Source organism: Wenzhouxiangella sp. XN201 (assembly GCF_011008905.1).
GTDB lineage: Bacteria > Pseudomonadota > Gammaproteobacteria > Xanthomonadales > Wenzhouxiangellaceae > Wenzhouxiangella.
The window spans coordinates 1,683,450-1,741,120 of the sequence record NZ_JAAIVI010000017.1 but is presented as its reverse complement, the minus strand read 5'-3'; the positions used below and the strand labels follow the sequence as shown (position 1 = coordinate 1,741,120).

Here is a 57,671-nt window from a genome sequence, read left to right as displayed (position 1 = left end):
GCTGCCGCGGCAGATGAGCGAACAACCCGAGGTCAGATGGCGAATCTCCTCTTCGTAATTGGCCAGTGCCTGGTCGGCCACCAGCTGCAGATTACCCTGGGTCGAACCGTCGTTGAGGTGGATGAAGGAAAACCCGGCCTTGGAGTCGCGGCGGGTGCGAACCCAACCCTGGACGGTCACTTCCGAGCCGACGGCGATTTCGCCGCCGAGCACCTTCTTGATGCTGGCAGTCTGCATGATTTTGAGAATCCTTTTCATTGAATCGCGACGAGCGAGCCGCAATAATACCCAACATGGCAACGGCAACCCAAGAAAACGCGAGCAAAACCGGCATTCTTCTCACCGAATCGGCAGTCGAGCGTGTGCGTGAATTCCTGACCCGGGATGGCGGCATCGGCCTGCGCGTCGATATCCGCCGCACCGGCTGTTCGGGCTACGCCTACGATGTCGGCCTGGCGCACGAGGTCGACGAGTCCGATCACGTCTTCGAGCAGGAAGGCCTGAAGGTCCTCGTCTCCGACAAGGCCATGCCCATGGTCGCCGGCACCACGGTGGATTTCGTCAACGAGGGGCTGGTGCGCGAGTTCCGCTTCCGCAATCCCAATGTGACCGGGGAATGTGGCTGTGGAGAGAGTTTCACCGTCGGCAAGTAGCAACATCTCCCGCCTTGAATGCGGAACCACGGAAAGCACGGAAAGCACGGAATTTTGGAAATTTCGGGTATCGAGGTGCTGTCGCATCGCGCTGTTAGGTTCGTAAATTCCAGAACTTCCGTGATTTCCGTGTCTTCCGTGGTTTCAGAAAGGTTTGGTGCAACCGAGCGCACGGTGTAAAATGGTGGGATTTACCCGCCGGAGCCCGCCAACATGCGTTTGATCGAAGAAGCCCTGACTTTTGACGACGTTTCATTGGTTCCGGACTACTCGGAGCTCCTGCCCAAGGACGTCGACCTGTCCACCCGCATCACGCGCGATCTCAAGCTCAATATTCCCCTGGCTTCGGCGGCCATGGACTCCGTCACCGAGGCGCGGCTGGCCATCGCCATGGCCCAGGCCGGCGGCGTGGGCATCATCCACAAGAACATGAATATCGAGCGCCAGGCCGAGCAGGTGCGCATCGTCAAGAAATACGAGGCCGGCGTGATCAAGGACCCGTTCACGGTCGATCCGCAGACCACCATTCGCGAGGTCATCGAGCTGACCCGCCGGCACAACATCTCGGGCGTGCCGGTGGTCGACGGCAACGAGTTGGTCGGCATCGTCACCAGCCGCGACATGCGCTTCGAGAAGAAGCTCGACGATCCGGTGCGCAACATCATGACGCGCAAGGACAAGCTGGTCACCGTGCAGGAAGGTGCCAGCCAGGACGAAGTGCTCGAGTTGCTGCACAAGCACCGGATCGAGAAGGTGCTGGTGGTCAACGCTAATTTCGAGCTCAAGGGCCTGATCACCGTTAAGGACATCCAGAAGTCGCGCGACTTCCCCAATGCCGCCAAGGATTCAGCCGAGCAACTGCTGGTCGGGGCGGCTGTCGGTACCGGCGGCGATACCGAGGACCGGATTCAGGCGCTGGTCGCGGCCGGCATCGACATCGTGGTGGTCGACACGGCCCATGGCCACTCCAAAGGGGTACTCGAGCGCATCAAGTGGGTCAAGAAGACCTATCCCGACGTGCAGGTGATCGGCGGCAACGTATCGACCTCCGACGGCGCCCGTGCGCTGGCCGATGCCGGCGCCGACGGCGTCAAGATCGGGCAGGGTCCCGGATCGATCTGCACCACCCGGGTCGTCGCCGGCATCGGCGTGCCGCAGGTCAGCGCCGTGGCGGCCGCTTCCGAAGCGCTGCTCAAGCACGATGTGCCGGTAATCGCCGATGGCGGTATCCGCTTCTCCGGCGACGTGGCCAAGGCACTGGCGGCCGGCGCCTCGAGCGTGATGATCGGCGGACTGCTGGCCGGTACCGAGGAAGCCCCGGGCGAAGTCGAGCTTTACCAGGGTCGTTCCTACAAGAGCTATCGCGGCATGGGTTCACTCGGCGCGATGGAGAAAGGCTCCAAGGACCGCTACTTCCAGGCCGAGGCCGATGCTGACAAGCTGGTGCCCGAAGGCATCGAGGGCCGCGTGCCCTACAAGGGCCCGATCAGCGGGGTGGTGCACCAGCTCATGGGCGGCCTGCGCGCGGCCATGGGTTACGTCGGTTGCGCCAGCATCGAGGAAATGCGCACCCGCCCGCGCTTCGTGAGAATTTCGGCCAATGGCGTCCGCGAGTCGCACGCGCATGATGTTTCAATCACCAAGGAAGCACCGAATTACAAGCTGGGCTAATCCCCTGTCGTCCCGGAAACCGCGAACGCGGTTATCCGGGACCTCGCACGATTCGAGCGGCACTGAGCCGGGCCGACTAAGAAGAATTCTATGAGCAACTGATATGAGCCGAGTCCCGAGTCCCGAGTCCCGAGCCCCGAGTCCCGATATTCATCGCCACCGCATCCTGATCCTCGACTTCGGATCCCAGTACACCCAGCTCATCGCCCGCCGGGTGCGCGAGATCGGGGTCTATTCCGAGATCATGCCCTTTGACGTGGGAGATGAAGCCATTCGTGACTTCGGCGCCAGCGGCGTGATTCTCTCCGGCGGGCCGGAGTCGGTGGCTTTCGACGACAGCCCGCGTATCCCGCCGCTGGTGTTCGATCTGGGCGTGCCGGTACTCGGTATCTGCTACGGCATGCAGGCCATGGCCGCACACTTCGGCGGGGCGGTCAGCCCTTCTGACGAAAAGGAATTCGGCTACGCCGAAGTCGCGCTGAGCGAGCCCGGGCGATTGTTCGCCGGCATCGAGGACCGCGTCGCCGACGGCCAGGGCCTGCTCGAGGTCTGGATGAGCCACGGCGACAAGGTCAGCGGCCTGCCGGATGGTTTCGTGACCACCTGTACGACCCCGTCGGCACCGATTGCCGGCATGGCCAACGAGGACCAACGGCTCTACGGTCTGCAGTTCCACCCGGAAGTGACCCACACCAGCCAGGGCCGGCGCATTCTCGAGCGTTTCGTGCACGATATCTGTGGTTGCGAGGCCACCTGGACCACGGAAGCGATCATCGACGACCAGATCGAGCGGGTGCGCGAACAGGTCGGCAAGGACTCTGTGCTGCTGGGCCTGTCCGGTGGGGTCGATTCATCGGTGGTCGCCGCACTCCTGCACGAGGCGATCGGCGATCAACTGCTGTGCATTTTCGTCGACACCGGCCTGTTGCGTTTTCAGGAAGGCGACGAAGTCATGGCGATCTTTGCCGAGCACCTGGGTGTGCGGGTCGAGCGCGTCGATGCGCGCGATCAATTCATGAACGCACTGGCCGGCGTGGCCGACCCGGAAGAAAAGCGCAAGATCATCGGCCGCGAGTTCATCAAGGTCTTCGACGCCGCCGCCAGAAGTCACCAGGAAGCCGGCTGGCTGGCGCAGGGGACGATCTATCCCGACGTAATCGAATCGGCCGGGGCCAAGACCGGCAAGGCCAAGGTCATCAAGTCGCACCACAACGTCGGCGGATTGCCCGAGGACATGAACCTCAAGCTGGTCGAGCCGCTCCGGGAGCTTTTCAAGGACGAAGTGCGCAAGATCGGCGTCGAACTGGGCCTGCCCAAGTCGCTGGTCATGCGCCATCCCTTCCCGGGACCGGGCCTGGGCGTGCGCATCCTCGGCGAGGTCAAACCCGAATACGTCGAACCGCTACAGAAGGCCGACCATATCTTCATTTCCGAACTCAGGAAGGCAGGCCTCTACGACCAGGTCAGCCAGGCTTTCGCCGTGTTCCTGCCGGTCAAGTCCGTCGGCGTGGTCGGTGATGCGCGTCGCTACGAATACGTCATCGCATTGCGGGCAGTCGAAACCATCGACTTCATGACCGCCCGCTGGGCCTACCTCGACCACGACTTTCTCGACCATGTCTCGCGCCGCATCATCAACGAATGCGACGGCGTCTCGCGCGTGGTCTATGACATCTCGGGCAAACCGCCGGCGACGATCGAGTGGGAGTGATCAGGCGAGCCCTGCCGACCCTACTTGATTCTCATATCGTTCTTGACGGATTCCACACCCTTGATGTTGCGGGCAATGCGCACGGCTTCATCCATAGCCGCTTGAGATGAGACGAATCCGCTGAGTTGCACGATACCCTTGAAGGTCTCGACGTTGACTTCGCGGGACTTGACGATGTCACTCTTGACCAGCTCGGTTTTCACCTTGGTCGTAATCCAGGTGTCGTCGATATATTCGCCGGTGCTTTCTTGAGTTTCACTTCCTGCGCAGCCGACGATCGTTAGTAGCAGTATCGCGAGCAGCGATACGGAAAACTTATTGATGCGATTCATGGCGTTTGTTCTCCAGTTGCCGTTATGGCTGGAATCGATTGTGAGGCCGTCGCGAAGCGTGATCTGTGCGCCGGCGTACACAACGGCAATGGAATGAAACGGGTGGTTGGACGTGCCTTGGAGCGGCAGATAGCCGCTCCAACGGTTAATTACGGCCGCGCCGAGTCGCGAACCTCATCGTATTTGCCAGCGGCCCTGGGCTTTGCGGTGGAAGCCTTTGAATGACCCTCGGCTACTGGATATAGCCCAGGGATTTCAGCGTTTCGATTTCGTGGTCGGTCAACTCGACTTCGGTGGGTTTGATCTCGCCGGCCAGGAACTCGCCTCGCAGCGAATCGAGATAGGCCAGAAAGGCTTCATTGACCTCGGGTGAGTCCAGGCGCCGTTCGGCGGAGGGGCGAACGCGCGGGTCGAACACCGTGGTCTCGCCATCCCGGGTCTTGAACTTGAGTCCGTCGGCGTAGATCGCCGTCGATTTCACGTCATACCAGTCCGGCACCTCATCCATGTCGTGCCAGAGCCGGATCTCCGCAAATATTTCGCGCTCCGGGTCTTCACCGGACTGGCTGGAGAGATAGGTCATCAGCGACCGGCCCTGTACCCCCGGCAGATCGATTTCGAGCGCGGCCCTGGCAATGGTCGGCGCCAGATCGATCATGCTCACGGTATCGTCTACTCGGCGCCCGCCCTGGTCAGAGCGAAAATCGCGGATGATCAGCGGCACGTGGAGCACGTCTTCGCGCAGCGTCGGGCCGTGGCCCATGTTGCCGTGCTCGCCCAGGCCCTGGCCATGATCCGAGGTCACGATCACGATGCTGTTTTTCAGTTTCCCGTCGGCTTCGAGCCGATCCAGAACGCGGCCGATCAGTTCGTCGGCAAGCTTGATCTCGCCGTCGTAGAGGGCGTTCATCGCCGCCACGTGTTCGGGTGAGGCAACGATCTCGTCGCTGCGGCCACGCAGTTCCTCGCCGCTCGCCCCGTCGGCCAGGAAGCCGTCGTAGCCGGTTTCTTCCATCCACTCGCGCGAGTACTCGGTCAGGTCGTACGGGCTGTGGGGCTCGAACAGGTGCAGCCACAGGAAGGCCGGATCGGATGAGCCGGACTGATCGCCGATCCAGTCCAGGGCCATCGCCGTGGTTTCCTGCCCTTCACGGATCGGTTCCCGCTCGTCGCCCTTGACGAATTCGCGATCGCTGACGACCTCGAAGCCGCGGTCGAGTCGGCCGCGGAAGTGCATGCCCTTGTAGCTGACAAAAGACGCCGTCGAATAGCCGGACTTCGACAGCAGCTCGGTGACCACCGGAATTTCCTCATCGAGTTCGAGCCCGTTACGCCGCAGCCCGTGGTAGCGGGGGTACAGTCCGGTCAGCATTGACGCGTGGGCCGGCCAGGTGGTGCCCACCGGCGTGACCGCGCGCTCGAACACCACACCGCTTTCGGCCAGGCGGTCGAGATTGGGGGTCAGGTTCTTGTCGTAGCCATAGGCGCCCAGACGGTCGGCGCGCAGGGTATCGATCGTGATCAGGACGATATTGGGCGAGCCTGCATCATCCTCGCTGCAAGCGGCCAGGAACACTGTGATGAATGCGATGCCCAGAAGCAGGCCTGGTCTGAATCTGCCATTCGTTTTCATGGTTGCTAACTGCCTTCTCGGTGTTTTCAATCCGCAACTGCGATCTTGCTCTCAAGGGCCAGGAACATGCGCTCGTCATGCTCGTCCGAACTGGGGTCCGATTGTTTCGTGTCACCGGCACGATAACTTGCCCGCACAGTCCAGCCACTGCGTTCGGCCAGCCTGATCAGGCCCGGCGCGGAAAATATCCAGAAATTGGTCGGGTCATTGTTGCATTCTTCGGGATCAAGCAGATAGGCCAGCGGGGCATTCTCCAGCTCCAGCTGACCGTCGACCGTCTGCCGCGCGATGCGAGTACTCAGGAAGCAGAAGCGGCTGTGCCTTGCCAGCGTCTCCAGGATGTAGAAGGGGTTCTTGAGGTGGTAGAGGATGCCCAGGAAGAACACCACATCGTAGCGTTCGGACGGTAGCTGGAACTGAGCGTCGAGATCCACTTCGTGAATGGCAACGTTGTTCGAGCCCAGGCGCTCTCCGAGTGTTCGGGCGCCTTGCAGGCCGTTCCAGTTGGTCGTTGGCCAGTCGATCAGGTCGACGGTCAGGCCCAGCTGCTCCAGAAAGTAAGCGAGATCGCCGTCGGCGCCGCCGATATCCGCCGCATGTCCCGATCGGAACAGGTCGAGGGCGCTTTCGGGGAGCTGCCCCTTCAGGTGATCGATATGCCACAGATTGGACAGGATGTCGTAGGCATACCAGGTTTGATCCGGCGCGGGAGGCTCCGCCTTGGCGGCTTCGAGTTTGCGCTTCCATTGGCCCGCCTGGTCGAGCAGGTCCTGGTAGCTGGACCAGTTGGCGTCGATGTGGTCGCTTGGTTCTGACATCAGGTATTCCTGTGGAAAAGCATCATGCAACATAACCCAGCCGGCTCGCGACGGGCCTGGTGATCGTGTACAGCTGCTCGAGTTCTTCGTCGGAAAAATCGGGTTCGTAGTAGTCCGGCGCCGTGATCCGACTGACATAGTCCGAGATCAGCGGCTCGGCCCGGGGGATATCGAGTTGCAGGTGGTCGAGCAGTTGCCGGATTGTCGCTTCGGGATCCCGACAGAGGTCTTCGTATCGCAGCAACAGGACCGCTGACTCAAGATCTCGGTCATGCTCGAGCGCATCGAGCACGTGATTGTAGATCGAGTTCCAGTAGAGCGCCCATCCTGCGACCGATCGGCCCGCCTGCCAGTGCTCATGAATCGTCCGAGCGTTTTCGCCATCGCCGATACGGACTGCGCACCGTCCGGGACCGAATTCGAAATGCCCTGACATTCTCAATTGCCGGTCCACGCGCGGATCTTCCATGTTGGCCTGCTCGAACAGGCGATCCTGCTTGACCAGGGAGGCGACCTGGTTGATCGGGTTTCGAACCGGCACGACCAGGCGTGCATCCGGAAAGACCTTCCGGATGTAGCCAAGCCGCGTGGCGTTGTAGTTTCCCTTGGCCAGGTAGCGGCTTCGCTTGCGCACGAGCAAGAGCTTGCGGATGTGGTCGCGGTAGAAGCGCTCGAACGCCGGATTGTCGGTGTCTCTCGTGAGGGACTGATCAAGCGCGGGGTCATGCAGGTGATCGAAAAAATGCATCCAGATCACTTCCTCGACCGCCTCCGGGCTTTCGTTGCTGATCATGATGCGATCGCGGTGGGCCCGCTCGACAGCTTTAGCCGGCTTTCGCTGGCTGCGCTGGGCCAGCCAGTTGCGCCAGTAGGGCGTGTAGACGTTGGGAAAGTCGCTGTAGCGATGACTGGTGACGTCCGGATGGCGCGACAGCATCTCGGTGACGATCGTGCTACCTGCCCGCGGCACGCCGGCAATGTAGATCGGCTTCTCGATCGCCACCTGCTCGATGTCGTCACGCAGCACTGAGGATTCGATACTGGCCAGACGCCGCCAGGCCGGTGCGGTTCGCGCGAAAAAGCGAGCCCGCCAGTGAAGCATCGTCGGCACGTGTTGGCGCTTGTCTGCGGAAGCTTGAGTCATGGTCTGCGAAGGCGATCTGGATCGGAAGGCGCTGTGGGCGCGCTTGCAAATGACGCTAGAATGATTCCTTTCCCAGAGTCATGCCGGAACCCAGCGTAATGTATCAACTCTCCGTCCGCCTGCTTGGTGTTTTTTCGCTTTTTGCCCTGGCCGCTTGTTCGGACGGATCGCGTACCGAACCGGCTTCCAACGATGCGGATCCCGACAGCCCGCCCGAAGTCGTGTTGATTGGTGTCGACGGTGCCGAGTGGCAGGTGATCGAGGATATGGTGGAACGCGGTGAGTTGCCGGGTTTTGCGCGGCTGATGGACGAAGGGGCGTTCGGCCATCTGATCAACCCCGGCCCGCAAGTCTCGCCCGTGGTCTGGACGACTTTCGCGACCGGACACTTCGGCACGGAGCACGGCATTCTGGATTTCGTCTATCCCTTCAGCAAGGGCTCGGGCAAGCAGCCGGTGGATGTGTCCCTGCGGCGCCAGCCCGCGCTGTGGAACGTGCTCGACGCCCACGACATGCAGTCGACCGTAATCGGCTATTTCGTCTCCTGGCCGGCCGAGGCGATCGATGGGCGCATCGTGTCCGACCGCGCCTTCCAGAACCTGGATCACGCCGTCTGGCCGGAGACGCTCGAACCCGTATCCCAGGAAGTTCGTCGCTCGGTCTTCAGGGAAGAATCGAGCCTCTACGAGCGATTCTTTCCCTGGCCGTATGAAGCGGCCCAGGCCGAGGACGAATCCAGCCCCTATCACTTCGCTGCGAAGATGGTCGAGGGGCGCGTGGACAGCCGTATCCGTTCCGATGAGTACCTGCGCCGCATGACCGATCACTTGTTCGACGAACCCGCCGATCTGCTGGTCAGCTATTTGCGCATCGTCGATATCGTCAGCCATTCGTTGTGGAAGTACTACGATGCCAGCGATTGGGAGGAAAAACCGGCTTCCGAAAAGGTCGAACTGCTTGGGGGCGTACTCGAGGAGTCCTATCGCTATGCCGACGAGCTAATCCAGCAGGCATTGGAGACTTATGGCGGCCGCTCGAATATTTTCGTGATCTCCGACCATGGTTTCGGTTCGGGTACGGGGCGGTACCAGCCCAGGGCCAGCGACTTGCTGACCGGCAACCACCGACCCAACGGCATATTCCTGGCGCATGGCCCGGCCATCGAACCGGGCCGCGCCGAACCGATCACCATCATGGAAATCTATCCGACGCTGGCGTACCTGCTCGACGTGCCGATCTCCGACGAGATTCCGGGCTCCGTGGCCTATGCGCTCATTGCCGAGGCCTTCTCGGAAGAGCGTTCGCCGCATTTCGTTGAGCGCTACGACTTCAACTGGAATGCGCCGGGCGCGCAGGAGGTCGATGCCGACGCCCAGGCCGAGGAGATGGAGTCCTTGCGTGGGCTGGGCTACATCGGGGAGGGCGTGACGCTCGCCGACGCTTCGTCCGCGGGTGAATTCGACTTCTGGGGTGCGGAGACCCGACTGCTGGTGGGCAATCTCCACGGCAATGTCGTCTACTACCTGATTCAGGAAAACCGCGCCGCAGCCGATGCCGCCACCAATGCGCTCAAGCGCAACGCCCCCCATTTGCTGCCGCAGCTGCTTGCCCGGGTACGGGCCAAGGTGCATTCCCTGCGCCGCGAACTGCCCGATGGGGATGGACTGGCGCCGGGCATGGAAGACTTCATCGAGGCCCACCAGGGCACGGCTTCGGGCGAGCCGACCGAAGCGGAATGATCCGCAAGGATCAGAGCACCCGGAACACGCCGATCTCGAGCGTCTCGCCCGACGCTGGATCGTGCAGCGTTAGCCGGTGATCGCCTCGCTCGAGCTCGGCGTAGTGCGGCACCCGGGCGGTGACCAGGCCGGTGCCGACCGTCGTCGGAAGCGGCTCTCCGTCCAACCGTAGCCGGGTACCCTCGGGCGCGCAGCCGATGCGCACCCAGAAGGCCGCGCCGCCGTCGGGCTGTTCGTTGAAGGCCTGGCCCTGGTTGGCGTGATCCGGGCCCCAGCGCTCGATCTGGCAGAACACCTCTGATTCGCTGCCGTCGGCCAGCGTTGCGGCCGGCGGCCTGGGGCGGACGGTCAGGTAGCCGATCTTCTGGGCGACGTTGCGAGCGGTATCGACCATCAACAGCGGATACATACCCGGCTTGCCGATGATCTCGTCCATGTAGTCGGGTTCCAGGCTGGCTGTGACCACGCCGGATTCGAAGTGCGTGGCCAGCAGTTCGCCGTCGAGCATCAGGCGGGTGGAGCCGGGCACAGGTTCGGCGATGCGCACCCAGAAGCCGCCGCGGCCGTTGCCGATGGGATTGAAAATCTCGCCCTCGATCGTCTCGTCCGGCCCCCAGCGCTCGATTTCGGCGAATGGTTCGAAAGCCAGATCACCCTGTTCGGTTCGCTTCGGCTCGCTCAGGCCTTGCTCGGTTGCCGCGGCGGCCAGCAGCAGGCACTCGCTTCGGGCGAGCTGCCAGCCACCGATGTCGATCCGTTCACCCGCGGCGAAATCGCTTTCGATCAGGGTTAAAAGCGCCGCCTCGAGTGTCGTTGCCGAGGTCGACTGCAGCTGTTCCAGCAGCGTGGCCAGCGGCCTCGGGTCGGCAACCTCGGTGGCACAGACCGGTCCGACGAATTCGATGCCCTCCAGTCGCCCGGCCAGTTGCCGAAGGGCTGCGTGCGCGCCCTCGTCGGACGGGGCGGTGGCCAGCGCCGGATCGGGGTCGCGGCCGCAACCGCCGAGCAACCCGAGCTGGAGCCCGATAAAGCTCATTCCGGCAGCCTGCACGAAGGTTCTGCGCCGCATCGCTCAGCCCTCCAGGTTCCGGTGGAGGTGGTCGGCCATGCGTGCGGCCAGCGCGACGATGGTCAGGGTCGGGTTCGAGAACCCGGCACTCGGATAGACCGAGCTGCCGGCGAGGTAGAGATTGTCACGATTCCACACGCGGCCGTCGGGATCGACCACACCGAAATCCGGGCTCGCCGACATGCGGGTCGTGCCCATATGGTGAAAGCCCACACCCACGAAATCGTCGTCGCTCGGCGGGTCGCGGCGATCCCATTTCACGCGCGCCTGCTGCCTGCCGCTGATCGCCTCCATCCAGCGCTCGAACAGGCCGATGACAGGCTTGAAGTCGTCGACCGGGAGATGCCAGTGCAGGTGGGGCCGGCGCAGGCCCAGCGCGTCGCGTTCGGCGGTGAGCGTGATGCGGCTCTCCGGATGCGGCGTGGGTGCGTTGATCATGCTCAGCGCATACTGGCCGCCGGGGCGATCACCGGTGACCGGATTGGTCCAATAGGCCGGGGGGAGCATGTCATCGGGCGCCGTGGCCGAAACCAGCAGGCATGAATTGGGCCCCGCCGTGCCCGGTTCGGGGGCGATGACGGTCATCAGATCATCGTCCGGAAGTTGCCCGCGCTCGTATTGCAGACCTTCGGCGGCGAGCATCGCGCCGGGCGTAAAGCCGAAATGATCCATGAAGCAGCGGCCAACCAGGTCGGACTGGTTGCCCGGCACCGGGTCCTGGTTGAGCAGGAAACGGGCATTCTCGACCCCGCCCATGGCGATCACGAACTGCTTCGCCCGGACCGTGCAGGTGTTTCCGTCGAGCGTGACCGCGCGTGCGCTTCGAACGCGACTGTCGGACTGTTCCAGGGACACGAGATTCAGGTTGACCCGGCAGTCGAGATTTTCAGCAGTGGCCAGCGCCTCCTCGTAACGGGTGCCGAAGCGCGTCGGTGGGCTGAAACGGAAGACCCGGTGACGGAAACCCGTACCGTCGAGCTCCAACAACCTGGCCCGCTGCTCAAGTTCGATCCTGGCCGGTTCATACTCGGCGCTGCCCACTTCGCACCATTCGGCTGCTGTGTGGTAGCCGTCGGCCAGTTCGTCGGTGCCGATCGGCCAGCCGGGCAGTTCACCGGCCGGTTGGTCGCTGAAGTCGCGCTCGTCGAAGGGGCGTACCCAGCCGCCCCAGTGGTTGGTCGTGCCGCCCAGCCAGCGAAGTCGTGACCCGGTCAAGGGATAGGAGCGGCCGCTGGTGGTGTTGTCGTAAACCGACGCCCCGTCTCCGGGCGACTGCCGGCCGCCGCCCTCGATCAGCAAGACCTTCCGTCCCTTTTCGGCCAGCGTCAGCGCCAGCACGATTCCGGCCGGACCGCCGCCGGCGATCGCGATATCGGCTTCCAGAACCGGCGGCAGGTCTTCTCGGGCGTCAGTGATCACGAAGTGCGACAGGCCAGCTACAACAGCGAGGCAGTATAACCAAGCGCCGGGCCGATGTCGGCCGGGTAGGGTGCCGGTTTCAAAGGGTCTATAATCGCGCACTCGCTGAATAAAACCGGAGTGTTTCCATGCGGATGAAGTTCGTCCTCGGCCTGATCGTCCTGCTGCAGACCGCGCCAGTCCTGGCCTACATCGGCCCCGGCTCGGGCATCAGCCTGCTGGGCGGCCTGTGGGGCGTGCTGGTGGCGATCGTGCTGGCCGTCGGCGCGGTGCTGATCTGGCCGGTCCGCTACATGTTCCGGCGCCTGCGGCGCAAGCGACGCGACGCGCAGGGTACGGATCCCGCCGAGCCGGCCGACCCGGTCGAGACCGAACAGTCTTCCAGCCGGTCCGAGTGACCCATGGCGTTCACCCATGAATTGCGGTGCCACCCGGCGCTGATCGGAGCCTTGCTGGGCACTTTGGTGCTGGTCGGATGCGGCGGCGATCCCGAACCGGTCGATTCGCGCGTCGTGGTGCTCGGTTTCGACGGCATGGACCCGGTGCTCGCGCAGCGGTGGATGGAAGCGGGCAAGCTGCCCAATTTCAGCCGCCTGGCCGCCGACGGGCATTTCCAGGAACTGGGGACCAGCAACCCGCCGCAGTCGCCGGTGGCCTGGTCGAGTTTCGCCACCGGCCAGGGGCCGGGCGAGCACGGGATCTACGACTTTCTGCGGCGCAATCCCGAGACCTATACGCCCGACTTCTCGATTTCGGAAAACATCCCGCCGGATCGTTTCATCAAGCTGTTCGGACTGCAGGTGCCGCTGGGCAGCGGCGAGGTGATCAATCGCCGCAAGGGCGAACCGTTCTGGCTCAAGGCCGAGCGCGATGAAGGGGCCCGCGCTTCGGTGCTGCGCATCCCGGTGACCTATCCGCCCGACGACATCCACCGCATGCTCTCGGGCATGGGTGTGCCCGACCTGCTCGGCACCCAGGGCACCTACACTTTCTACACCACCACGCGCCTGGGCGATGCCGGTTCGAGTACGCGTACCGTGCGCGTCCGCCCGGACCGGCAAGGCCGCATCGAGTCGGATTTCGAAGGGCCACCCGACCCATTGCTCGAGTCGGCTGAGCCGATGACCGTGCCGCTGGTGATGACGCCTGGTGAAGAAGGGGCGCGGGTGCGGCTGGGTGACGACGAAGTGACGCTGGCCGAGGGTGAATGGTCCGACTGGATCCGCGTCGAGTTCCACGTGACCGGCCCGGTCAGCGTGAGCGGCACCGTGCGTCTGCTATTGGTGCAGGGCTATCCCCAACCACGCCTGTATGTTTCGCCGATCCAGATCGATCCCGAGAATCCGGCCGTCGAAATCGCCTCGCCGTCGGGCTACGCGGCCGATCTGGTCGAGGACATTGGACTGTTCCACACCATCGGCATGCCCGAGGAGACCTGGTCGCTTAACGAGGAACATATCTCGGATGCCGCCTGGCTGGAGATGGAAAAAACCATCCTGGCCGAGCGCGAGGCCATGTGGTACGAGACCCTGGACAAGCATGACAGCGACCTGGTGGTCGGCGCCTTCGTGCAGACCGATCGGGTCACGCACATGTTCTACCGCGGGCTCGACGAGCAGCATCCGCGCCACACCGACACCGATCCGGCGCACCGCGACGCGGTCGAGTGGATCTATCGCGAGGCCGACCGCATTCTGGGCGAGACCCTCGATCGGCTAGGGCCCGACGATCGCCTGATCGTGATCAGCGACCACGGATTCGCGCCCTTCCGCAAGGCCGTGCATCTCAATCGCTGGCTGGTCGACAACGGCTACCTGGTGCTCGAGGATGGCGCGAGCGAGTCCGACGTGATCTTCTCCAGCGTCGACTGGAGCCAATCGCGCGCCTATGCGCTGGGTCTCAACGGCCTGTTCCTGAACCGCGCGGGTCGCGAAGGGCAGGGCATCGTCACCGACGACGATACCGACGACCTCCTGGTCGAGATCGCGGCAGGGCTGCAAGACTGGTCCGATCCCGATACCGGTGAGGGTGTCGTGCGGCGTGTGTTCGATGGCGCGGAGGTCTATCCCGGCGGCGAGCGGGATGATGCACCCGACCTGGTGGTCGGCTACGAGCGCGGCTATCGCGCGTCCTGGCAGACCACCCTGGGCGCGATTCCGAAGCCGCTGATGGAGCCCAATCGCCAGAAGTGGAGCGGCGACCACTGCATCGATCCGGCGCTGGTGCCGGGGGTGCTGTTCGCCAACTTCCGTCCCGAGGTGGAAGTCGGCTCGATCCAGGGCGTGTGGCAGCTCACGCGGCGCCAGATCCGGGAGGATGAGGGATGAGCAATCTCGGCATTCTCGACTGGCCGGGCATCGTGTTCGGGTTCGTCAACGATCTGCTGCTTTTCGTCCTGCCGCTGCCGCTGACCCTGGTGTTCTGGGCCTTCGTGTCGGGCTGGGCGACGATGTGGGTCTACCGCGCCGTTTCCAACCAGGACAAACTGGCCGCCCTCAAGCCGCAGGTCAAGGCCGTTCAGGACAAGCTCAAGCGCTATGACGGCGAGTTTTCCGGCCTGATTCCCCTGATCCGGGAAAACTTTCGGCTGTCCGGCCACCATATCGGCCTGGCCATCGGCCCGGCCATTGTTGCGGGCATTCCGGTGCTGTTCGTGCTGGTGTGGGGTTCGAACGAGTTCGGCGTGCATTTTCCCGAGCCGGGTGAACGGGTGAATGTGGCCGTATCCAGCGAGGCGGTCGAGCGGGATGCGGGCAACTGGCGCTGGGTCGACACCGAAGCCCGGCACCTGCCTTCGGCCGTCGACGAACCGCTGCGCTGGCGGCTGAGCTGGCCTGAAGAGACCGCGCGGCTGGAGACAGGCGGTGGCGAAGCGGCGCTGGAGTTGCCGCTGGAGACCGCGGCGCCGATCATCCACAAGCGCCAGTGGTGGAACCTGCTGATCGGTAATCCAGCCGGTTACCTCGCACCCGATAATCCGGCCGATTCGATCCGCATGGACCTGCCCGCCCACGAGATCCTGCCGCTCGGTCCGGACTGGATGCGCGGCTGGCTGTTCAGCTACTTCGTGTTGCTGATCGCCGTCTCGCTGGGTTTCAAGTTCTATTGGAAAGTCCACTAGGCCCGGCTCGCGATGACCCATGATGCCGACATCACCTGGATGCGACTTGCCCTGGCCCTGGCCGGGGAGGCCGAAGCCATGGGTGAGGTGCCGATTGGCGCGGTGCTGGTCGATGCCGACGGACAGATTCTGGGAGAAGGCTGGAACCGGGTGATCGCCGATTCCGATCCGTCCGCACACGCCGAAATCGTCGCCCTGCGCGAAGCGGCCGGCAAGCGCGAAAACTACCGCCTGCCCGAGACCACCCTCTATGTCACCCTCGAACCCTGCAGCATGTGTGCCGGAGCCCTGATCAACGCTCGCGTCAAGCGCGTCGTCTACGCAGCCGACGACCCGCGCGCCGGCGCCCACCATTCCGTCTTCGAAGTCCTCACCAGCCCCAGGCTCAACCACCGCTGCGAAGTCACCGGCGGCGTGCTGGCCGAGGAGTCCGCCAAAATGTTGCGGCGCTTCTTCCGAAGCCGGCGCTAGCCCCTAGTCGTCCCGGCCCCCGAGCCGGGACCTCCCACACATCATTACGGCACGGCCCGGCTCACGACCATCTCCACCGTGCGAGATCCCGGCTCAGGGGCCGGGATGACACGCCAATATGTCGTCCCGGCCCCCGAGCCGGGACCTCCCACATATCGTTGCGGCACGGGCCAACTCACTGTTCGCCGATCCGTGCGAGACCCCGGATAATCGCTGACGCGATTTCCGGGGCGACAAGGTACCAACCAGCCGACCAGCCAACCAGCCAACCAGCCAACCAGCCAACCAACCCCGGCGGGCATCGCCAAGGCAATCAGTGCTACCATTTCGAGTTCTGTTCAACTCAAGTACGAGGAAATTCGTGAACAAGTCCCTGAATCTCTTGACGCTGGCGGTTGCCGCCAGTCTGCTGATGGCCTGCTCGGATCAGTCACCGCCCCCTCCCGACGCGCCCGAGGCGCCTGAAACGGCCGAGGCTGAAGCGCCGGAAGGCACTGAAACCGAAGCTTCTTCCGAATCGGAAGGCTCGGCTGAAAATCCCCTCCTGACCGAAAACGATCTGCCCTACGGCATGCCGCCGTTCGACCGGATCGAGTCCGAGCATTTCATTCCGGCCTTCGAGGCGGCGATGGAAGAGCATATGGCCGAAATCGAGGCCATTGCCGGCAACGACGAGGAGCCGACCTTCGAGAACACCATCCTCGCCCTGGAGCGCTCCGGCCAGACGCTGCAGTACATCGGCCGCACATTTTCCAACCTGACCAGCACCGTGACCAACGACACGCTGCAGGAAACCCAGCGCAAGATGGCGCCCAAGTTCTCGGCCCACAGCGATGCGATCAATCTCAACGCCGACCTGTTCGCCCGGGTCGAGGCGATCCATGAGCAGCGGGCCGAGCTGGATCTCAGCCCCGAGGGCCTGCGCCTGGTCGAGGAGTACCACAAGGACTTCGTCCGCGCCGGCGCGCAGCTGAGCGAAGAAGACAAAGAAACGCTCAGGAAGATGAATTCCGAGCTCGCCGAGCTGACCACGCAGTTCAGCCAGAACGTGCTCAAGGAAGTCAACGACTCGGCCGTGGTCTTCGACAGCCGCGAGGCATTGGCGGGTCTGAGCGAGGCGCGCATCGAAGCAGCCGCTGCCGAAGCGGCCGAACGTGAGCTGGGAGAGGGCAAGTACGTCATCACCCTGGTCAACACCTCGATCCAGCCGCCGATCGCCAACATGGAAAATCGCGATTCGCGCGAGAAGGTCAAGAAGGCCTCCCTGGCACGCGGCACCCGCGGCAACGAATTCGACAACACCGGCGTGGTCGCCGATATCGTCAAGCTGCGTGCCGAACGGGCCCGGCTGCTGGGTTACGACACCCACGCCGACTACGTGCTCGAAGACCGCACCGCCCAGACCGTCGAGGCGGTCAACGGCATGCTCGGCGAGCTGGCCCCGATTGCCGTGGCCAATGCCCGCCTGGAAGGCCAGGACATCCAGGAGATGATCAACGAAACCGAGGAAGAGCCGTTCGAGCTCCGCTCCTGGGACTGGTTCCGCTACGCCGAGATGGTCCGCCAGGACCGCTACGCGTTCGACGAGGACCAGATCAAGCCCTACTTCGAGATGAACACCGTGCTCGAAGACGGCGTGTTCTATTCGGCCGAAAAGCTGTTCGGCATCACCTTCGAAAAGCGCCCGGACCTGCCGACACAACATGAAGACGCCACCGCCTGGGAAGCCTTCGAGGCCGACGGCACGCCACTGGGCATCGTCATCATGGACTTCTACGCCCGCGGCACCAAGCGGGGCGGGGCCTGGATGAACTCCTATCGACTCAATTCCGAGTTGCTGGGCGGCAACCCGGTGCTCGGTATGCACCTGAACGTGCCCAAGCCGCCGGAAGGCGAGCCGACCCTGCTGACCTGGGACGAGACCACCACCATGTTCCACGAGTTCGGACACGTCGTGCACGGCCTGTTCTCGGACGTCGAATACCCGAGCTTCGCCGGCACCAGCGTGCCGCGCGACTTCGTCGAGTATCCCTCGCAGGTCTATGAGATCTGGGCGGCCTGGCCGGAAGTGCTGGCCAACTACGCCAAGCACCACGAGACCGGTGAACAGATCCCGCAGGAACTGCTCGACAAGGTGATCGAGGCGCAGAAGTTCAACGAAGGCTTCGCCACCACCGAGTACCTGGCCGCGGCCATCATCGACCAGGCCCTGCACCAGCTCGCGCCAGAAGACACCCCGGCGGCCGATGAAGTGATGGACTTCGAGGCCAAGGTTCTGGCCGACAACGGCCTGGACTACGAGCCGGTCCCACCGCGCTACCGCACGCCGTACTTCTCGCATTCCATGGGTGGCTACGACGCCGGCTACTACTCCTACATCTGGAGTGAAGTGCTGGATGCCGACAGCGCCCTGTGGATCAAGGAAAACGGCGGCCTCGACCGCGAAACCGGCCAGCACTACCGCGACACCATCCTGTCGAAGGGCGGCAGCAAGGCGGCGATGGACCTGTACCTGGACTTCGCCGGCCGCGAACCCTCGATCGAGCCGCTACTGGAACGCCGCGGCCTGATCATCGACGGCGAGGAGTAATTTAGGAACGGCTTCCAAGCCGCGACCGATCTCCCAAAACCCCGGCCACTGCGCCGGGGTTTTTTGTTTGCGTCGTCCCGGCCCCCGAGCCGGGACCTTGCACTCGCCTAAAACTGTCGTCCCGGCCCCCGAGCCGGGACCTCGCACACATCATCCGGCACGGCCCAACTGACCGCCCGCCAACCCGTTACAATACCCGCCCATGCCGAGGTGGCGGAATTGGTAGACGCGCCAGGTTTAGGTCCTGGTGGGGAGACCCGTGGAGGTTCGAGTCCTCTCCTCGGCACCAGAGTCAGTATCCGGGGCAATCAAGCAGGGCGAGCAAGATGACTGAACAAGATACACACGGCCACGCTGCCGAGTACTACGAGGATGAAATCAGCCTCGTCGACCTGGCTATCGGATTGTGGGAACAGAAGTGGGTCGTAATCGGCGTGGCTGTGCTGTGCACCTTGCTAGGCGTTGCTTACGCTGTGGTTCGCCCGCTGGTCTACGAGTACGCCACCACCATTGAAATCGGCACCCGCCTGGAAGGCTCTGAAACACAACCGGTCGAGCCACCGGGCAACGTTGTTGCCAAGCTCGAGCGGAACTACATTCCCGAAGCCATTCGCACCTTCGAAGAAGAACTGCAGGAAGCGAACGGCGGATCTGTGAATCTCCGTGTAAGCGCCAGTTCGCCGCGTGACACCAACCTGGTGGTTCTGACAAGTGAGGGGGCTGATGATCTGGGGGACTATTACATCCGTCTGCACGAACGCGTGGTAGGTCGCCTGGCCAGCGATCACGAGCGTGACACCAAGTTGGAACAGGTGCGGATGAGAAACCAGCTTGAAGAGGCACAACTCAGGCTGGAAGAGCTGACCGACGAGCGCGTGCTCAAAGTCGAACGTCAGGAGTTGCAGAACCGCATTATTGCTGAACAGAATAAGCTGGAAAACCTGGCTGGCCAGCAGGAGTTGCTGGAGGCCGAACTGGAGAATCTCGACGTTCAGGAGGAGCTGGTTCAAAACCGTCTCGAAGAACTGTCGGAGTTTATCGCCGGTGCCCGTGAGCGCCGTGCGCAGACTCAAACCGAGGTCCGGGGTGGCGCCGAGGGCATGGCGTTGATGCTGATCGACAACGAACTGCAGCGCGATATCGACCGTCAGACAGAACTCGAAGAAAGGCTGCTGGTCGAGATTCCCGAATCCCGAGCCAGCCTGCGCAGCCAACTCGCAGACAACCAGCGCGAGCAGTCATTGCAGCGTGAGACGATCGATGCCCTGGAAGCCAAGTACGAAAAATTGTTGCTTGATCAGGAACATCGCCTACCGCAAGCGCGAGCGAAAGTCGAGGAACTGGAAACGCGTCTTGCCAACCTGCGTGAAACCCGCGCCGTGCTGCCGCCTCGACAGTCATTAAACCCGGTAGGATCGGGGCGTAGCATGATTGTCGTGCTCTCAGTTGTTCTGGGGCTGGTGCTCGGTGTTTTTGCGGCCTTAATGGTTGGTTTTGTCGGGTCGGTTCGCAAGCGATTGAGTTCGGAGTCCTGATCCGGAAAATTGAAGGTGCCGCTCTACCTCGATAAAGTTTTGGCCCAGCTTGTCTATCCCCTCGGATTATCAGTCGCCCTAATTTTCCTGGGGCTAGGCCTATTGGTGTTGGGCAAGAGGCGGGTAGGTGCCAGCCTTATCGGTGTGGGCGTCTTTTGGGTCACGCTTTGGTCACTTCCGGTGGTCTCCGATCGGATTCGGGCCTCACTGGAACAGCGCTATGACAACTTGCCAGCCGAGCTCGCACCCGAAGTGGACGCCATTGTTCTGCTCGGCGGTGGCGAACGCGGCAGACCGAAAGACTGGCCATATCCGGATCTTGATCGCGCCGCCGACCGTATCTGGCATACGGCGCGCCTGTTCCACGCCGGCAAGGCCGAGAAGATCATCGTCTCCGGGGGCAGTATGGACTGGAAGGGTGCAAAACAAACCAGCGCCGAGGCCATGCGCGCGTTGCTCACTGACTTGGGCGTACCCGAGTCAGCCATTCTGATGGAAGCTGAAAGCCGCAATACCCGCGAAAACGCCGTCAATTCTGCCGCTATTGCGAACCACAACGATATCGAACTGGTGCTGCTCGTAACCTCGGCCCTTCACATGCGCCGTAGCGTGGCTACATTTCGGGCGGCAGGGCTCGAAACTGTGCCGGTCGCAGCCGACTTCGAGGTCATGCCAGAACCGGGACATGCCCTTCGTTGGCTGCCGGATGCCGAGGCGCTGCACAACAGCACTCGGGCTCTCAAGGAATACCTGGGCTACTGGGTCTATCGATGGCGCGGCTGGGCGGAGTAGGGCGAATTGCCACAAAGCTGTTGATTACTGCGGCAGTGAGAGCTAGACTGCTGCGTTCAAATTTGAACAATACGTCACAATTCATTATAGAGAGAGGCCTTTGGGACTGACACCCAAGGGCGGTAGCGTGCCAGAATCCCCCCTAGATCTCGACACTCGCTTTAGGCTCCTGAGGGCGCTGGAAGAAGACCCCAACGTTTCCCAACGCGACCTCTCGAAGGAGTTGGGTTTGAGCCTGGGCAAGATTAACTATTGCCTCCGTGCGCTTGTGGACAAGGGATGGGTCAAGGCCGGCAACTTCCGGCGCAGTGAAAGAAAGCACCGCTACCTCTACCAACTAACCCCCGCCGGCCTCAGCGAAAAAGCCCGCATAACCAACCGATTCCTTAAACGCAAGATCAAAGAACACCAGGCGCTTGCCGAGGAGATTGAACGCCTGCGAAATGAACTCTCGGGGACTGGAGACGAAAATACACGGACCGCCACAACGGCGAATTCCACAGCAAACCTTGGATTTGTAGACAAGAAATGATTCGAGTCACGATTTTCGGAACCGGATACGTGGGCTTGGTTTCAGGGGCTTGCCTGGCCGAAGTCGGTCACCACGTCACCTGTGTGGACATTAATCAGGAAAAGATCGACGCCCTCAATGGGGGAAAGATCCCGATCTACGAGCCGGGTCTCGAGACCATGGTTATAGAAAATTGCCAGGGCGGCCGTCTACACTTCACTACCGATCCGGTGAAGGCCGTTGCTGAGGCTGAGATCATCTTCATAGCTGTTGGCACGCCACCCGATGAAGACGGCAGCGCCGATCTGAAATACGTCCTGCAGGTGGCGACCACTATTGGCGATCATCTTCTGGGGCCGGCAATCATTGCCAACAAGTCCACGGTACCAGTCGGAACTGCCGACCGGGTCAGGGAGACGATACAGTCCCGGCTGGGTGAGCGGGGCGAAACAATTGAAATCGACGTCGTCTCCAACCCGGAGTTTCTCAAGGAAGGTGCCGCGGTTGACGACTGTATGCGGCCGGATCGCATTATTATCGGAACCGATTCGGGAAAAGCCGTCGAGAGTCTGCAAAAACTCTACGCGCCGTTCAACCGCAATCGCGATCGCGTTATCGTCATGGACGTGCGCTCTGCAGAGCTGACTAAATACGCCGCCAACGCAATGCTGGCCACCAAGATCAGTTTTATGAACGAAATTGCAAACATTGCGGAACGTGTCGGCGCGGATGTCGAGCAGATTAGGCGTGGCATCGGTTCAGATCCCCGCATCGGCTGGCACTTCATCTATCCCGGTGCGGGTTTCGGAGGATCGTGCTTCCCCAAGGATGTTCGCGCCCTGGCCAGTACCGCCGCCGAACACGACGTCGAGCCAGAACTGATCCGAGCCGTGGAGTCAGTTAATGACCGGCAGAAGCGCCACCTGTTCGAACTGATCTGCCGCCACTACGGCGGGGAAGATCAGCTCAAGGGCAAGACCTTCGCCCTATGGGGCCTAGCCTTCAAACCCAATACCGACGACATGCGCGAGGCCTCCAGCCTGACATTGCTTAAAGACCTTCAGCAATCGGGCGTCTGCGTTTCGGCATTCGATCCCGAAGCAATGGCCGAAGCTCAACGCGTCATCGGAGAACAACCTAGCCTCATCTATGCCGAGAACGCTGAACAGGCTTTGGATAATGCGGATGCCCTGATCATCGTCACCGAATGGAAGCAATTTAGAAGCCCGGATTTCGACCTGCTCCGCGATAAGCTCACCGATAAGGTCATCTTTGACGGTCGAAACCTCTATAACCCGAAAGATGTTGAGGTTAATGGGCTGGCCTATTACGCCATAGGTCGTGGACGCAGTGTAAAGCGATAGCGCCAGCGCCCATTATCCGAAAAACGCATCTAACTTTATGGTGCCCATTTCAGTCACTTGCTGTGCCGGATTTATTGGCTCCAACTTCGTCCACCACGTGTTTGGATCGAGTAACGCGCGAGTGGTCAATCTGGATGTGCTGACCTACACCGGCAACCGCGAAACCCTGATCCTGCGGGACGACCGGCATGTATTCGTTCGTGGCGACATATGCAACGTCCCACTGGTGCGCAAAATGCTCGATGAGCACCGCCCCGAGGCGATCGTGCATTTTGCTGCAGAATGTTATTTCGACCGCTCGACTGACGACCCGTGCGCCTTAATCCGCACCAACGTGGTCGGCGCCTAAACCGTGCTCGACGCCGCGCTGGACAACTGGGAGGGTGAGGCGAGATGCTTCCGATTAGAGAGGAGGTAAGGCCATTGGAGAAGCCCGATTGAAAGTACTATTTCTTCGCCAAACGTTGACGCCCAGGGGTCGAGCCGATTGAGCGATCGAAGGCATCTCTTAGAGGCGCTGTCTGGCGCTGCGGCAGCGCTTGTGCTCAAGGTTGTCGGGGCAGTGATCGTGTTTGCCTTGAATATCCTGATCGCGCGCGCACTCGGTGTCGAAGGGGCTGGGCTCTATTTTATGGCACTGTCGGTCGTCATGATCGCTTCCGTGCTGGCGCGGGTCGGCATGGACGTGCCGCTTATAAAGTTTATTGCAGCCAGTGCAGCGCGTCAGGAACACGGACGGATTCAGTCGATCTATCGCTCCGGCGTACTTACCGTTGCGCTTGGCAGTGGGACGCTTTCCATCGCGTTGTTCATGGCGACGGAACCGCTTGCCAGCGGCTTGTTCGGCGCGCCCGATTTGGTTCAGCCCCTGCGAGTCATGGCCTTGGGGGTCATTTCGTTTTCACTGATGACGATTATCGCGGAGAGTCTCAAGGGACTGCATCGAGTCGCTTTGTCGGTGCTGGTGTCTGCCATCTTCTACCCTCTGGTCACGATTGCACTCGTGTGGCCATTATGTATTCACTTTGGTCCCGCGGGGGCGGGTATTGCATTCGTGACTGGAACGGCTATTGCGGGGCTTGTTGCGTCGGTATTCTGGAAGAAATTTCAGCCCGTTTCCCAAGGAGAACTCTTTCCGTACGCAAAACTTTGGAAAAGCGCACATCCGCTTTGGGTCATGTCGATTGTGAACCGTGGGCTTATGCCCTGGGGGCCGCTTTTCATGCTTGGTATCTGGTGGACGGCTGAGGATAGCGGGGTGTTCGGAGCGGCAACTCGGATTTCAGCCATCCTTTCAATGCTGCTCATTGCTGTCAATATGTCGCTGGCACCCAAGTTCTCCGAGCTATACGCTCAAGGAAAGATCCGGTCCATGGAGACTGTGGCCCGACGATTCGCTTTGCTTGTAACCGTCGGTGCCAGTCCCCTGTTCGTGCTCTTTTTGCTAGCGGGCGACCGAGTCTTGGCACTATTTGGGCCCGGATTCGAGGTTGGCCATTTTGCTCTCGCCATTCTGGTGGTCGGGCAGATCGCGAATGTTGTCTGCGGCTCGGTGGCTTACATTTTGATCATGGCGGGGCAAGAGTCCGACGTACGTTTCGCTACGATCGTTTCGGCAGTCGTCCTATTAGTATTGGGCTGGTTGTTGATCCCCAGCTTGGGTATGGAAGGCGCCGCTTTGGCGGCGAGCGCATCCGTAATCGTCAATAATCTTATTGGGTTTGCCTTCGTCTACTCTAGATTACGCATTGTAACAATACCTTTCCTGCCCAGGCGACGGGTGGCCGTCGAATGACATCCAACCGCGTCCTGCCCAATTTGTATATTGCAGGTGTTCAGAAAGCGGGGACGACTTCGCTATTCGACTGGCTCGGTCAACATTATGGAGTTTTCGCACCCGACGAAGCGAAGGACTTCCCATTCTTTTCTCGAGTTGAACGCTACCGGGAGGGTCCATCCAGTCTTGGTTCGATGTATTCTGCTTACCGGGACGACCGACACCGCTGGGCGCTGGGTGCTGAAGCGAACTTGCTCTTTGCCCCCGGGGCGATAGATCGGCTCGCCGCGACCCTGCCGAATGCGAGCATCATTGTTTTACTCAGAAGCCCCCTTGAGCGGTGTGTCTCGGCGTGGACCTTTGCCAAGGAGCGGTTGGTCGAGAGCCGGGGTTTCGAAGAAGCGATGGCTGACGAGTTGGCGGGCCGGGAGTTCGATCCAGAGTCTTTCGATGGAATGCAGATGAACTATCTCAGTCATAGTCGGTATTCATGCGGGGTCGAGCGGTTGATGCACTACTTTCCGCGAGACCGTGTAATCGCACTGATATATGAAGAGTTTTTTTCCGACCCGAAGTCGTCGTTCGGCTCACTGCTTTCTAGGCTCGGGCTTGAGTGGTCTGAGGAAATAAGTTTTGTGAACACCAACAAGACCGCATCGGGTAGCCGGAGCGCACTTTTGAGTCATCTTATCTTTCGTCCCCGTAGAACGGCCTGGTATTGGCGGTTAGGCACATTGCTGACATCGCGCAATGTCAGGGCTTCGATGCGAAGATCATTGCGTGCTTTAAATCGAAGCCGGTCGGGCCCTTCCGCGAGATCTAAGCTCGACGCTTCCATGCTCCTAGACTTTCACCGCGAGGAAACCCGGCGGATCGAGTCGCTACTTGGGCGTCCGATACCGACTTGGGCGAATCCACGGTTTTGCAAGGGGTTGCAGGAGGGATCTCGGCCGAAAATTGAAACGAAGAACTCGCCGCATTCCTGAATGACTTGAATGCACATTTTACAAGTCAACAACTACGATCATGTGCGTGGAGGCTCGGATGTCGTTTTCTTTGAGACATCGCAACTGCTGAAACACGCGGGTCATCGGGTAACACCATTCGCCACAATTGCCCGTGGGCAACAACGCAATCCAGAAAATTGCTACTTTCCGACCACGCTGGACACGCGGAAGGCCGGTGTGTTATCCACCCCTCGATTTCTTCACAACCGTGCCGCCCGTCGGGGCTTGTCCGCAATGCTCTCCGACCTCGCCGCTGTCGACGTCGCTCATCTACACATCTATTATGGTCAGCTCACTTCTTCGATCCTTGGCGAACTTCGTCGTCGCCGTATACCAATCGTTCAGACGCTTCATGAATACAAATTGGCCTGTCCGATTTACACAATGGTACGAGGCGGTCACCCGTGTGATCTTTGTGTCAATGGCTCGACGTGGAATCTTGTTAAGCACAGATGTAAAGACGATTCGCTTTCTCGCTCGATGCTGATGCTAGCCGAGTTCTGGGCGTCCCGCCTTCAGGGGGACGTTCGGCACATCGATCGATTTATCTGTATAAGCGAGTTCCAACGCAAAGTGATGCTGCGTGCAGGCCTTCCGGAAGAGAAGCTGATGGTCATCAACAACTTCGTCGATGTGGATGCATTCCGTCCCTGTGCCTCCAATGAGAAAGGTGACTACCTTCTCTATTTTGGAAGAATTGAAGCTCTCAAGGGCGTGCCGACGCTGGTGGAGGCAGCACACCAATCCGGTCGACGGCTCATTCTTGCCGGGACGGGTAGCTGGCAGGGCGAGCTTGCCGCATTCGCGGGTCGATCGAAGTACATCGAGCATTTGGGGTTTCTTGAGGGCGAGAAGCTACATGATTTGGTTTCGAAGGCACGTGCCGTGGTCGTGCCATCCGAATGGTACGAGCCTTTCGGCCTGACCGTGCTCGAGGCCAAGGCTTCGGGTACGCCGGTTATCGGATCCGACATGGGGGCTATTCCCGGGCTGATTCGTGACGGTATCGATGGCTTTGTATTCACTGCGGGAAGTATCGAGTCTCTGACTGCGGCTATCGAGCGGTTGGAGCGTTCCGATCTGTCGGTGCTGGCCCAAGCCGCACGTTCAGATGTGCTTGATCGATTCAGTTCCAGCAGTCATCTTGCAAAACTGATGGGGGTTTACGGGCAGGCTATTGAGCGGAACGATCGTGAGAGCTAATCTCGTTTCGTGCGGTCAGGCACTATGATCTCCAAAGGTGCATCCAGTGTGACTGACCGCCGCTTTCTCGTAATTGCGGGTGAGCCTAAGGCCGGTACGACCTCGCTCTATCGCTGGCTTTCTTTTCATCCGGATATTGGTGCCTCCGTGGTCAAGGAAACAAGGTTCTTCCTTGACCGAGACTATCCGCTTGCTCGACCTTCCACCTACAATGGTACCAACCTCGACTCGTATCTAGAGTTGTTTCGAGATACCGATCGAAACGTCCTTCTCGAAGCGACGCCGGACTACTTGTACAATCGGTTGCCGCTGGTGCTTCCCCAGCTTCTGCCGGAGTGCCGAGTTGTTATCATTCGCCGTGACCCGGTGTCAAGGATGATTTCGGCGTATGAGTATTTTCGACAACGGGGTTTGTTGCCCAAGAATCTTTCTTTCGACGATTACGTTCTCTTCCAGTCCAGATCCTCGATTAATCCGGAAACGCCCGTTCCCTATCGCACTCTAGACCAATGCCGCGAATCGTACCTCAAGGCATTTCGCACAGCATTCGGACTCCGTCTCCTCGAACTTCCCTTTGACCGGCTCAAGTCCGATCCGCTTGGCGTCGTTGCTGAGGTTTGCCGCTTCTCAGGCATCGATCCTGAAAGCCTGTCCGTAGAGAATTTCGCGACAAGCAATAAGACGCGTGTCGCCCGGAGTCCGGGAGTTGTCCGTTTGTTCGACAGGCTGCGATTGCACATAAGTCACCGTCTGCGAAAAAGATCGAAAATGCGCGCATGGCTTAGGCCCATGAGTCGTAATATTCGCAAACACTTGTTTGTGAAAGAGGGTCCTTTTCAGATTCAAGTCGGCGACCAAACGGTGGCGTTGATTCGTCGGTGGGTCGAATCCTAACCAAGGATTGAGCTTGTATGATCTTCGTTGTCGGAAACAGTCGTAGTGGAACAACGATGCTGGGGCGGATTCTGGGGCGGAGTGCCGACGTGCACACCGTAGATGAAATCCATTTCTTCGAGCGTCTTGTTACGGCCGCTGAGATTTCTTCACGCCCCTCATGGAGCCATGGGCGTTTACTCGAAAGCGGAGAGAAGCTGCTGACTGCAGCCCGCGAGGGGGTTTTCACCGAGGTTCAACCGGGCAAGTATCGGGAAGAAGTCGAGTCCGCGATAAAGGACGATGAGCTCGGTGATCCCATCGCCTTGTATCGATCGCTCATGACCCGCGAGGCCCGCATGGCAGGCAAGCGGGTCCCCTGCGAGCATACGCCACGATACATCTTCGTTGCCGATCTCCTTCTCGAAGCCTATCCGGACTGCCGGATCATCCATGTTCATCGTGATCCTCGTGATGTATTGCTGTCTCAAAAGAATCGCTGGCGTCGTTCGGGGATGTCCGCCGGCGGTTTTCCCTTAATCTGGACTCTGCGCTCGTGGGCGAATTATCATCCCTGGTTGACAGCTCGATTGTGGGTCTCGGTGATCCACAAGGCAGATACTTTAAGACAGCATGGTAGATTTTTCGAAGTTGGTTACGAGTCAATCGTGAGGGAGCCTGAGCAAGCACTTTCTGAGATTTGCAAATTCTTGGGAATTTCTCATGATCCTGAGATGATGGATGTCGAGTGGCGCGGATCATCCCAGGCGCGTGACGACGAGCAATTGCGAGGTATGAATGTGGCCCGAGTGGGCGCGTGGAGGCGAGGCGGACTAGCTAGCGCTGAAAAATTTCTCTGTGAGAAGGTGGCTGCTCCGAGCATGATTTCCAGAGGCTATGAGCCGGCGAAGGCGCGCCCGAATCCTATCGGGCTTGCCTGGTCGCTCCTTACGCTGCCGCCCAAGTTGTTCGTAGCCGTTCTTCTCAACCTCGGGCGACTTGCAAATCCTGTTGAATTCTTCAGACGCCGGTTCGGTTGACGTGCATGAACCCTACATTGATTATTAAACGGAAATCATTGGCATGAGTGAATATCTAAGCCGACTGCGACAAGCCTTAATTTCTGGGGTGACCTGGAAACATCCTCTGGTTTCCGTGGCGCTTAAACTCAGCGATCCAATCGACTATCTGGTTCGTTGCGCACGCAATATGAGTTCCTTTCCACGCATGTCTGTCCGGGCGCGCTCCAATGGCCTGCGTGGTCAGTTCGGGGGCGTCAAATTTAGAAAAATGGGCGACTCATTTGTATCCGAGTTGCGCGATCGCGGATGGCTTAAGTCCGGAGATAAAGTGCTGGAGATAGGATGCGGGTGCGGTCGCAATGCATTCGCCATAGCTCGTCAGCTGGATTATTTTACCTACGAAGGGTTGGACATAGATCGTGTATCAATTGAGTCGGCCGCACGCAACCGCACGCTTTTGCACCACGGCTGTCGCTTTCAATTCATTGATGTTCGTAACGCCGAATACAATCCACAGGGCGCATGTGTTGCGAATGAATATCGTTTTCCTCGCGATGACAATTCCTACGATGTGGTCTTCCTAGTGTCGGTATTCACACATATGATGCCAGATGATGTATCCCATTACTTAGTCGAAATCGCTCGATTGCTCAAGCCGGGGGGGCGAGTTGTATTCACAACATTTCTTATGGATCATGATTGTTGTTTCAATGGGCAAACGTTTTCCTATGGCAGGGGGCCCTTTCGATCCACTGAAAAGGAACTTCCCGAGATCTGTGTCGGCTATTTCATGAAATTCTTTGATGAAGCCTTGTCGAACGCTGGCTTGAATCGCCTCGATTCCCCGGTACTGAGCGGTCTCCGAAAAGAGGATGGAATAAAGGCCACCGGGCGCTTTTCCCAGGACGTCGTCACGGCAGTGAAGCCGCAGGCTACGGAATGAAATCGGCACGCTCCGGATTTCTCTTACATTTTCTGAGCGCGAGCTGGGAATGGTAGCTCAACTGGACCGTCAGTTCATTTCGACAAGGCCTTGGAAGGTTTGGCCCCGCCTTTGCGCCTACCTGTTTTTTGAAGGTAGGCCTGTGACTACTCGCGGCCGTTGGATCAATCCATTTGTCTTCTCCAACCTGGCCGTTATGAAGCGATTGCCGGTGCCAGGACGTGTTGACCGGCCGATATTTATAACGGGAACGGGACGGTCAGGTACCACAGTTCTGGGTCTTGTTTTGGCGATGCATCACTCGGTTGGTTTTCTGAACGAGCCCAAAGCTATCTGGGCGTCACTTCTATCTGATGAGGACCTTGTAGGGAGCTATCACACCGACATCGCGCGATATCGGTTTGACTCAAGTGATGCGGACGAACTGATATTGGGTCGGGTGCACAGGCTCTATGGCTGGTATTCGGCGTTGAGCTTTTCCAGCCGGATCGTGGAGAAGTATCCGGAGATGATTTTTCGCGTCCCCTTCCTCAAAGCTTTGTTTCCAGACGCTCGCTTTATCTTCATCTCACGTCGCGCCGACGACACGCTTTCATCGATTGACCAATGGTCAAGAGATCACGCTGTAGAGACCTCGTCGACCCGGGATGATTGGTGGGGCCGTGATGGGCGGAAGTGGCGCCTTCTTGTCGAACAGCTCGTCCCGGAGCACGACGACCTACGTGAGCATCGGCAGTCGCTGTTGACATCAAGCAACCATTGTGAGCGTGCTGCTGTCGAGTGGTTGGTGACAATGCGTGAGGGCCTGACCCACTTATCTCAAATGCCAGAGAGGGTGCTTCACGTTTCCTATGAAAAGCTTTGCCGTTCCCCTAGGTCAGAGCTGTTGCGTATTACTGATTTCTGTTCTCTTGATCCGGAGCAGCGGTTTGTCGAGTATGCGGAATCAATTTTAACGCCGAAAAGTTCCAAACCTCAGGTCGATTTGCCGGCATTTCTTCGTCACGCGGTGAACAAAACTCAAACTGATATCGACGGTCTCCTGTCATGAGGGTTGCTATTGCAGGCACTGTTGGAGTTCCGGCACGCTATGGTGGTTTCGAAACGCTGGCTGAAAACTTAGTACGCCACCATAGAGTGGCTGGCCGAAAAGAAGAGGTATCAGTTTATTGCAGTAGTGTCGGAAGCGATCGGGGGGCTTCGAGTTTTCTTGAAGCAAAGTTGCGCTATTTTCCCCTCAGCGCCAACGGAATTTCGAGCATTCTCTACGATGTGTTGTCTTTGCTCGATGCTGTTCGCCGGCGAGAAGACGTAGTGCTGCTGTTGGGGGTTTCGGGCGCGCTGATCCTGCCGCTCTTGCGCTTGATTTCAAGAACCCGGATCGTGACCAACATTGACGGGATTGAGTGGCAACGCGAGAAGTGGGGCAAGTTCACACAAGCCTTCCTGCGCCTCTCGGAGTGGTCTTGCGTTCGCTTTTCCCACGGCACTATTGCCGACAACGAAGTCATTGCGCAGTACCTTCGAAGGCAATACGGCGTTGATCCACATATGATCGAATATGGTGGCGACCATGCGGTTGCTGAATCGCCAGCCGACGTAAGCGATCTTGCGCTGCCGCCGCGCTACGCCCTGTCGTTGTGTCGTGTTGAGCCGGAAAATAATCTGCACGTTGTGCTTGAGGCCTTTTCGCGGCACTCGAATCAGTCGCTTGTGGCAGTAGGGAACTGGTCGGACAGTGAATACGGTCGGTATCTTCGGTCGAAGTTTGATGCAACTCCTAACTTGCGATTTCTGGACCCTGTCTATGATGCTTCTCGAGTGCGTGCGATTCGCGATCGAGCCTGGGTCTACATACATGGGCATTCCGCCGGTGGCACGAATCCAGCGCTTGTAGAGATGATGCACTTCGGTGTACCAATTTTTGCTTATCGGTGCGAATTTAACATTTCCACAACGGAATCCTGCGCGTACTACTTCCGTGATGCCAACGAGTTATCTAGTCTGCTACAACAATCCACTGATTTTGCCGCGCTGGAATCCAATGGTCGCGCCATGTTAAAAATCGCAAAGAAGCGCTATACGTGGCGACGCATTGGTGCTGCGTATTTCGATGTGTTGCAGCAGGTGAACTATGGGTGAGGTGCGGTCTGGCGATTGTGTGGGGTTCGTATCCCAGCGGCCTCAAGGGCTGTCGGGAGTGTTGACGGTTTCGCCGGCGCGCCTGATGATTGTGACTGCAGTACTGGCACTGGTGTTTCAGGAGTTGTTCGAGACGGTACTGCCAGGGCGCAGTGCTTCAAACTTGGACGAAGTTCTGCTTGTAATTCTATTCTGCGTCGCCCTTTGGATACAGTGCGCTTCCCGAAGGCTTTCGGCGGTGATGCTTCTGCCGCCTGCGCTCTTTGTCTATCTGTTCTGGGTGTCGGCTGCGTTTGGGGTCAATCGAAACATTTATGAGATTGGTGTTCAGTCACTTCTTCACGTGCAGCTTTTTTTTGCATTTGTTGCAGTATTTTTAATTGAACGTCGCTATCGGGGTATTGCGCGGCTGAGCCTCGAGTTGGCTACGTTTGGATCGCTGCTCGGACTGTTGCTACAAATCATATTCCCCGGAACGTTTGAGGCAATTTTCGGATCGCCTTTCAGTGACGTCGGAGCGGGCCGGTATCTATTCGATCGGTTCGACGGCGTACAGAGAAACCCGAACGCGCTGGGTGTATTGCTTGCTCTCAGCTGTGTTGTCTGGTTCTTTCCAGAAAAGAAAGTAAAAAGCCTGACATGGTATTTTTGGGTTATCTTGCTTGTTTCTGGCGTCGCCTTGACTGGGTCAAGGACCGCTATGATGATCTTGATTTTTGGTGCTGTATTCTCTCGCGCGCCCATTCGAAAGCTCGTATTCATTACTTTGATGGGCACAATCCTGCTTTCAGTTACCGGTTCTTCCCAGCTGCTGTTTCAAAAGACAGAATCAACCGTTGATTACTTGATTGAGACGCCGGTTGAAGAGAGTCGCTATACGCGCTGGGTAATGGCCTACTACGGAGCAAGATTGGCTGCAACTAATTTTCCGATTGGAACTGGAAGTGCGACATTCGGCTCGGCATTGGCTCACGAGAGCGACGTGTATCAGAAACTCGAGATCGATAGTTTGCCAGCGGTCATCGAAGGACGAGTCCAAGATTCGAACGTTGGGTCCATAATGGGGGAGTTCGGTGTGTTGGGCATGGTTCTTTTCCTGAGCTCCTTGGTGTTATTGATGCAAGCTGGAGCCAGCGCACAGCGCTCAGTCTTTCGGTTTAGTGGGTACGGCAATCGAGTTTTTCTGCTGATGCTCTGCATTGCGGTGCTTATGTTCGGCATGCGGCCGTTCTTCAACAGTTCGTATTACGGTATGATATTTTCACTTGCATTTTTTGCGGCGCTGGATCGTGAGGGTAAACTTGGGGTCGCCCTTGCCCATCCTAAGTGAGATCTCACTGCCTTTGGACAGCGCCTTTGAATGGCGATTGATATTTATGACTAATCTATTAAAGAAGTTTCGATACACTTCCGGGCGGGCTCTACGTCAGGTGAAGCTGCTGCTAAGCGGCGAAATGGAACGCCGCCATGCTCTGGTTGGAAATCCCGAACTCTGGCGCATGAAGCGAGCTTTCCAGCTCGATTTTCTACAAAGCAGCGGAATCAAGCCAAAGCATTTTTTTCTAGACATGGGTTGTGGGACGCTCAGGGGCGGTATCCCCTTGATTGACTTTCTTGAAAAAGGTCGATATTACGGTATCGATGTACGCGAGGAGGTGCTAGAGGAAGCCCGTTCAGAGCTTTCGCAGAGTGGCTTGCAGGGTAAAAAACCTCAACTCCTGCTGGTAACAGACCCCGTTACGGCAGAGTTAGGAAAGAAATTTGATTATATTTGGTCCTTTTCCGTATTGATCCACATGACAGATGAGATTTTGGAGGCGTCGCTTGCGTTTGCCGCGCGTCATCTTCAAGAGAATGGGGTGTTTTTTGCTAATGTAAATGTTGGTGATGCCGATGATGGCGAGTGGCAGGGATTTCCAGTCGTGACTCGCCCTCTATCGTTCTACCGGAATGCGTGCAGATCGCACGGGCTGGATGTTGAGGATATCGGCTCTCTCAAAAGTCTTGGGCACATTTCTGGAAAGCGTTCCCAGGACGCGCAGAGGATGCTGAGAATGAGTGTGAAATCTTCAGATTCCAAGCACCAAGTTTGGTGACCGAAGAATCGGAGCGGTGAGCGGTAGTGCGTGGATTCAGATAACTACTGCGAGAAAGCAACTCGTTGGTGGTCAATGGTTCGAGGTGGGTGCCCACCTTTACTACGAGTTCGCGTTGCTTGGGTGGGGAAGCGGCCATTTATCCGAGCATGCAAAAACAAATTTGTTCTTCGCGCCCTTAAATTGGCTGCCCGCGCAGATGCGCGGGCAGCCAAGTGGTTTGAGTTGAGGGGATTTCTAAGTTACTCAGATTTCGTTATTGCGGTATTGGCGTCGGGCATGAGAACTGATTCCAGGGAGGCTATGCGCTCTTGAAGCGCTCCCAGTTCAGAGATTTCCTTTCGCAGGGCTTCATTTTCTTGCTTCAGTGCCTTGACGGCTCCAAGGGCAATACCTGCCATATCGGTGGTGGAAATGTGCTTGTTGCTCGTTCCAAGCCCAAAGACGTCGTAAAAATCTTCAGCCATCGGGCCAATATGACGACTGTCTGGATCCTTGATATAGCTCCACTCGTGAACTGGCAATTCATCCAACTTTGTGAGCAACTCTTGGCCGTTCAAGTCAGCGATATCCTGTTTGAGCGCACGACTTGATGAGGGATTCACAGATCCTGATGTGTAAACATCGCCGCCATCAGTTACACGAAATTCAACCTGACCAGATCCGACACGATTGAACATGAAATCCCCTTCCGAACGTGCGGCAAATGTCCAATTCGCTGCTTCAGTATTAATGAACTGAAAACCAACGTTGCCATTGTTGATTAGGCGGAACAGGTTTCTGGGAGCAGCTGTGCCGCTGGTGTTCTGAACCAAAACTTGTACGTTCTGACTATTGCCTGTACCGGCATCGTCTCCAGTGACATGTAGTTTATGAGTGGGGTTGTTAGTCCCCATCCCCACGCCATTCGCCGTAACTTCAAGCGAGTTCACAGGTGCATTATAGGCAAAGCCGCCAGCTCTTCCATTGTCGTTGTAGAAGAACAGTCCGGTGGTGAAGTGCTGAACTCTGAAGTCGCGAGTAGTAGTGGTTCCCGAAATAGCATTGAAGAAAGAGGTTGTGAAAAGCAAGGTATTGGGAGTCGGGAAAAAGGATGAGCCGGAATTGCGAATATGGAGCCTTGCCTGTGGAGCGGCAAGCCCAAGGCCGACATTGCCTGAGTCAAGAATCCGGAGGCTGTCTTCTGGCGCGTTACCGTCAATTCTGAATGGGTCGTTGCCCAGAGAAACATTCTTTATAGCAAAATAGTTCTGAGGGTCTGTGGAGATACCAGCATTCGGAACTATAGCCCAATCATGCCAATCTGGGTCATCAACTTCAAAGAGGAGCCGGCTGGGAGCGGTTCGCTTCATTTTGGATTTTGCGATCCAACTGTCAATAACCGGGAAGCTTTCCGGCTCCGTACAACCGTCGTTTACGCAAAGTTCATTAGTCGCAACTTCCGCAAAAGTGTCCGCGTGAGCGCTCGGCACCAAGAAGTCGAGTAAGTTTCCAGCTACGCGTTGGATTATCCCGGGTTGCGCGTTTTGGCTCAGACCTTCGTCGGTTTCAAGATCAGCCCCATCCAGGGAACGTTTTTCAATAGCGGTGCCACCATCAACATGAAATTGCCCCGTCACGCGTTGCTGGACGCCATCGCCGGAGAACGTAATCAGTTCGTAGGTATAGATGCCATCTGGCAGCTTTTCGAGCAATTGTGCCGACGCCTGTCCATCTGCAGAATGCTGGAAATGTGGGGATTTTGCTTCAAGAAGCAAATCGGCGGTCACGAATGAACCGCTTTTCGGCACATTCAGCGTCAAAGCGTACCCTTTCGGGCCGGCGATTCGAAGTTCCGCTGAATTGAAAGTATTTGCCGTCTGAATGTCGATAAATTCAGGGCCAACGTACACTTCCGTGTCGGAACTGATGGATAAATCCTGCGCCTCAGCGGAATTCGGGGTGCCCGGGCCGAATATGGCCGCGGAGACCGCCAGCGCTGCGAGAGTCGATATTACAAGTTTCGTATTTCGCATGGTAATACTCCCTAAGTAGTTACCGGTGAAGCGTTTGTGGAACGCGAATCTGAATTTAAGTAGTCGGGCGTTAAAAAAAAGTTAATGCACCCGGCCATCGCGTCTCACCGAGCAACTCAGCCGCAGCCTGCATGCGCTGGACGTGCGACTGTGCATCGGTTCACTCTACTCATACGGGAATCAGACATGATTCATGCCATCGGATCCTGAAAAAGTTTCGCAAGCTTGGCGCCATTGGCTTGGCTCAGGCGTCTGACCGGGGCAGGATCTGGCCCAGCCAGGGCGCCGGGTCCACCGGGATTCCGCCGACGTGCAGCTCCCATCGCAGGGCACCCATATCCCCGGCGACACCCCGAGTAATTCGTCCCAACTTCTGGCCCCTGTTAATCTGATCGCCATCGGCAACGTCAATCTCATCGAGCTGGGCATAGACGGTAACTATGCCACCACCATGTGCAATTGCCACGGTCTTTCCCCGAGTCGGCAGATCATCGGCCATGGCGACAGTGCCGGCATTGCTTGCCAGCACTTCCTGAGCAGCGTCGGGGCGAATCCAGAGTCCCGGGCGCGGATGGTCGGGACGAAGCACCCCATGAAAAATCCGTTGGCCGTACTCGCCGACCACATCGCCTTCCAGAGGCGGGCGGAACGGGCGATTCCACTGGGGCTCGGTCGAAGACAATGAATTCAGAATTACGGGCAGAATGCGTTCTGCTTCAGTTCGCAGGTTCTCCTGGGAATATAGTGCAAAGATTTCGGGCGCTACCTCCGCTGGTAGCGGGGGATCCTCCGGCGGCATCGATTGCACCGACCGCCCGCCGGCAAGCGTTTGACCGTACTCGTTGATGGCCCCGATAGTGAGATTGAATTCCTGTCCGCCTGAGTCCCATGGCATTCCGCCAATTATCCAGGCCCCGTCAGGTGCATCAAGGATGCCCAGCGGCTGGCCTTCAAGCTGGGCAAAGAAATCTCCAGCCTCGAAGTGTTCACCTTCCCAAGTGATAGGTGCGACAAATGCTTTTCCGGCCTGTACGCTTTGTGGCGGATCGACAGAAAATTCCGTTTCCGGAAATTCTCTTGGCGGATAGGTTTCCGGTGGTTCTCCACCATCATTGACATGCTCGACGACGGTTCGGGCAAAACGGGGCAGGGCCGTGACACCGAACGAGGCGGCAACCTGCTGATGGATCTTTAGCGGTGACAAGCCCCGCCCGAAGTAGGTTGAGCCGTCTGGCGACCAGAGCTCAAAGTGAAGGCGCGGGGGTGGGTCCGGCTGCTCCTCGCTCGGCAACAGGCCTGAATTTCCCATCAGGCCAAGCGGCTGGCCCTGCTCGACGGTGTCGCCCGGCGCGAGCTCGGGATTGACTCGGGACAGGTGGGCGTAGCGGGAGACATAACCCTTCTCGTGCCGAATCCAGACCTGGCGACCATGTACCCGGTCGAGTGCGTAGGATCCGGCATGGCCAGGCGCATCGACGATGGAGGCCCAGAAGGCGAGCACATCGGGTTCCGGCTCTGCATATTCTTGATCGATACGAATGATCTCGCCGGCTGCGACGGCAACGGCTGCTTCGTTTTGTGACAGGGGGCGGCCGGAATAGCCGTTGGAAAAATCGAAGCCTTGGTGGGGGCTTTCTCGGTATTCCACTGAGCCGCCGGGGAGGTCTCTGTCGACCAGAGAGAACGTGGCCCCCTCGATCGGAACCACAAGATCCGTTGGCCAATCCTTGGCAAATTGCGAATCCCGATCAGGCTCGGGGGCAGGCGAGCAGGCCGTCACCAAGGCGAAGCAGGCCGCGGACAGAATGAGAAGTAGAGATTTCAATTTAAATCCATCCATTTTCGGTCAATTTTTCGGTAATTGGCTGCGGTGTCTGGGTTAACATCAGCGCATTGTAACAACGGAAGTTCCCCAGAGATTCTGCCATGGAGGCCCAGCAGGTCGCTCCTGCATCGGTATATTGACGGTATTGACGAGGTTATGATCAATAAGCATTTGAAGGCACTTGAGGCCGAATCCATCCACATCATTCGCGAGGTGGCGGCGGAGTTTTCCAACCCGGTGATGCTCTATTCCATCGGCAAGGATTCTTCGGTGATGCTGCATCTGGCGCGTAAGGCATTCTGGCCTTCGCCGCCGCCGTTTCCACTATTGCATGTGGATACGACCTGGAAGTTTCGGGAGATGTACGAATTCCGCGATCAGATCGCGAAAGAAGTCGGTATGGAGCTTCTGGTTCATATTAACCAGGAAGGAGTCGAGCAGGGTGTCGGACCGTTTACCCACGGTTCGAAGGTGCACACCGATATCATGAAGACCCAGGCGCTCAAACAAGCGCTCAACAAGTACGGGTTCGATGCCGCTTTTGGCGGAGCGCGGCGGGACGAGGAACGTTCGCGGGCCAAGGAGCGTGTGTTTTCGTTCCGCGATCGCAATCATCGCTGGGATCCGAAGAGCCAACGACCGGAACTGTGGAATATCTACAACGGCCGGGTTCATAAGGGCGAGTCGATCCGTGTGTTTCCTCTGTCGAACTGGACCGAGCTGGATATCTGGCAGTATATCTATGCTGAGGATATCCCCATGGTTCCGCTGTATTTTGCTGCCGAGCGTCCGGTCGTGGAGCGCGATGGCATGCTAATGATGGTCGACGACGATACACGGATGCCGTTCGAGGCTGGCGAGAAGCCGGAAATGCGCATGGTCAGATTCCGTACTCTGGGTTGCTGGCCGCTGACTGGGGCAGTGGAATCGAATGCCACGACGCTACTAGACGTCATCTCCGAAACGATTTCGGTGCGTCAGTCCGAGCGGCAGGGAAGGGCGATTGACAAGGATTCCGGGGCGTCGATGGAAGAAAAGAAGATTCAGGGTTATTTCTGATGGCAGTTACAGATATTAAGAAAATCCTTGCAGAAGACTCCGACAAAGATCTTCTGCGCTTCATTACCTGTGGTTCCGTTGACGACGGCAAGTCGACGTTGATCGGGCGGTTGCTATTTGATTCGAAGCAGGTTTATGAAGATCAGCTTTCTGCAGTTGCCCGGGATTCCAAGAAGTGGGGTACGACTGGCGATGAGGCTGATCTCGCCTTGCTTGTTGACGGATTGCAGTCGGAGCGGGAGCAGGGGATCACAATCGATGTGGCATATCGGTATTTCGCCACTGCTCGTCGCAAGTTCATTATTGCAGACACGCCCGGGCATGAGCAGTACACACGCAATATGACAACTGGGGCTTCGACTGCGGATCTTGCGGTGATCCTGATCGACGCGCGCAAGGGTGTTCAAACGCAGACCAGGCGGCACTCATTTATCGTCTCGTTATTGGGCATCAAGCGGGTGATCGTGGCGGTCAACAAGATGGATCTGGTCGACTTCGATCAGCGCCGCTTCGAGGAAATTGAGGCAGGTTACCGGGAATTTGCTAACAAGCTGGATTTCGAGTCGGTGGATTGCCTGCCGGTGGCAGCGTTAGGCGGGGACAATGTGACCTTGCGAGGAGAGAGCCTCGGATGGTTTGAAGGTCCGACATTGCTGGAATTATTGGAGCGTGTACCGGGGGGTGGCGTGGGGTCATGCTCGGGAGAACGCTCTCACGAGGCTGCGAGGGATTTCCGCCTGCCCGTGCAGTATGTCAATCGCCACAGCTCTGATTTCCGCGGCTTCGCTGGAACAATCGCCGGCGGGTCGGTTGCTGTCGGCGATCCCATCATGGTCATGCCTTCGGGCCGGCAAAGCCAGGTCGAACGCATTGTGACTTTTGACGGCGACATCGATCGCGCTGAGTTCGGGCAGGCAGTCACACTGACCCTTCAAGACGAGATCGATATCGGTCGTGGCGACCTCCTGGTGCATCCCGACGAGCGCTCGCGGGTGGCCGAGGCCCTGGATGCTCGTGTGGTGTGGATGTCCGATGCGCCGCTCCTGCCAGGGCGGCAGTACGATATCAAGCTGGGACCGAAATCTGTCTCGGCGATTCCCGAGGTCATCGAACATCGCATTGATGTGAACACGCTCGAAAGTCAGCATGTCGATCAGCTCAACCTCAACGAGATCGGGCTAGTTCGCTGGCGATTGAGCGCCCCGGCAGCTTTCGACAGCTATCGGCATAACCGCCATACCGGCGCCTTTGTGGTGGTCGACCGCATCAGCAATCTGACCGTCGGTGCGGCTATGATCGTGCGACCGGTGACCGATACGTTGGCCGACAAATCACGCGATGTGGTCTGGCATGAGCACAAGATCACAAAGACCCAGCGTGCCGGGCAGAAGGCACAGCGTCCGGCGGTGCTGTGGTTTACCGGGCTGTCAGGTGCTGGCAAATCCTCGGTGGCCAATGCCCTTGAGCAGGCCTTGTTCCTGCGCGGGCATCACAGCTATCTGCTCGACGGTGACAACGTGCGTCATGGACTTAATCGGGACCTGGGCTTTACCGATGAAGATCGTGTTGAGAACGTTCGCCGTATCGGCGAGGTGGCGCGACTGATGGCAGATGCCGGGTTGGTGGTGATCACGGCATTCATTTCACCGTTTCGGTCCGATCGCGCACTGGTGCGCGAACTGATGGAGCCGGGCGAGTTTATCGAGGTCTACGTCAGTGCCAGTCTGGAAACCTGCGAGAGACGAGATCCGAAGGGATTGTATGCCAAGGCCCGTGCCGGTGCGATCAAGCATTTCACCGGTATCGACTCGCCTTACGAGCCGCCTGAGCATCCCGAGATCGTAATTGACACTGAGGAATTGTCAGTTGAAGAGGGCGTCGATGTGGTGTTGGAATACCTGAAGCGAAAGAGTATCCTGCATTGAGTTCGTGAGGATCTAGGCTGTTGGCGGACGCGGCAAGAATCGTTCTAGCATTGGGGCTCCCGTTTCTGACGGGAGCCCTTTTCGTTATGGTTCTCTCGCAGATCCGGCAACCAGGTTACTGGCCGCTTGTGGCCGGGTTGGCGCTTCCGCTGGGCCTAGTCAGCATCATCGGCGGCTACCTGGTACTCGGGAAATGGGGTTCTGGACTGAATTTTGGGTCAAACGTAGCGATACAGCTTGGCTTGGTAGCCGTGTTTGCTACGCTTGCCTGGGTGCGACGGAGTCGATGGACGAAAGTGCTGACTACCTGCTGGGTAGCAGACTCTAGACGCGAGCTGTCACGTGGTAGTCGATGGCTGATCTGTCTCGTGCTGGCTTGGCTGGTGCTTCGTTGGGCAGGCATTGTGCTCGAGGTTGTTTACCGGCCGTTATTTCCCTGGGATGCGTGGTCTGCTTATGGCATGCAGGCCAAAGTCTGGTACTTCCAGTCAAATTTTGAGCAGTTTGCGACTGGGATGAGATGGTTCCAGGTCGAGGGGCCGACTTGGACTGCTGGCAGGAGTTGGAATCCTCCTGGTATTGGCCTGATTCAACTCTGGTCATTGCAGGCACTCGGTCACTACGACGATGCTCTAATGAACCTTGCATGGCCGCTGGCGATGGCCGGTACAGGCCTGGTTATATTTGGGACCCTCAGGATGGTGGGCGGAAGCCTGCTCGTGGCCATTGGTGCCGTAGCAGCCGTGCTGACTCTTCCCGTTCTGAACACCCAAGCCGTGCTGGCCGGGTACGGTGATATCTGGATTGGATTGTATCTGCTGCTCGCGACCAGCGGTGGCGTGCTGGCTCATGCATTCGGGCCGCGATGGCTGTTAGTGACAGGCGTTGCCGTTGCCGGCATGCTGATGATCAAGGAAACAAGTTTTTTGTGGACGCCTGTGCTGGCCCTGGGCCTAGTTGCCGGGTGGGTGCGTTTTCGCTGGATACTTCTGCTAGCTGTGCTGGGCTTTCTCGGTTTCTGTACATTCTTGTGGGTTTACGGTGACCCGATTCGTGTCAGCACCTTGGGTCGGCTTGGCTTTGGAAATGACGGGTTTGTTTGGCCTGCGAAGATCAACGTCGATGCTTGGCGTGAGATCGTGATGTGGCCGGCACTGCTGCGGCATCTGTTCGTCTATCCCAACTGGCACTTGTTCTGGTTCCTGGTGCCGGGTCTTGTGCTGGCTAGTTGCTGGTATGCATTGCGTGCACGCGTTTTCGCCATGATGGCCATCGTGACCTGGGGCGGACTAACGCTGTTGCTTGGGTTCTTTTCCTTTTCGACACTGGGCAATGCAGTTCTCGACGGCACCAGCGTCAACCGCCTGCTGTTGCACTTGGTGCCAGCGATTGGACTTCTTGGTGGTTTGGTGGTTCTGCGCTGGCAGGGGGGACTTATTCAGGAGCTCCGGATATGATTCGGCGGCCGCGACGCGTGCCCGGGTTTGTGGCGGTAGGCCTACTGGCTGCCGGGCTGCTTTGGGGCGCGTTCAATACTTGGATCATGTTGGGCGATAATTATCGCCATGTGCTCTCGACCTACGTGGTTCCATCCGAGAGTTGGCAGGTGGTGGCGGGTGAGGGCGTGGTTTGGGAATCCGGCCTGCAATTGCAGGCGCCGGGCCCCATGGGATATGTTTTGGTTGCCGGCGCGTTGCCGGACGCGATTGATGCTGACTGGCTCGATGCTATTGTCGTGCACTTTGCGAAGTTGGGCACTTATCATGAGCTGCAAGCTGGCGTTTCGCGTTCGGCGAATCTGGCCGGCCTGCGTGAAGCCCCGTTGCGCTTGGACGAGAAGCTTGAAGGGCGGCTGGATGCCGGCGATCTGTTCCTGTCTGATGATTCGATCAATTTCGTAACCCTGCGCGTGCGCGGTGGTCTCGGGCCTTCCACCGTGGTCGAGCAAGTCAAACTGCATCGCGCCAGGCCCGATTTCACCGAGTTGCAGGGGCTGCTCTGGACCAGCCTGGTCGACCTGGGCGGCTGGACCCAACGCAGCATCAATCACACTCGTCCGGATTACGTGCCCCTGCGGGTGTCACCTGTGGTGGCTGTTGTGTGTTGGCTCGGATTGTTCGTGTTGCTGACGTTGTTGTTGGTCGATCCAGCGAGCTTGCCCGGCCGCCGCACAAGAATGCTGGCCGGCCTGGGAGTTCTAATCGGGTGGTTGTCGCTGGATGCCAGTTGGCAGGTGTCATTGTGGTTGCGGCACGTCGATGCCGTATCGAGGTATTCTGGGATTCCGGCCGAAGATAAGTCGATTAATGACCTGGATGCCGAGGTCGCGAGTTTTGTCAGCGATCTACGTGACGTGCTCGATGACGACAGTCAACCGGTAGTGATTTTTGCTGGAAGCCTTTTTGAGTATTTCCGCGCCCGTTATGCCGCCGTGCCGCAACCGGTGGTAGGACGTTTGGGACTGCGTACGGTCTGGCTCCGTCGGCTCAGGCCTCACGATGTGATGGTCACTCTTGATTTACACGCTGCGCTCCACGAGCAACCCGTTTCAGTTGACGGTTCCAGCGAACCGGACGAGCCGCGCGAGCTTCCGCTCAAGTCGGTGGCCGGCCGGCATGTCGAACTGGCCGACTGTCCGGCCTCGCAAATTGATTGTCGAGGTTCGACTCTGCGCCTTAAGGAAGGAAAGCGACCCAGGATGGTGGAAGTGCCCTGGCTCGATGACCTGGACGAGGGTATCTGGCAGGTCGAGTTTGATCTCACCGGCGGGCACCAAGCCGGCTGGGTGCGGCTGGAAGTCTTCCGGCGCGGCATGGGCAACAGCAAACGTTGGGCTTGGCGTGAGGTCTATTTGGGCGAAGACATCACGCGGACGTTTTCGTTGGCCTTTCGCGCAGATGAGGGTGCCGAGTACCGAATACGCCTGCGCGAGCGCAGCGCGCGGGGTGTGTCTGTGTACGCCATTAGGTTTTTACCGATGGCTTGGGGAGATGATCTGGTAGAATTGAGCCCGGATGGCGATCCGCCGTATTTTTTGGCGAGGCGCATTCTGGAATCAGGGGGGAAATCTGCGTGGGAGATGCTTTAGATGGGGGCACTGACCTACAGCTCCATGGCGGCCATTCTGGCTGCTTTTTTATTCGCGGTAGTGGCGGTGCCGGTACTCCGGCGTCCGGCGCATGCAGTAAACCTGGTTGATCGGCCGGGCGGGCGCAAAAACCACGACCGCGAAGTGCCGTTGATCGGCGGACTGGCCATGTTCCTGGGCTTTGCGGTTGCCATGCTGATGATCGAAGCCAGCCTGCGGCCCTACGCCAGCCTGATCGTCGGTATGGGTATCCTGCTGATGGTTGGCGTGATCGACGACCTGATCGACATGAGTGCCAGTGCCAAGCTCTCGGCCCAGGTGCTGGTGGCGATACTGATGGTTTCCTGGGGCGAGGTCCAGATTCACACGCTCGGTGACCTGGTTGGCGTTAAACCGATCGAGATGGGCGAGTGGGCCATTCCTTTTACCGTGCTTTGTACGGTGCTGCTGATCAATGCCATCAACATGGCCGACGGTACCGACGGTCTGGCCGGCGGGCTGGTGGCTGTGGCCCTGGCCATGCTGTTGACGGCCGGGATTCTTGGCGGCGCCTCGCGGGCGTTTGTCGGGGTTGCCGGCGTTTTGATGGCCGCTGTGATCGGTTTTCTCTGCTACAACCTGCGCGTGCCAGGCCGGCCTTGTGCTACGGCTTTCATGGGGGATTCGGGTAGCATGATGCTGGGCTTCGCACTTGCCTGGCTGGCGGTGTATCTTAGCCAGGTTGAGGATGTGTCGATCTACCCGGTCTCGATTGCCTGGATCTTGGTTCTGCCGGTACTCGACGTGCTAACTCTCTATATCCGCCGCATCATGAAGGGTCGCAGCCCCTTCTCTGCTGACCGTGAGCATCTGCACCACGTATTACTGCGGTCGGGTTTTTCTGTCATGGTTACGGTCTGGGTGCTAATTCTGGTGATGACCATCTTCGGCCTGATTGGCATGGCCGGTTGGCGTCAGGGGTGGCCGGAGTGGTGGCTGTTTCTGGGGCTGATCCCGGTGTTTATCGGTCAATATCTTTGTTCGATTCGAGCGTGGCGGTTGATGCGGTACCTCAAGAAACGTTAGCTTGGTGATCTTTCCCCCTGTGCGAATTGGTGCTAATGTTGGACCCAAATAGGGGCGTTTCCGGCCCGCACATTCCGGTCGTGAAGTCCGGTATTTCCAGCAAAAACCTGAGGTAAAGAACATGAATGTTTGCATCCCCCGATCGTTATTGGTGGGAATCCTGGCACTGGCCGTATCTGCAGTGGGCTTTTCGGCCCAGCCGGACGAGTTGTTCCAGACCCATGTCTATTCCGACACCGTGCTGATTGAGCCCGGCGCCGACAAGGCCTTCGACTTCGACGTCGACTTGATTGTCAGTGGGCCCGAGGGCTTTTACTACCGCGAGAGCTTCTCCGCAGGCTCAGTTGTCGAGTTTACTCCCTCCAGACTGCCTGGGAGGTCGCTTTCTGATGGCGTCTACCAGTATGAACTGCGGATCACTGGCACAGGCCTGAATATGGTTCGAGGCGACCACGAAGCGCTCCATTTTCCAGCTGGATCAGTCACCATGCTCGACAGCCCGCACAGCGGCACCTTTGCCATCGCGGACGGCAGTTTTGTCTCTCCCGATATCGACGAGCCGGTCGCACAGCACGAGTCATCCGGCAAGGACAGCGGGAGCTTCAGCCTGCAGACTGACGACGCCGATGGCGGTGGAAGCCGTGACCAAGTCATTGTCGACGACCTTGTTGTCCAGGGCAGCGAGTGTGTCGGTATCGACTGCGTAAACGGCGAGACCTTCGGATTCGATACTATCCGAATGAAGGAGAACAATGTTCGCCTTCAATTCAATGACACGAGTTCGAGCAGCAGCTTTCCGAACAATAACTGGCAGATCCGCGCCAATGACAGCGCCAACGGCGGTGCCAATTACCTTGGCATCATCGATCAGGGCGCGAGCGGTTCCAGCGAAGCCGGCACTCGCCTGTTCACCGTTTCAGCCGGCGCCCCGGCACACTCACTCTTTGTGGCGAGTACGGGCCGGGTCGGTTTGCGCACCAGCACGCCGGTACTCGATCTTCATGTCAACACAAACAATACACCGGGCATTCGACTTGAACAGAACAGCTCGGGCGGATTCAGCGCCCAGACCTGGGATATCGCCGGAAACGAAGCCAACTTTTTTGTTCGTGATGTGACCGGCGGCAGCCGCCTGCCGTTTCGTATTCGGCCGGGTGCGCCGACCAGTTCCATCGACATCGCCGCCAGCGGTAATGTCGGGATTGGAAATTCATCACCAAATCAACCGCTCCATATTAAGAGGACGGACAACACAGCTCAATTGCTTATCGAAGATACAGGTGTGGGCAATCAGAGATTGCTTAGCTTGGTTAACCATGGAGTTCCCGCGATGCACCTGCAAGATGCCTCACAAGGCAACGTAAACTGGACATTTTCCGTGGCCGGAACGCAGAACGTCGACGAGAGATTCCAGCTCAACAAAGTGGGCTCCGGACAGGTTGAAATGCAATTATTTGCTGATGGCAGCGCGGAGTTTGCTGGTGACGTTACCGCAAACGGCGTACTGCTTACTTCGGCTCGAGCCACGAAGACCGACTTCAAGCCGGTGAAAGCTGAGGAGATTCTGCAGAAGCTAGTGTCGCTCGAAATTTCCGAGTGGCGCTACCGGAAGGAACCAAAAGGCACGCGTCACATAGGTGCTATGGCCGAAGAATTTCAGGCTGCATTTGGCCTGAGCGATGGCAAGACGTTGAACATGATTGATACAACAGGCATTTCGTTTGCCGCGATCAAGGCGCTCAAGCAAGAGCTGGATGATAAGCAGACGGAAGTCGATGCGTTGTCCGCCAAGGTGGAACTTCTCGAAAAGGCAGTGGACGCCTTGGTCTCTCAAGCCAGTATGAATTGACCAGGGAGTGACCTGAAGTATTCAGGAGTACCTTTCCTGCGGCTGCATCAAACCTGCTTGCGAGGTTGTGAAAGGTGCTGGAGGCCCGACCTCCAGCACCTTTTTTCTTGCCTTGTTCTGGATTGCCGGAAGGGCTTGATTCACTCTCTCACTTCGAATGAGTCCCGGAACAGTAGGTGGATATCTCCCCTAAAATAACGGCGAGCCAGATTCCAGGCATCATTCCCGACGGTCTGGCCGATGACGCGACCCGGTAGGTCGTCGAATTCGGGGTGGATGCCGCCGTAGATGCGTGATCGGCCGCTCTCGTCGGCGGCGTCGTAGTAGCGGGCCCACTGCAGGCACATGTCCTGGCTGGGGCCGAGTTCAAAGCTCAGGAAGCTGTCCTGCGCCACGCAGTACTCGCCCAGGCCTCCCGGAAAGAATTCGTCGCCGGTCAGGCGGGTGAGCACCTGTGCTGCGGCCCGGCTGAAGGTACTGTGCCCGGATACATAGCCGGCAAACGGTGGCGTGACAAAATCCGGCTGCTGGTACGGCCACCAGGCTTGGGCGCGGATCCAGCCGACTCCGGCGGTCTCGGTTTCCGGGTCGTGGCCGTGGCCGCGCCAGGCGCGGATGGCGATTTCGCCGATATGGTCGGCGAGGTGAGCGTGATGGTTATTCACGCTGTCGGCTGTAATCAGTTCGATCAGGCCGGGTACTAGCGGCAAGCCCTCCGGGTCATATGAAGGGTCGGCCAGGTCGGTGGATTGGCCCCTGCTGGCCATGTAGCGAATCGCCGCGATCGGCCGCACGGCGTCATGATAGCCCTTGATGCCCCAGGAACTGACGGCGGCATCGTGCATGGCGCCGCCCAGGGCCAGGTAGGCCTTGACGTCCCATTCCAGGGGGTCGACCAGGTCGCCCTCGCCGCCGATACGTCGTTCGAGCAACGGGTCGTCATTGACTGAGTTGAGCAGTGTGAACCAGTGGCCGGGCGGTGTTTCCGAGGCGGGTCCGTCGGCCCAGAACTCGGCGATGGCGCGGTAGTAGTCACCGCGGAGTACAGGCTGCGGTTCATAGGGCGCGCCGGTGTAGGGGTTGGTGGAATATCCGGTTCCGTCGTTGGTGCCGAGCGTGCTGTTTCCCATGCTGGCCGGGCTGATGTCCATTTCCTCGCCGTCGCTCGGGTCAAGCATGCTCGAGAACTCAATCACGCCGACGAAGTTGGCCTTGTATTCGACGGTGGAGTCCGCGCCCGGGTCGTTGGTTAGCATCGGCGGCGGACCGGGGTCGTGGTAGACCCAGTATTCATTGCCCGAGCCGGCCGGATGAATGTCGAGGTTCGACTCGTCCAGGGCAAAGGGCAGCACCTGCCCCCACTCGGCACCCAGGAAGTTCTGTGCGTCGCCGACCTGGTTGCCGCTCTGGTCGACAAAACCTTCGGAGCGCTGCAGCGGCTGCCAGCGGTTGGGGTCGATCATGGCCGCGTTTCCAGGCTCATCTAGGTTGAGCGGATCGTTGATCGGCTGGTAGAAGCGGTTGCTGTAGGCATTGGATTCATTGGCGCCGTCGTCGAGGCCGTAGTCGATCAAGGTATCGGCGATGCGGATGCCCAGTCCGCGCGGAGAATCCTCATGTGGGTCGTTGAAATCCGGATCGTATCCGAGCGAGACCATCAGGGCCTCGAGTTTGTTGCTGGTCTTTTCGGGATCGTCCGGATCCACGGTGTCGTTACCGGGCGAGAGGGCAAAGCGGTGCTGCAGTAGCTTGTGAACGGCATGGCTGATGGCTTCGTTGCGTGCCTCCTCGATAGAGCCCGCGCTCATGGACTCCAGGTGCAGGACGCCATCGGCCCGCGAATCGAAAGCTGCCCAGGCATCCCACATGGCGACCGAGGCGTGGTAGAGGTTGCGCGCATGGACGACCGGGCGGGCAAAATCGTTGCGAATCGCGTCGAGCAGGGCCTCGTTCCACTGTCGGGCGACTGAGTGGCCGGAAAAATCCCCGGCCTGGGCAGGCTGGGCTGCAATGAGCAGCCCGGCCAACAAAACCGCAGTCAATGTCCGCATTAGGTCCTCATTCAAATCGGTTGCTGAAGATGATGGCCCGGTCCAGGGTGAGGATCTGATTGGCCTCGATCCCGGATTGGCTTGTTTCGGTGCCGTCGGGCCAGCGAATGGTCAGGTCGGCAGTAGCGGCGTTGCCCAGGCCGAAATGAGCCTCGATCGGTTCGCCGGAAAGGTAGTTATTACCGGCGCGAATCTCGCGCACCTGGGTCGCGCCACCCGCAGTCAACTCCAGGCGCGCGCCCACCGCGAGTCGGTTGGGTCCGATGTCGCGCAGCCGGACCCGCAGCCAGTGGTGGTCGGGGTGGCCCTGATTCCGATAGAACTCGGGCTCGACGCTACCGCCGCCGAGGGGGCTGTTTCGCTGCACGATCACGTCGATCTGGCCGTTGTTGTTCGAGTCGAAGCAGACCACGGCGCGGCCCTGGCCTCCTGAATCAATGCCCATCGCGACGGCTTTTTCGGTGAAGCTGCCGTCACCGTTGTTCATGTACAGCCGGGCCGGGTTGTCGGCGAACTTCGGATTGTGGCCCTGGTAGCCATTGACCATGAACAGGTCCAGCCAGCCGTCGTTGTCAAAATCCGCAGCACAGGTACCCCAGCCCCAGTCGCCCTCGCGCACACCGGCCGTGTCGGTGACGTCTTCGAAGCTGCCATCACCGAGACCGCGGTAGAGGCGGTTGCCGGTGGTGCCGTAGTGAGGGCTGATCTCATCGTCCCAGATGCTGGTGACGAACCAGTCCATATGACCGTCGTTGTCAAAATCGCCGACGGTCGCGCCCATGCCGTTTTCGTCGGTGATCACGTTGGAATCCGTGGTGTCGGAGAACGTGCCGTCGCCGTTGTTCTTGAAAACGCGCGAATTCTCGAAGTCGGCGGCTATCAGCAGGTCGGGATCGCCGTCGCCGTCGATATCGGTGAAATTGGGTGTGAAGTGGAATGTCTTGTCGACATTGAAGGGGCCGACGCCGGCCTGGATGCTGACGTCCTCGAACTGCCCATTGCCGAGATTGCGCCAAAGATGGCCCGCGGCCGTGCCACCTTCGCCGCCGGCCTGCCAGTAGGCCACGGCCAGGTCGAGATGGCCGTCGCTGTCGATATCGGCCAGGGCCATGGAGTGGGCATCCATGGACGAGGTGAGCTGGCTGGCGGCGGTGGCGTCGGTGAACATGCCCTGGCCGTCGTTGAGAAACAGGCGTATGGGGGTGGTTTCCTGTTCCGGGCCGGTGCCCTCCCGGATTCCACCGAGCAGCAGGTCGAGCGTGCCGTCGCCGTCGACATCGGCCAGCACGGCACCGTTGGGGATACCGTCGATCCCGACCAGTCCCGCAGCCGTGGTGCGGTCCACGAACTTGCCGTCGCCCTGGTTAATGAAAAGGCGCGGCGGGTTGTCCCCACGCAGCAAAATGACATCGACCAGGCCGTCGTCGTCGACATCCCCGGCGGACGCGCCGCCAACATGCCACGGTGTGACATAGCTGGCGTCGAGCTGAAACGGGGCCGACAGGCCGCTGTTGATCGGCTGCACCTGGTCGAAGCCTTCCCAGGCGGCCTGCGCCGGTAAAGCGGTGGCGGATGAAGCGATCACCGCGCAGATCAACAAGCGTTTCACTCAGGTGAGTCCTGATGGGGGGAGGCGGGGATTGTGACTCAGGTTTGGCGTGTTGCGCAATCTGCGATGTCCGGGGCGACTGGATTGGGGGGTGGTGCCCAGGGGGAGACTCGAGCTGGGTCGGAACTCCGTCAGCACTTCTCCGCGCTTTGCGCGAAGCCGTACTGACTCCGTGATCGGAATCAGATCCGTATCTCGGGGGTTCTCTGTGGGGAGATGCTCTGGGCGCCTGGAAGGTGCTCCAAGGCCCCACATCCTTTCGGATACTAGCGGTTGCGGTGCTCCGCAGGCGCTTTTTTGTGCTGCGCACAAAGCCGCACCTGCTGCGCGATTTGTTCAAGTCGCTTCAGGTGCACCTGGCTGAGGGTCGTGGGGGATCTAATGGTGCCCAGGGGGAGACTCGAACTCCCACATCCTTTCGGATACTAGCACCTGAAGCTAGCGCGTCTACCAATTCCGCCACCTGGGCTGGTGGGAGCGCGGCATTATAGTGCAAGCCGCCGGGGTTTTCCAAGTTTTGTCTGGCCAAAAAGAAGGCGGCCGGAGTGCGGGAGCTCCGGCCGCCGTGTTAGGTGTGGCCCAGGCAAGGGGGGAACCTGGGCCACGATCCGGATGGGGAAGGGGGGAACCCCGGTCCGGAAACTAAGATTGTACGGGGCGCTCAGGCACTGTCAAGGGCGATTTTCACGCTTCGTGAAGCAGTTCGCATTCGGGGCATCGAGCTGCGGGGGCGCTCAAGATTTTCCTTGGGCCCATTTGGCGGGTCCGATCGGGGCCTGGGCCGGGCCGTTTGCCTGCCTTTGACGGTCGGGGAGAGTATAATCCGGTGCCTGAATTCACTTGTCAGGAAATGATTCCCAATGGACTTCCAACTGACCGACGAGCAGCAGATGATCCAGGCTGCTGCGCGCGACTTCGCGCGGGAGGAAATTGCGCCGATCGCGCACGAATTCGACGCCTCGGGCGAGTTTCCCATGGCTACCATCAAGCGCATGGGCGAGCTCGGCCTGATGGGCATCGAGGTGCCCGAGGAGTACGGCGGGGCCGGCCTGGACACCATCGGCTATACGCTGGCGATGACCGAGATCTCGGCCGCCGACGCCGCCCACGGCACCATCATGTCGGTCAATAACTCGCTGTTCTGCAACGGCATTCTCAAGCACGGTACGGAAGACCAGAAGCAGACCTACGTGCGCGCCGTGGCCTCCGGTGAGGAAATCGGCGCCTACGCACTGACCGAGCCGTCTTCGGGTTCGGACGCGGCCAGCATGAAGTCGCGCGCCGTGCTCAGCGAAGACGGCAGCCACTACGTGATCAACGCACGCAAGTCGTGGATCACCTCCGGACCGGTGGCGCGCTACCTGGTGCTGTTCGCCGTGACCGATCCGGACGCCGGCGCCAAGGGCGTGACCGCCTTCATCATCGACGCTGACAAGGAAGGCTTTCACCGCGGCAAGCTCGAGCCCAAGCTCGGCATCCGTGCCTCGGCCACCTGCGAGATCGAGCTGACCGACTACCAGTGCCCGGTCGAAAACCGCCTGGGCGAAGAAGGACAGGGCTTCAAGATCGCCATGGGCGTGCTCGATGCCGGTCGCATCGGCATTGCCGCCCAGGCTGTTGGCATTGCCCAGGCGGCCTACGAGGCGAGCGTGGAATATGCACAGGAGCGCAAGGCCTTTGGCCGGGAAATCGGCACGTTCCAGATGATCCAGTCCAAGCTGGCCGACATGAAAACGCGCCTGGAAGCCGCGCGGCTACTGACGCTCAAGGCCGCCTGGACCAAGATGCAGGTGGCGAAGAGCGGCGGTCGATTCACCACCGAGGGGTCGATGGCCAAGCTGTTCGCTTCCGAGGCGGCGATGTGGATCGCCCACCAGGCGGTTCAGATCCACGGCGGCATGGGCTACAGCAAGGAAATGCCGGTCGAGCGCTATTTCCGCGATGCCAAGATCACCGAGATCTACGAGGGCACCAGCGAAATCCAGCGCATGGTGATCGCGAGATCAGCCACGGGTCTGCGTTAGGCTGGCTCGGCAAGGCGCGCTTTCCCGGGGGTAGTAGACGGTGAATCGTTAACGATGGATTGGTTCGGATGAGCTACAGCAGCGAACAGAAGCAGGCGATTCTTGAAGAAGTGACCACGCAGATCGGTCGTCGCGACGGCGGTGAACACGATGCCGAATTCGCGCGTCGCTTCTTCCGCCGGATGCCGACGGCCGAGCTGGCCGAGATGTCGACCGATGACCTGGCCGCCCTGGCCGGTGGTTTTCTGGATTTTGCCCGCCAGCGCGTCGGTGACGAAATCCGCTTCCGGGTCTACAACCCGAACGTCGAGCGGCACGGCTGGGAGTCGACCCACACCGTCATCGAGATCGTCAATGTCGACATGCCTTTCCTGGTCGACTCGGTGGTCCTGGCCCTGTCCGAGCTGGGCATTTCGGCGCACCTGATCATCCACCCGGTGATGCGCGTGGTGCGCGATCAGGGCGGGCATCTGCTGCGACTGATCGACGACGGCGATACCGATACCGGCCAGGCCGAGTCGATGATGCACCTGCAGGTCGACCGCCAGAACTATCCGGAAATGCTGGCGAAGATCGAGACGCGAATTCTCTCCGCGCTGGCCGATGTGCGCCGGGCCGTGGCCGACTGGAAGCCGATGCTGGCGCGCTCGCGCGAGATTGCCGCCGAACTGCCGAAGTCTCACGCTTACCTGTCCGACGAAGCCCGCCAGGAAGCCCGTGATTTCTTCGAGTGGCTGGCCGATGACCACTTCACTTTCCTGGGCTATCGCGAGTACGTGATCGAGAAAGGCACGGGGGGCTGGGTGCTGCGGGCGATTGCCGACAGCGGCCTGGGCATCATGCACCCGTCACATCGCGATACACCGGTGCGGCCGCTCGAGGAGCTGGGTCGCGGCAGTGAGAACCCGAGTCCCGACGACCCGATCATCATCACCAAGACCAATGCCACCTCCAGCGTGCACCGCGGTGGCTACATGGACTACATTTCGGTTCTGTATTTTGATGAAGACGGCACGGTCACTGGTGAAAAGCGCCTGATCGGGATGTTCACGTCGGGCGCCTACATCCGCCGCTGCCAGGACACGCCGCTGGTGCGACGCAAGGTCGCGGATGTGGTCGAAATGTCCGGACTACAGTCTGGCAGCCACGCCGGCAAGGCCCTGATGCACATCCTCGAAACCCTGCCGCGCGACGAGCTTTTCCAGGCCTCCAGCGAGGAGTTGCTGGAAATGGCCATGGGCATTCTCGACCTGCAGGAGCGCAGTCAGACCCGGCTGTTCATCCGGCGCGAACGCTTTGGCCGCTTCTTCTCCTGCCTGGTGTTCATTCCGCGCGATCGCTTCAACACCGAAAACCGCGAAAAGATCCAGTCGATTCTCAAGCGCGCGCTCAAGGGCGAGCGCCTGGACTTCGCCGTGCAGGTGGGCGAGTCCAAGCTCGCCCGCGTGCATCTGGTGGTACGTCCGAAGGGCGACGCCACCGTCGACTTCGACATCGAAGCGATCGAAAACAGGATCAAGCAGGCGATCCGTTCCTGGGAAGACGACCTGACCGATATCCTGATCCGCGATCACGGCGAGGAACATGGTCTCGAGCTGGCACGGCGTTTCGGCAAGGCGTTTCCGGTGTCCTACGTCGATGACGTTTCGCCGCATGTGGCTGGTTACGACGTGGTCAAGGTCTCGAAGCTGCGCGATCTCGACGACCTGCGCATGAGCCTGTACAAGCCGCGCAAGCGCGGCGACGGCCTGCTGCGCTTCAAGGTCTTCAAGCACGGCGATCCGTTGCCGCTGTCCGACGTCCTGCCCATGCTCGAGAACCTGGGCATGCGCATCGTCTCCGAGCGGCCTTATGAGCTGACCGTCTCCGACGGACATCGGGTGTGGATCCAGGACTTCGACATGCGTCCACCGGGGGATCGCGACATCCAGCTCGACCGGGTGCGCGACAAGTTCCAGGAAGCGTTCGAGCAGATCTGGCGCCGACGCTGCGAGAACGATGGCTTCAACCGCCTGGTCATGCTCGCCGGTCTGGATTGGCGCCAGGTCAACCTGCTGCGCGCCTGCTCCAAGTACCTGTTGCAGACGGGCATGCCGTTCTCGCAGAACTACATGGAGCAGACCCTGGCCACCTGGCCGCTGGTCGCCCGGCTGCTGGTTGAATATTTCGAGTTGCGCTTCGATCCGTCGCGCGAGACCGGCGGCAAGCAGCAGCACGCGGCTGCCAGCAAGCGCCTGCGGGAAGTCTGCGAGGAGCTTGCAGAGACATACGACGACGAGGTGCTCCATGAATACCTGGGCAACGTCTGCAAGGCCCGTGGCGCCGACCAGCCCGATCGCGGCGCCATGGTCGTCCGCAAGGCCATCCTGCGTGCGGTCGACAGTGTCAGTTCCGCCGACCAGGATCGCATCCTGCGGGCCTTCTACGATCTGATTCGCTCAATGCTGCGAACCAACGTCTACCAGCGCGACGCGCGGGGCGAGTGGCATGAATATGCCAGCTTCAAACTGGACTCCTCGATCGTGCCGGAGTTGCCGCAGCCGCGCCCCTGGCGCGAGATCTGGGTGTACTCGCCACGGGTTGAAGGGATCCACCTGCGCGGCGGTCCGGTGGCCCGCGGCGGCCTGCGCTGGTCCGATCGGCGTGAGGATTTCCGCACCGAGGTGCTCGGCCTGATGCGCGCCCAGAGCGTGAAGAACACCATGATCGTGCCGGTCGGCGCCAAGGGCGGTTTCGTCGCCAAGCAGCTGCCCGAGGGCGATGACCGTGACGCCGTCATGGCCGAAGTGGTGTACTGCTACCGAAGCTTCATCAACGGCCTGCTCGACATCACCGACAACCTCAACGGCGATGAGCTGTTGCCACCGCGCGAGGTGGTGCGCCACGACGACGACGATCCCTACCTGGTGGTGGCCGCCGACAAGGGTACAGCGACCTTTTCCGATATCGCCAATGCGATCTCGGCCGAGCACGGCTTCTGGCTGGGCGATGCCTTTGCCTCGGGCGGTTCCAACGGCTACGACCACAAGAAGATGGGCATTACCGCCAAGGGCGCCTGGGAGTCGGTCAAACGCCATTTCCGCGAACTGGGCCTGGATACCCAGAACGAGGACTTCACCGTGGTCGGCATCGGCGACATGGCCGGCGATGTGTTCGGCAACGGCATGCTGCTGTCCGAACACATCCGGCTCAAGGCCGCCTTCAACCACATGCATATCTTCCTCGACCCGGAGCCGGACGCGGCGAAGAGCTTCGAGGAACGCAAGCGCCTGTTCGAACTGCCGCGCTCGACCTGGGCCGACTACGACGAAAAGCTGATTTCGAAAGGCGGCGGCGTGTTCTCGCGTCAGGCCAAGTCGATCGAGCTCTCCGAGGAGGTGCGCGAGTGGCTGGGAATCGAGGAGACGGCGCTGGCGCCGCATGATCTGATCAAGGCCATGCTCAAGGCACCGGCCGACCTGCTGTGGAACGGCGGTATCGGTACTTACGTCAAGGGCGAGCGCGAGGCGCATTCCGACGTCGGCGACCTGGCCAACAACCTGGTGCGCATCAATGGCCGTGAGATCGGCGCGCGTGTGGTCGGTGAGGGCGGTAACCTGGGCCTGACCCAGCTTGGACGCATCGAGTACGCCATGGTCGACGGTCGTATCAACACCGATTTCATCGACAACTCCGCCGGCGTTGACTGTTCCGACCACGAGGTCAACATCAAGATCCTGCTCAACGAGGCGGTCGAGCGCGATCTGATCGAGCTGGACGAACGCAATGAACTGCTGGCGGAGATGACCGACGAGGTCAGCGACCTGGTGCTGAGATCGAACTACCTGCAGAACCAGGCACTGAGCATGATGGAGTCGATCACCAGCGACCGCCTGGGGGCCGAGGCGCATTTCATCGCCGTACTCGAGCACCAGGACATCATCGATCGCGATCTCGAGCATTTGCCCGATGACGAGGAACTGCGCGAACGCGTCGCCCGTGGCCAGGGCCTGACCCGGCCGGAGCTGTCGCTGCTCTTGTCCTACAGCAAGATCACGCTTTACCAGGATCTGCTCGACTCCGACGTGCCCGAGGACCCCTACCTCTCGGCCGAGCTCAAGGACTATTTTCCGACGCCGCTTCGCGAGCGCTTCGGCGAATTGATGCCGGACCACCGCCTGTGGCGCGAGATCATCGCCACCCGGGTCACCAACAGCATCGTCAACCGCATGGGCGCGCCTTTCGTGATGCGTATCCGCGAGGATACCGGCGCCAATTCAGCCATGGTGGCCAAGGCCTATACGGTGGCGCGAGAAATCTTTGCCGCACGCGATTTCTGGCAGAAGATCGAGTCGCTCGACAACCAGGTGCCGGCGCGGCTGCAGCTCGAGGCACAGCTGGAAATGTGGAATCTGCTCCGCCAGGTCACGCGCCGGCTGATTACGCTGCCTGGAGGTTACGCCATCGACATTTCCAGCAAGGTCGAGCGATTCGCGCCGGGTATTCGCCGCTACCTCGAAGTGTTGCCCGACATGCTGCACGGTGAGCTCAAGGAAGCGCTGGATTCGCGCCAGGCCGAGCTGGTCGAGGCCGGGTTCACCGAGGACGTGGCACGCGAAGTGGCTGGTCTGCGCTTCGTCTACTCGGCGCTGGATATCGTCGACGAGGCGCGCATGCAGGACATGGAAGTCGAGGAAGTTGCCCGCGTGTACTTCCGCCTGTTCGATTTCCTTTGCCTGAAGTGGCTGCGTGCGCAGATCGAGGATCTGTCGGTCGAACGACAGTGGCACGCCCATGCCCGCGGCCACCTGCGCGACGATCTCTACCGCCACCACCGCGACCTGACCCGCCGTATCCTGCGCGAGACTGCCGGGGAAAAGGAGCCGGTCAAGACCTGGATGGCGAGTCACCACGAGGCGGTCGAGCGCATCAGCCTGATGCTCGAGGAGATGCGCAACACGGCATCGCGCGACTACCCGACGCTGCAGGTGGCGGTCAATGGACTCGGCCAGTTGCTGCATGCGACTTCCGAGTAAACGTTTGCTGGTTGGCTTGTTCGCTGGTTAGCTAGTTCGGCGCGGATCCCTCGGCGGGGCGGCTTCGCCGCGGAGTGAGTGGTGGTTACCCAGCGGCTGGCTAACACCTTGTCGTCCCGGAAATCGCGAACGCGATTATCCGGGACCCCGCACGCAAAGTTTCGGGACGGCCTGAGATATGCCATGCTATCGGTCAGGTGCGAGATCCCGGATAACCGCTTCGCGGTTTCCGGGATGACAAAGCGACCAATAGACGAAACGGCTAAACGACTCCGATGAAGTTTTCGATCCTCGCCAGCGCCCACCCCGCCTCGCAGGACGCGGCGAAGAAGCTGCGGGAGCGCTATGGCGATGTCGAGTTGGACGAGGCGGAGGTGCTGGTGGTGCTTGGCGGGGACGGCTTCATGCTGCATACCCTGCACGAGCACGTCGACCGCAACCTGCCGGTGTTTGGCATGCGACTGGGCGAGGTCGGTTTCCTGATGAACCGCTTTGGCGAGGACGACCTGC

Annotated in this window: 44 protein-coding genes and 2 tRNA genes (2 of these 46 cut by a window edge); 34 read left to right on the top strand and 12 right to left on the bottom strand. The window is 59.5% G+C overall.

Features of this window, described 5'->3' with window-relative positions; genetic code table 11:
* Nucleotides 1–237: the 5' portion of an asparagine--tRNA ligase gene (gene asnS / locus G4Y73_RS08215; RefSeq protein WP_164231061.1), read on the bottom strand. It extends 1,164 nt beyond the left edge of the window; 237 of the gene's 1,401 nt are visible here — the first part of the coding sequence; the start codon lies at nt 235–237; the stop codon falls past the left edge of the window.
* Between the two features lie 56 nt (nt 238–293).
* On the opposite strand from asnS, the gene G4Y73_RS08210 reads away from it, so the two are divergent.
* The 3 genes from G4Y73_RS08210 (at nt 294) to guaA (ending at nt 4,035) form a co-directional block, all read left to right on the top strand.
* Nucleotides 294–653 (top strand): iron-sulfur cluster assembly accessory protein, encoded by a 360-nt coding sequence (locus tag G4Y73_RS08210; protein WP_164231060.1) that lies wholly within the window; start codon nt 294–296, stop codon nt 651–653.
* 213 nt (nt 654–866) lie between these two features.
* Nucleotides 867–2,324, top strand: coding sequence for an IMP dehydrogenase (gene guaB / locus G4Y73_RS08205; protein ID WP_164231059.1), 1,458 nt, complete (start codon nt 867–869; stop codon nt 2,322–2,324).
* Between the two features lie 103 nt (nt 2,325–2,427).
* Nucleotides 2,428–4,035, top strand: coding sequence for a glutamine-hydrolyzing GMP synthase (guaA, locus tag G4Y73_RS08200; RefSeq protein ID WP_164231058.1), 1,608 nt, complete (start codon nt 2,428–2,430; stop codon nt 4,033–4,035).
* Nucleotides 4,036–4,055: 20 nt separating this feature from the next.
* On the opposite strand, the gene G4Y73_RS08195 is transcribed toward guaA, so the two are convergent.
* The 4 genes from G4Y73_RS08195 to G4Y73_RS08180 all read right to left on the bottom strand — a co-directional run bounded on the left by G4Y73_RS08195 (nt 4,056) and on the right by G4Y73_RS08180 (nt 7,920).
* Nucleotides 4,056–4,367, bottom strand: a complete 312-nt coding sequence (locus G4Y73_RS08195) for a BON domain-containing protein (protein ID WP_164231057.1) — start codon at nt 4,365–4,367, stop codon at nt 4,056–4,058.
* A 232-nt stretch (nt 4,368–4,599) separates the two neighbouring features.
* Entirely contained in the window at nt 4,600–6,000 is a 1,401-nt protein-coding gene (locus G4Y73_RS08190; protein ID WP_164231056.1) for a sulfatase, read from the bottom strand.
* Between the two features lie 26 nt (nt 6,001–6,026).
* Nucleotides 6,027–6,818 (bottom strand): methyltransferase domain-containing protein, encoded by a 792-nt coding sequence (locus G4Y73_RS08185; RefSeq protein WP_164231055.1) that lies wholly within the window; start codon nt 6,816–6,818, stop codon nt 6,027–6,029.
* A gap of 22 nt (nt 6,819–6,840) precedes the next feature.
* On the bottom strand, nt 6,841–7,920 hold the full coding sequence (locus G4Y73_RS08180; RefSeq protein ID WP_164231054.1) for a sulfotransferase: 1,080 nt from the start codon (nt 7,918–7,920) through the stop codon (nt 6,841–6,843).
* Nucleotides 7,921–8,060: 140 nt separating this feature from the next.
* On the opposite strand from G4Y73_RS08180, the gene G4Y73_RS08175 reads away from it, so the two are divergent.
* Nucleotides 8,061–9,701: an alkaline phosphatase family protein gene (locus G4Y73_RS08175; RefSeq protein ID WP_164231053.1), complete on the top strand. Its 1,641-nt coding sequence runs from the start codon at nt 8,061–8,063 to the stop codon at nt 9,699–9,701.
* Between the two features lie 10 nt (nt 9,702–9,711).
* Here the strand turns inward: G4Y73_RS08175 and G4Y73_RS08170 are convergent, their stop codons facing one another.
* Together G4Y73_RS08170 and G4Y73_RS14275 are read right to left on the bottom strand one after the other, a co-directional pair.
* The gene (locus G4Y73_RS08170; protein WP_164231052.1) at nt 9,712–10,770 is read right to left on the bottom strand and encodes a hypothetical protein; all 1,059 of its coding nucleotides are present in this window, start codon (nt 10,768–10,770) and stop codon (nt 9,712–9,714) included.
* Between the two features lie 3 nt (nt 10,771–10,773).
* Nucleotides 10,774–12,189, bottom strand: a complete 1,416-nt coding sequence (locus tag G4Y73_RS14275; RefSeq protein ID WP_164231051.1) for a GMC family oxidoreductase — start codon at nt 12,187–12,189, stop codon at nt 10,774–10,776.
* A gap of 128 nt (nt 12,190–12,317) precedes the next feature.
* Between G4Y73_RS14275 and G4Y73_RS08160 the strand changes: the two genes are divergently transcribed.
* The 21 genes from G4Y73_RS08160 to G4Y73_RS08055 all read left to right on the top strand — a co-directional run bounded on the left by G4Y73_RS08160 (nt 12,318) and on the right by G4Y73_RS08055 (nt 33,636).
* Complete coding sequence (locus tag G4Y73_RS08160; protein WP_164231050.1) at nt 12,318–12,587, top strand: hypothetical protein; 270 nt, start codon at nt 12,318–12,320, stop codon at nt 12,585–12,587.
* A gap of 3 nt (nt 12,588–12,590) precedes the next feature.
* The gene (locus tag G4Y73_RS08155; RefSeq protein ID WP_164231049.1) at nt 12,591–14,516 is read left to right on the top strand and encodes an alkaline phosphatase family protein; all 1,926 of its coding nucleotides are present in this window, start codon (nt 12,591–12,593) and stop codon (nt 14,514–14,516) included.
* Nucleotides 14,513–15,310, top strand: a complete 798-nt coding sequence (locus G4Y73_RS08150) for a hypothetical protein (protein WP_164231048.1) — start codon at nt 14,513–14,515, stop codon at nt 15,308–15,310. The genes G4Y73_RS08155 and G4Y73_RS08150 overlap by 4 nt, the downstream gene beginning before the upstream one ends.
* Before the next feature lie 12 nt (nt 15,311–15,322).
* Nucleotides 15,323–15,781 (top strand): tRNA adenosine(34) deaminase TadA, encoded by a 459-nt coding sequence (gene tadA / locus G4Y73_RS08145; RefSeq protein ID WP_164231047.1) that lies wholly within the window; start codon nt 15,323–15,325, stop codon nt 15,779–15,781.
* A gap of 361 nt (nt 15,782–16,142) precedes the next feature.
* A complete protein-coding gene (locus G4Y73_RS08135; protein WP_346426837.1) occupies nt 16,143–18,371 on the top strand; it encodes a M3 family metallopeptidase in 2,229 nt (742 codons plus the stop codon).
* Between the two features lie 204 nt (nt 18,372–18,575).
* Nucleotides 18,576–18,660 (top strand) — tRNA-Leu (locus G4Y73_RS08130).
* Nucleotides 18,661–18,697: 37 nt separating this feature from the next.
* Nucleotides 18,698–19,906 carry a Wzz/FepE/Etk N-terminal domain-containing protein gene (locus G4Y73_RS08125; protein ID WP_164231046.1) on the top strand — a complete coding sequence of 403 codons (1,209 nt, stop codon included), beginning with the start codon at nt 18,698–18,700 and terminating at the stop codon, nt 19,904–19,906.
* A 15-nt stretch (nt 19,907–19,921) separates the two neighbouring features.
* Nucleotides 19,922–20,698 (top strand): YdcF family protein, encoded by a 777-nt coding sequence (locus G4Y73_RS08120; protein ID WP_164231045.1) that lies wholly within the window; start codon nt 19,922–19,924, stop codon nt 20,696–20,698.
* Nucleotides 20,699–20,825: 127 nt separating this feature from the next.
* Nucleotides 20,826–21,230, top strand: coding sequence for a MarR family EPS-associated transcriptional regulator (locus tag G4Y73_RS08115; protein ID WP_164231255.1), 405 nt, complete (start codon nt 20,826–20,828; stop codon nt 21,228–21,230).
* Entirely contained in the window at nt 21,230–22,573 is a 1,344-nt protein-coding gene (locus G4Y73_RS08110; RefSeq protein WP_164231254.1) for a UDP-glucose/GDP-mannose dehydrogenase family protein, read from the top strand. The genes G4Y73_RS08115 and G4Y73_RS08110 overlap by 1 nt, the downstream gene beginning before the upstream one ends.
* 37 nt (nt 22,574–22,610) lie before the next feature.
* Nucleotides 22,611–22,922, top strand: a complete 312-nt coding sequence (locus G4Y73_RS08105; RefSeq protein WP_164231044.1) for a GDP-mannose 4,6-dehydratase — start codon at nt 22,611–22,613, stop codon at nt 22,920–22,922.
* A 138-nt stretch (nt 22,923–23,060) separates the two neighbouring features.
* Nucleotides 23,061–24,368, top strand: a complete 1,308-nt coding sequence (locus G4Y73_RS08100; protein ID WP_164231043.1) for a polysaccharide biosynthesis C-terminal domain-containing protein — start codon at nt 23,061–23,063, stop codon at nt 24,366–24,368.
* Nucleotides 24,365–25,336 carry a sulfotransferase gene (locus G4Y73_RS08095; protein WP_164231042.1) on the top strand — a complete coding sequence of 324 codons (972 nt, stop codon included), beginning with the start codon at nt 24,365–24,367 and terminating at the stop codon, nt 25,334–25,336. Before G4Y73_RS08100 ends, G4Y73_RS08095 begins: the two co-directional genes overlap by 4 nt.
* 9 nt (nt 25,337–25,345) lie before the next feature.
* Nucleotides 25,346–26,560 carry a glycosyltransferase family 4 protein gene (locus tag G4Y73_RS08090; protein ID WP_164231041.1) on the top strand — a complete coding sequence of 405 codons (1,215 nt, stop codon included), beginning with the start codon at nt 25,346–25,348 and terminating at the stop codon, nt 26,558–26,560.
* 48 nt (nt 26,561–26,608) lie between these two features.
* Entirely contained in the window at nt 26,609–27,454 is an 846-nt protein-coding gene (locus tag G4Y73_RS08085) for a sulfotransferase domain-containing protein (RefSeq protein ID WP_164231040.1), read from the top strand.
* Nucleotides 27,455–27,471: 17 nt separating this feature from the next.
* Complete coding sequence (locus tag G4Y73_RS08080; protein WP_164231039.1) at nt 27,472–28,473, top strand: sulfotransferase; 1,002 nt, start codon at nt 27,472–27,474, stop codon at nt 28,471–28,473.
* 43 nt (nt 28,474–28,516) lie between these two features.
* Nucleotides 28,517–29,398 carry a class I SAM-dependent methyltransferase gene (locus G4Y73_RS08075; RefSeq protein ID WP_164231038.1) on the top strand — a complete coding sequence of 294 codons (882 nt, stop codon included), beginning with the start codon at nt 28,517–28,519 and terminating at the stop codon, nt 29,396–29,398.
* Nucleotides 29,399–29,540: 142 nt separating this feature from the next.
* Entirely contained in the window at nt 29,541–30,449 is a 909-nt protein-coding gene (locus G4Y73_RS08070; protein WP_164231037.1) for a sulfotransferase, read from the top strand.
* Complete coding sequence (locus G4Y73_RS08065) at nt 30,446–31,540, top strand: DUF1972 domain-containing protein (RefSeq protein ID WP_164231036.1); 1,095 nt, start codon at nt 30,446–30,448, stop codon at nt 31,538–31,540. Before G4Y73_RS08070 ends, G4Y73_RS08065 begins: the two co-directional genes overlap by 4 nt.
* On the top strand, nt 31,533–32,870 hold the full coding sequence (locus G4Y73_RS08060) for a hypothetical protein (protein ID WP_164231035.1): 1,338 nt from the start codon (nt 31,533–31,535) through the stop codon (nt 32,868–32,870). Before G4Y73_RS08065 ends, G4Y73_RS08060 begins: the two co-directional genes overlap by 8 nt.
* A gap of 100 nt (nt 32,871–32,970) precedes the next feature.
* Nucleotides 32,971–33,636 (top strand): class I SAM-dependent methyltransferase, encoded by a 666-nt coding sequence (locus G4Y73_RS08055; RefSeq protein WP_164231034.1) that lies wholly within the window; start codon nt 32,971–32,973, stop codon nt 33,634–33,636.
* Between the two features lie 242 nt (nt 33,637–33,878).
* Here the strand turns inward: G4Y73_RS08055 and G4Y73_RS08050 are convergent, their stop codons facing one another.
* Both G4Y73_RS08050 and G4Y73_RS08045 read right to left on the bottom strand, forming a co-directional pair.
* A complete protein-coding gene (locus G4Y73_RS08050; protein ID WP_164231033.1) occupies nt 33,879–35,651 on the bottom strand; it encodes a tail fiber domain-containing protein in 1,773 nt (590 codons plus the stop codon).
* A gap of 244 nt (nt 35,652–35,895) precedes the next feature.
* Nucleotides 35,896–37,491, bottom strand: coding sequence for a peptidoglycan DD-metalloendopeptidase family protein (locus G4Y73_RS08045; protein WP_164231032.1), 1,596 nt, complete (start codon nt 37,489–37,491; stop codon nt 35,896–35,898).
* A 141-nt stretch (nt 37,492–37,632) separates the two neighbouring features.
* Between G4Y73_RS08045 and cysD the strand changes: the two genes are divergently transcribed.
* From cysD to G4Y73_RS08015, 6 genes are all read left to right on the top strand, one after another.
* On the top strand, nt 37,633–38,535 hold the full coding sequence (cysD, locus tag G4Y73_RS08040) for a sulfate adenylyltransferase subunit CysD (RefSeq protein ID WP_164231031.1): 903 nt from the start codon (nt 37,633–37,635) through the stop codon (nt 38,533–38,535).
* Nucleotides 38,535–40,460: a sulfate adenylyltransferase subunit CysN gene (gene cysN / locus G4Y73_RS08035; protein WP_164231030.1), complete on the top strand. Its 1,926-nt coding sequence runs from the start codon at nt 38,535–38,537 to the stop codon at nt 40,458–40,460. The genes cysD and cysN overlap by 1 nt, the downstream gene beginning before the upstream one ends.
* Before the next feature lie 368 nt (nt 40,461–40,828).
* Nucleotides 40,829–41,917: a hypothetical protein gene (locus G4Y73_RS08030; protein ID WP_164231029.1), complete on the top strand. Its 1,089-nt coding sequence runs from the start codon at nt 40,829–40,831 to the stop codon at nt 41,915–41,917.
* Nucleotides 41,914–43,548: a hypothetical protein gene (locus G4Y73_RS08025; protein ID WP_164231028.1), complete on the top strand. Its 1,635-nt coding sequence runs from the start codon at nt 41,914–41,916 to the stop codon at nt 43,546–43,548. The genes G4Y73_RS08030 and G4Y73_RS08025 overlap by 4 nt, the downstream gene beginning before the upstream one ends.
* 24 nt (nt 43,549–43,572) lie before the next feature.
* Nucleotides 43,573–44,613 (top strand): MraY family glycosyltransferase, encoded by a 1,041-nt coding sequence (locus G4Y73_RS08020; protein WP_164231027.1) that lies wholly within the window; start codon nt 43,573–43,575, stop codon nt 44,611–44,613.
* Between the two features lie 121 nt (nt 44,614–44,734).
* Complete coding sequence (locus tag G4Y73_RS08015; RefSeq protein WP_164231026.1) at nt 44,735–46,462, top strand: tail fiber domain-containing protein; 1,728 nt, start codon at nt 44,735–44,737, stop codon at nt 46,460–46,462.
* A gap of 140 nt (nt 46,463–46,602) precedes the next feature.
* On the opposite strand, the gene G4Y73_RS08010 is transcribed toward G4Y73_RS08015, so the two are convergent.
* From G4Y73_RS08010 to G4Y73_RS08000, 3 genes are all read right to left on the bottom strand, one after another.
* A complete protein-coding gene (locus G4Y73_RS08010) occupies nt 46,603–48,513 on the bottom strand; it encodes a vanadium-dependent haloperoxidase (protein WP_164231025.1) in 1,911 nt (636 codons plus the stop codon).
* A 7-nt stretch (nt 48,514–48,520) separates the two neighbouring features.
* A complete protein-coding gene (locus tag G4Y73_RS08005) occupies nt 48,521–50,122 on the bottom strand; it encodes a CRTAC1 family protein (RefSeq protein ID WP_164231024.1) in 1,602 nt (533 codons plus the stop codon).
* Between the two features lie 382 nt (nt 50,123–50,504).
* Nucleotides 50,505–50,591: transfer RNA gene (locus G4Y73_RS08000), tRNA-Leu, on the bottom strand.
* 391 nt (nt 50,592–50,982) lie between these two features.
* Here G4Y73_RS08000 and G4Y73_RS07995 point away from each other — a divergent pair.
* The 3 genes from G4Y73_RS07995 to G4Y73_RS07985 all read left to right on the top strand — a co-directional run.
* Nucleotides 50,983–52,146, top strand: coding sequence for an acyl-CoA dehydrogenase family protein (locus G4Y73_RS07995; RefSeq protein ID WP_164231023.1), 1,164 nt, complete (start codon nt 50,983–50,985; stop codon nt 52,144–52,146).
* Between the two features lie 68 nt (nt 52,147–52,214).
* Nucleotides 52,215–57,161: an NAD-glutamate dehydrogenase domain-containing protein gene (locus G4Y73_RS07990; RefSeq protein WP_164231022.1), complete on the top strand. Its 4,947-nt coding sequence runs from the start codon at nt 52,215–52,217 to the stop codon at nt 57,159–57,161.
* 275 nt (nt 57,162–57,436) lie between these two features.
* Nucleotides 57,437–57,671, top strand: partial view of an NAD kinase gene (locus G4Y73_RS07985; RefSeq protein ID WP_164231021.1) — the 5' portion only. Its footprint extends 524 nt past the window's final position; the window shows 235 of its 759 coding nt (coding positions 1–235); the start codon lies at nt 57,437–57,439; its stop codon lies beyond the right edge, outside the window.

Coding starts and splice junctions, on each gene's coding strand:
- G4Y73_RS08025 (WP_164231028.1), top strand. CDS start 41,914: ATGATTCGGCGGCCGCGACGCGTGCCCGGGTTTGTGGCGGTAGGCCTA.
- G4Y73_RS07990 (WP_164231022.1), top strand. CDS start 52,215: ATGAGCTACAGCAGCGAACAGAAGCAGGCGATTCTTGAAGAAGTGACC.
- G4Y73_RS08075 (WP_164231038.1), top strand. CDS start 28,517: ATGAGTGAATATCTAAGCCGACTGCGACAAGCCTTAATTTCTGGGGTG.
- G4Y73_RS08020 (WP_164231027.1), top strand. CDS start 43,573: ATGGCGGCCATTCTGGCTGCTTTTTTATTCGCGGTAGTGGCGGTGCCG.
- G4Y73_RS08065 (WP_164231036.1), top strand. CDS start 30,446: ATGAGGGTTGCTATTGCAGGCACTGTTGGAGTTCCGGCACGCTATGGT.
- guaA (WP_164231058.1), top strand. CDS start 2,428: ATGAGCCGAGTCCCGAGTCCCGAGTCCCGAGCCCCGAGTCCCGATATT.
- guaB (WP_164231059.1), top strand. CDS start 867: ATGCGTTTGATCGAAGAAGCCCTGACTTTTGACGACGTTTCATTGGTT.
- G4Y73_RS08105 (WP_164231044.1), top strand. CDS start 22,611: ATGGTGCCCATTTCAGTCACTTGCTGTGCCGGATTTATTGGCTCCAAC.
- G4Y73_RS07995 (WP_164231023.1), top strand. CDS start 50,983: ATGGACTTCCAACTGACCGACGAGCAGCAGATGATCCAGGCTGCTGCG.
- G4Y73_RS08160 (WP_164231050.1), top strand. CDS start 12,318: ATGCGGATGAAGTTCGTCCTCGGCCTGATCGTCCTGCTGCAGACCGCG.
- G4Y73_RS08010 (WP_164231025.1), bottom strand. CDS start 48,513: ATGCGGACATTGACTGCGGTTTTGTTGGCCGGGCTGCTCATTGCAGCC.
- G4Y73_RS08210 (WP_164231060.1), top strand. CDS start 294: ATGGCAACGGCAACCCAAGAAAACGCGAGCAAAACCGGCATTCTTCTC.
- G4Y73_RS08045 (WP_164231032.1), bottom strand. CDS start 37,491: ATGGATGGATTTAAATTGAAATCTCTACTTCTCATTCTGTCCGCGGCC.
- tadA (WP_164231047.1), top strand. CDS start 15,323: ATGACCCATGATGCCGACATCACCTGGATGCGACTTGCCCTGGCCCTG.
- G4Y73_RS08190 (WP_164231056.1), bottom strand. CDS start 6,000: ATGAAAACGAATGGCAGATTCAGACCAGGCCTGCTTCTGGGCATCGCA.
- G4Y73_RS08095 (WP_164231042.1), top strand. CDS start 24,365: ATGACATCCAACCGCGTCCTGCCCAATTTGTATATTGCAGGTGTTCAG.
- G4Y73_RS08155 (WP_164231049.1), top strand. CDS start 12,591: ATGGCGTTCACCCATGAATTGCGGTGCCACCCGGCGCTGATCGGAGCC.
- G4Y73_RS08185 (WP_164231055.1), bottom strand. CDS start 6,818: ATGTCAGAACCAAGCGACCACATCGACGCCAACTGGTCCAGCTACCAG.
- cysD (WP_164231031.1), top strand. CDS start 37,633: ATGATCAATAAGCATTTGAAGGCACTTGAGGCCGAATCCATCCACATC.
- G4Y73_RS08080 (WP_164231039.1), top strand. CDS start 27,472: ATGATCTTCGTTGTCGGAAACAGTCGTAGTGGAACAACGATGCTGGGG.
- G4Y73_RS08015 (WP_164231026.1), top strand. CDS start 44,735: ATGAATGTTTGCATCCCCCGATCGTTATTGGTGGGAATCCTGGCACTG.
- G4Y73_RS08050 (WP_164231033.1), bottom strand. CDS start 35,651: ATGCGAAATACGAAACTTGTAATATCGACTCTCGCAGCGCTGGCGGTC.
- G4Y73_RS08195 (WP_164231057.1), bottom strand. CDS start 4,367: ATGAATCGCATCAATAAGTTTTCCGTATCGCTGCTCGCGATACTGCTA.
- cysN (WP_164231030.1), top strand. CDS start 38,535: ATGGCAGTTACAGATATTAAGAAAATCCTTGCAGAAGACTCCGACAAA.
- G4Y73_RS08060 (WP_164231035.1), top strand. CDS start 31,533: ATGGGTGAGGTGCGGTCTGGCGATTGTGTGGGGTTCGTATCCCAGCGG.
- G4Y73_RS08175 (WP_164231053.1), top strand. CDS start 8,061: ATGTATCAACTCTCCGTCCGCCTGCTTGGTGTTTTTTCGCTTTTTGCC.
- G4Y73_RS08090 (WP_164231041.1), top strand. CDS start 25,346: ATGCACATTTTACAAGTCAACAACTACGATCATGTGCGTGGAGGCTCG.
- G4Y73_RS08125 (WP_164231046.1), top strand. CDS start 18,698: ATGACTGAACAAGATACACACGGCCACGCTGCCGAGTACTACGAGGAT.
- G4Y73_RS08170 (WP_164231052.1), bottom strand. CDS start 10,770: ATGCGGCGCAGAACCTTCGTGCAGGCTGCCGGAATGAGCTTTATCGGG.
- G4Y73_RS08180 (WP_164231054.1), bottom strand. CDS start 7,920: ATGCTTCACTGGCGGGCTCGCTTTTTCGCGCGAACCGCACCGGCCTGG.
- G4Y73_RS08150 (WP_164231048.1), top strand. CDS start 14,513: ATGAGCAATCTCGGCATTCTCGACTGGCCGGGCATCGTGTTCGGGTTC.